Here is a 57,671-nt window from a genome sequence, read left to right as displayed (position 1 = left end):
TCCTCCCCTTTGCTCGATTTCCACAAAATAGCAGCCGATTGCCAGCAGGCGCTGGTGCATGATCTGGTTCCGTTCTGGCTGCGATATGCCTGCGATGGTATCGGCGGGGGCTATTTTGACCTCCTTACCGCCACTGGTCAGGCCATCGAAGCCGATAAGCAGGTGGCCCGGCAGGCCGAGCAGGTCTGGGCTTTTGCCTATCTCTACACTACCCTGGGGGCCGATCCCGACTGGCTCGACCATGCGCAGCACGGGGCCGATTTTCTGGCGCAGTTTGCTCATACCGACCGCATGGCCTGCTACACCCGTCTCGACCGCATGGGCCGACCCGCTGCCCCCACCCACGGCCCCATCACCCACGACCCGCTGACGGGTGCCCGCGTGGCTTCGGCCTACGCCCAAATGCACCTGGCCACCGCCGACGACCAATGGGCAATGCTGGCCAAGCAAACGCTGCACGTAGCCCTGCGGCATTACCAAACCAGCCGCGAAAAGGCCCTGGCAGCCACCACGGGGCCAATAACCTTACGCCACCTGAGCGGCCCGGTAGCCCTGCTTCGAGCCCTGGTTGACGTCCGCCCGCTCTTCAGCCTCCCCGACTGGAAAGAAGCCACCGAACCCCTGCTCGACGAAATCCTGAATGAATTTGTTGACAAACGGCAGGATATCCTGCGCGAATGGGTGCTGCCCGGCGGGGCCTTCAGCCACACGCCCGAAGGCCGGCGCGTAAGTACAGGCCTGACCATGGAAGCTACGGATCTGCTGGTAGACGTGGGCGTTATGCTCGGCAACCGGAAACTGACACTCCAAGCCATGACCGAATGCCTCCGCCAATGCCAATGGGCGTGGCAGGGACCCACCGATAATCAGACCGGACGAGATATAACACGGACCGTGGTGCCAGATAGCGCAATACAGGGACTGGTGCAATGGGTAGACTGGAAAGACCTGCCCATGACCTTCGCCGGGGCCGATCATCGGCTGGCATCGGTACACGCGCTGGCGTTGGCAGCACTGGCCAATGGCTACCTGCACACCCGCCACCCCGACGCCCCACGCTGGCTTAAACGCATTGCCGACTTCGCCCTCAATCAGTTTCCCGACCACGAGCATCAGGCCTGGCATATGGCGTTAACCGCTAAGAATCAGCCTACTAGCTCATTCAAAGCCATCACCGACGAAGGTTGCTACGCCCTGATACGCGGCTTGGCCAGCACAGCCCAATACGCTGATCAATGCGCCAAACTCCAGCCAGTAGGGTCACGGGTGGCTGGTCATTAGGCATTGGTTATTGGATAGTCATTCGCTACAAAGGATGGTATTTCTGGACGAAGCGGGCGAGTTCGATGTTGCTCTGCGGACCCACTTTTTTGTAGATGCTCTTGCGCAGGGTCTCCACGGCTCGTTCGGTGATGGCCAGCTTTTCTGAGATCTGGCTGATGGTCATGCCTTCGCTGATGAGCCGCACCACGTCTACTTCCCGGCCCGACAACGGACTGGCTGCGGCCTGGGCCTTCTGTTTCTGGCGCATGGCCAAATACGCAGCAGGCAGATAGGGCTTACCGCCCGCTACAGTCTGAATAGCCGAAAATAGCTCGTCGCGGCCATCGCTTTTCAGGCAATAGCCCAGCGCACCGGCCTGTAACATCTGTTCAATCGTCAGCCTGTCATCTTGAGACGAAATAGCTAACACCTGAGTACCAGGATGTTGCCTTCGTACGAGCCGAGTTATTTCGAAGCCAGATGAATCAGGCAGATCGATATCAAACAATAAGACATCGGCGGGGGTGTGGTCCAGAAATTCCAGTACATCCTGCCCGCTATGTAGTACCTCCAACACTTCGTAGTCGGTGGTATCTTCGAGCAACGTCCAGATGCCCTCGGCGAACATCTGGTTGTCATCAACAATTAGCAGTTTTATTTGCATACCGCAAACGTAACAAATCGTTGACGCTACTTGTCTTGTATTTAGTAAAATAGCTTATTTTTTTCGCCGCCGAAACTGAATAAAGTCGGCAACCTGCTCGGCGGGCAGAGCACGGGCAATGATCGTACGGTCCTTATCAAGTACATATACGGTCGGTGTTTTGATCACGTCATATTGCCGCCGGTAGTCGGTGCGGAAGGTGAAATCGTAGCCATTGACCCACCGCTGAATGCCAAATTCACGGATGAATTTCTGCCAGGCATCGGGGCTGTTGTCAACGGCGATGGCGCAAAACTGAACGCCTTTGGCCGTCGAATCCTGCGCAAATTGGGCCAGCGTGGGTATAGAGGCGCGGCAGTGCGTACAGGTAGGGTCGTAGAAAAACAGCACTGTATAATCTGCGTTAACTTGCTTTAAGTCAATGGGTTGGCGAAGTGTATCGCTCACCGCCAATGCTGGAAACGACTTGCCTATCAGCAGCGGTTTGATCGTCTCTACCCGCTTCCTGATGTTGTCGACAGTGGCGGGGTCGGCAGCCGGCATCACGCCGGAGAGGTAATAGTTTTCGGCCATGTGGACAAACAGTCCGTCGGTGCCCATCAGGCGGGGCCGTTCATATTGACTTGTGATGTACCAGATGGCATAGGAAAGCACTTCGCGGTTGGCGCGAGCCTTGTTCACAATCAAATCGGCGCTGGTAATGAGCGAATCGACCACGGGCGCGGTTAGCTCTTGCAAGTAGCGGTCAATCTTACGTTGAAAGATGGGCGTGCGTACTAATCGCTCGTCGCCGAAGTCGATGTTATCCCAGTAATGCGCCTTGTAATATCGGTACTGAAACGTCGAGTCGACCTTGCCATTGGCCTTTTTGGGGGCGGCAGGCACCGTAGGGTCGCCCATCATGCTCAGGAGTTTGCTCACGACCGGTGTGCTGTTTTTTACCAGAAACTGCTGCTGATAAATACGCGCTTTACGCTGAAGCTCAGTCATTTCGCGACGTAGACTAATCTTACTCACCTGGTCACTACGAAAACGCATTTGCAACTCAATGCCCTGCGCTTCGTTGCCAAACGTGAGCATCTGTTGCTGATAAGCATAAAACGCCTCGTTATCCGGCGATCCACTCACGGTCATCTTGGCCACTAGCGATGTGGTGTCGGTCTCGAACGAAAACCGGGGCATGACCAACGGCTTGTCGGTCGCAGCCGAGTCGCCAAAGAGAATGAGTTCCAGCCGTTTGTTTTTGGGGCCAATTACCATATATAGGCCACCGGGCAGGCTTTTGCCCGAAAAGACAAATCGTCCGGCACCATCAATGCGGGCGGTGTCTTTGGGGATGTATTGGCTATGGCCGAAATAGTGGGCCAATACGGCCGTGGTGTCGCGCAGACCCCGAATGCGCCCCTCAATTCGATACCCTTCAGTGGGCACGGTTTGGGCCGAAACGGCAGTGGCAACGCCCAGCAATAGGGCAGCAAAAAATAGCGTCGATTTCATGGGTTGTCGAGGTATGGGTGCGCCTCGAAACGACCACGTCAAAAAACGGGCCAAAAGTTTTAACCTAGGGCGGTAGTGTTGCCGACCAGTGTGCTGGTGCGGCCTTTTTACTCGCTACGCAGGCTCTTGACGGGGTCGGAGAGGGCGGCGCGGATGCTCTGGAATGAGACCGTGAGCAAGGCAATTAGCGCCGCCAGTAGTCCGGCTCCGGCAAACAGCCACCAGTCGAGCGGGGTTTTGTCGGCGAAGTTCTGGAGCCAGCGGGTCATGCCCCACCAGGCTAGCGGCGAGGCCAGCAAAAATGCCACGCCCACCAGTTTCAGGAAGTCTCTGCTAAGCAGTGTTGCAATGCTCGCTACGCTGGCACCCAGCACTTTACGAATGCCGATTTCTTTGGTGCGTTGCTGCGCCATAAACGTGGCTAGGCCAAACAAACCCAGGCAGGCAATGAAGATGGCCAGACCAGCGGCAGCGCCAAACAACTGCCCATACTGCTGCTCGGTGCGGTACTGCTCGTTGTATTTTTCGTCGACAAAGAAATAATCGAAGGGATTGCCGGGGTAGCTGGCTTTGTATAGTTTTTCCAGTTCGGCCAGCTTCTGGGGCATGTTGTCGGGCGTGAGGCGGAGGGTGATCATACCGTTGTTGACTCGCGGGAAAAATACCACCGGCTCGATGGCCACTTTGGGCGACTGGTGCCGGTAGTTGCTCACCACCCCCACCACTTCATAGTCTGACCCCCATTTCACCACCTGCCCCACGGCTTCTTTGGCCGAGTTAAACCCCAGCGCCAGGGCGGCCTTTTCGTTAATTAGCACGGCTCCACCTTTATCGTAGCCGCGTTCGGCCATGGCGTGTGTGAAATTTTGCCCTGCCGCCAGACCAATGCTGAACGTAGGCAAATACCGCTCGTCGATGAAGAGCACATTGTAATTCTTCTGTTCGTCGCCGGGGCGGGGTGTCTGCCGGGTAATGCCGTTGCCGCTGAAGTTGTACCACCGGCCCGGCACGTTACCTGCGTCACACCAGGTTTGCACGTACGACAGCGCCGCCACTTGCTGCTTGAAATTCGCCACCCTACTTCTGAAGTCGGGCTGACTTTTACCGATAGAAGGCCCTTCGATGGTCACTAGCTGGGCCGTACGCATACCCAGGGGCCTGTTTTGCAGAAAGTGCAGTTGCCGGTACATCACCATTGTGACCACCACCAGCGCTACGGCAATACCAAACTGCACCACCACCAGCCCCTGCCGCAGCCACGCCCCCCGGCCCGTTTTGGCTACGCCTACCCGCACCACCTCGGCAGCGCGGGTGCGGGTCATGGCAAAGGCCACATACCCCCCCGACAGCATGGCACCCGCCACCAGCGCCAGCAGCCCCACCAGCCAGAAACCCGCCTGTCCCGATTGCCCCGCCAGCAACATGCCCAGTGACAACTCTTTGTTAATAAACGTGTTGAGTGCAGGCTGAAACAAAGTTAGCAGCAGCAACCCAAGCGCCAGTCCCAGCGCATTGATGAGTACCGATTCGCCCAGGAGCTGCCCTGCCAACTGGCCGTTGGTGGCCCCTACTACCTTGCGTACACCCACTTCTTTGGCGCGTTGCAGGGCCGTGGCGGTACTGAGATTCACGTAGTTGAGCCAGGCAATGAGCACAATAAGCAGGGCCAAACCGCTCAGTAAATACACAAACCGCAGGCTGCCGGTAGTCATCAGTGGGTCGTTGAGCGAGGCACCCAGGTGTTGGTTGGTAAGCGGTTGCAGGCGTATGCTGGTCTGGGTTTCGTCGGGCTTTTTCTGGTGGTAGAAGGCCGTCAGCTTTTTATCGAGCGCTGCCACATTGGCCGTGGGCGAGAGCAGCAGGTACGAGGCCAGAAAATTGTTGCCGTAAGATGTCAGTTCGGCCCAGGTGTTGCCATTTAGGTTGGCTGGAATAGCCAGCGTTTGCAGCGACATCAGCAGGTCGTATTGCAGGTCTGAGTTAGCAGGCATGTTGATATAAACACCACCTACGGTAAAAAGCAGAGAGCCAAACTGCCCATTGAGAGTCAGTAGTTTACCCAGTGCAGGCTGTTCACCAAAGTATTTTTTTTCGGCCTTTTCCGACAGGTAAACTACGCCCGGCCGGGCCAGCCCCGCCGCCGACCCGCTACGCAGGGGAAAGGTGAACACCCGGAAAAAAGAAGCATCGACAAAAGCCACGTCGTCTTCCCGAAACGCCTGCGCTGTGCCGTCAGGGCCGGTGATGCTGACAATGCCCTGTGCCCCGCTCGAAAAGATCCGGCAGGCGGCCTGCACCTCGCCAAAAACCGGTTTGGCATCGGCGATGAGGCCAGCCGGGGTGTATTCGTTGGTTTGGCCACCGGGAGTTTCAAACAGCATACGGTAAGTATTGGCCTTGTTGTCGTGAAACTGGTTCACGCTCCGCTCAAAGGCTACATATTCCCACAGCAGGCCAAAGGTGGCAATGCCCAGGCCCAGCCCTACGATGTTGATGGCGGTGAAGATGCGGTTCTTCCGAAGGTTGCGGAGGCTAATTGTGAGGTAGTGGCGGAACATGGGGCGGTTTGTAGTTTTTATTCACTGCGCAAGCTTTTTACAGGGTTCACCAGGGCGGCGCGGGTGCTTTGGAAGGAGACGGTAAGTAAGGCAATCACGACCGAAATCCCAGCCACGGCCCCCATCATCCACCACTCGATCCGGATGTGGTAGGCGAAATTGGCCAGCCAGTTGGTCATGGCCCACCACGCCACCGGCGTAGCTACGAGCACGGCCACGCCCACGATCCAGACAAACTCGCGGCTGAGCAGCGCCACAATGCCCGACACGCTGGCACCCAGCACTTTACGGATGCCAATTTCTTTGGTGCGTGCCTCCACCGTAAACGTAATCAGCCCCAGCAGCCCCAAACATGCCACCAGCAGCGTAAGTCCCGCAAAGCCGTTGACGAGCGAGGCAAGCCGGGTTTCTTTTACATACAGCCGGTTATAGGCGTCGTCCAGAAAATAATAATCGAACGGGGCGGCGTTGGTGCTTGCCCGGCCCGCCTGTTCGTAGAGGAGCTTGAGGTTACCCAGGGCTACGGGCACGGTTAGTTTGGGGTCTAGTTTCACCAGCAAATAACCCCCGTCGGCCACCACGGCGCGGCTGCTGTCGGTTACCACGCGGAGCATAGCTGGGGTCTGACTTTTTTGCAGGCCAAATAGGTTGAAATTCGCTACCACCCCCTGCACTGCGTCACCATTCGGGTTAAACGGGTCGGGGTGGGGGAGGGTGGTTACGGTTTCGCCCGCGTCGGTCAGGGTTTGCTCATTGAGCACCGATATGTCGTGAGCCAGGGGTTGCCTTCCCCAGCCCACGGGCGGCAGTTTCCAGCCAATATTGAGGGTTTTGAAAAAGCCTTCGTCAACGGTTAGCTGGTTCACCAGCAGCTGTTTCTTGTCACGCTTGGTGGTCAGAAAATAAGTGGATATGCTGGAGGTATAAAGGCGGGTATTGGTGGCGGCCACCTGCGCGGCCCCAGCCCAGGTGCGCACGGCATCGCGGAAGGCCATATACTGCGGAGCCATGTCGGCATCGATAGTGATGGCCACCACCTGCGCCCGGTCCAGGCCAATATGTTTGGTTTGGAGGTAGCGCATCTGAGTATAGACGACCAGGCCGCACAGTAGCAACCCCGCCGACGCCGCAAACTGCCCCGTGGTGAGCACCTGGCGCATGCCCACGCCCCGCGTACCCGGCGACAGCGCCCCTTTGAGAGCCTCCTGCGGCCTGAACCGCGACAGCATCAGGGCGGGGTAGCCTCCTGCCAGCAAAGCGCAGAGCAGCCACAAACACACGGCCAGCAACCAGTATACAGGCTGTTGAAAGACCCGCTCATCCATCCTGATGTCGAGTTGGGTATTCACCCAGTGGAAAAGCAGCACTAGCAAGAGCAGGGCCAGTCCGAAGGCCAGCGTGGTAGTCAGGAACGATTCGATGTAGAACTGGCTGATCAACTCGCGGCGCTGACCACCAATGGCTTTGCGCACCCCCACCTCACGGGCACGCTGAGCGGCGCGGGCGGTGGTCAGGCTCACGTAGTTGGTCATGGCCAGCACCAGAATAAGCAGGGCTACGCCAATAAACGTATATAGATCCTGCCGGGCCGTGCTACCCGCCTGTCGGCTGTCGAGGTGGAGCGAAGGCAGAGGTTCAAGCAAAAATTTCGCCGAATTGTCGTGGTCTACTTTCAGGTTTTTATTGATTGTCAGCAGCTTGGCGGCGGTGTTGGCGGGGTCGGTGCCGGGACGGAGCACGAGGTAGGTATCCAGAAAACCGGCATGTTCCCAAACGAATCTATTGTTGTCGCCCAGGGTGGACACACTGCTCAGCGACACCAGCGCGTCGAACTGAATGACGGAGTTGGTGGGCAGGTCGGCGAAAACGCCGGAGACGGTTAGGGGGTATTTTTTGTCGTAAATGAGGGTTTTGCCCACCGGGTTTTGCGGCCCGAAGAGCTTGTCGGCTACGGGGCGGGTGAGCACAATCTGGCCCGGCTGTGCCAGGGCTGTGCGCGGGTCGCCGCTTGTGAGCGCGAAGCCCATTACTGACAGAAACGAGGCGTCGGCAAACTGCAGGGCGTTAGGCTTGGTGCGATGATCGGCGTCGGTCTGTAGCCAGGTGGGGCGGGGGTACGATGCGTAGCGCACCAGTTGCTCCACTTCGGGCAGCTGGCGGTTGGCTTCGCGCCCAAATGCTTCGTGCAGGTTGGTGGAGTTCATCTCATCGTCGCCATATCGGGCATAGCTCAGCACCCGGTAAGTACGGTCGGCGGTGGGGTGAAATTGGTCGTAGTGAAATTCGTGCCAGGCGTAGAGGCCAATGTAGGTACTGACGGCCAGCCCCACGGCTAAACCACCGATGTTCAGGGCCGAGTAAAGCCGGTTGCGCCTCAACTGACGCAGGGCAAGCAGAAGATAGGAGCGGAGCATACGTTGACAGGGGAAAGAGCCTGGGTATACCGGTGTCAACAGCCGTGCCAGGGGCCGAAAAGGCTATTTTGAGAAAATGAGGGCTGTTTTTGGTAAAAAGTCTGTCCGAAACCGGACGGCTGTTGTCCGTTACGGAGGTAGAAGACCGCCTAGTATATAGTGGCATGAATCACCTACCGTTTAGTATAAAATCAGAAGTTTTATGCTCTATGGATTTGCAATAGAGTCATGTTTTTATGCAACACCGCCTGTCATTGATGAGCTGGAGAGGTAGTTTATTGCTGGAATAGTTATAAACGGCAATGGTATTCTCACGAATGTATGGTTATGTTTACTACCTAACCGCACCTTGTTTGATGCTTTGTCTAACGCGTACATTTAGCCTTTGAACAAGCGGGCAGTGGTTGCCCGGCTAGTTGGAACCTTACCTCAACGAACAGCATACCTACCTGCTCTGTCTTATGCGTACTCCTCCACTTTTTGCGGCCCTCGGTGTCATGCTCTTTGGCAGCGGCACACTTTTCGCTCAGTCGTCGGCCAAGCCCGACAGCACCCATACGTCGTCGGGTGGGTCTACGGTCGTGATCCGGCAATCGGGCACGGGCAACTCGGCTACTGTAACCCAGACCAGCGCTGATGGCAAGACTACGGTGGTTACCTCGACCAACGGCGGCAACACCAGCGTAGTCCGCCACGATGGCAACTCGTCGGTGCACATCGAGCAATCGGGGCCAGCAGACCGGCCCAAACCAGCACCTGACAAACGTAAGCCAGACTGATTGCAGACTAACCGCCTTTCACTGACTCTAATCCATACACTTCCGATTTATGAAAAAATGTATTCTTACCGGTGCGACGTTGCTGGCTTTCGTAGCTGCATCGTATGCCCAAAATACGGCCACCCTCAACCAGAACGGTGGTTACCAGACCACGGTACAAAACCAGTCAGGCAGTCTCCAGAATTCGACCATCAACCAAAACCAAGGTGCGGGTGTGAACATCGGCAACTGGGCTGGTACCTACCAGACGGGCAACGCCGCCAACACGGCCACAATTAACCAGAATGGCGTGGGCACTAATGGCAGTCAGGGCAACCGGGCGAAGTTTACGCAGGGTGGTGGTATTGGCAATGCAGGCATGATCAACCAAAACGGCGGTGCCCTGGGCACCAGTGGGTCGGTGTCTGGTAATTTCCAGGCCAGCATGAACGCGGTGTCGGGCAGTGGCAACTTCGGTACTATTTACCAGCAGGGCAACAACAATACCGGCGTGATGCTGAACCAGAATAACCTCAGCAAAGACAACGTAGGTGAGATCTGGCAGAATGGTAATGGCAACATCAATACCACTGTCAGCCAGAAGGACAACTCGTTTGCCAACAAGTCGGAGGTGTTTCAGGGATATACAGGCATCAATACGCCTGGTGCCACCGCCAGCACGGGTGGTAAGGCCACCGTGGAACAAAACGGAGCCAGTGCTTCGAAGAGCAGCAGTTATAACCAAAGTGAAGTGAAGCAGTCGGGTATTGGCGAGGTGGCCACCACCCGGCAAAATGCCAGCGCCGACGGGTCGAGCGATAACAACAAAACGAAGATCTCGCAGACCGGGCAGGCCCAGGTAGCCACTACTGACCAAAACGCCGGTGTGGCTGGCAACTCCAGCTACAACGAGGCCACCGTCGACCAGATGGATTTTGGTAACACAGCTACAGTGCAACAGACTAATAACAGCGACCACAACAAGGCCACCGTCACTCAGAGCGGCTCGATGATTGGTAGTGGCAACACCGCCACCGTGCAGCAAAACGGCGGTAGCAGCATGGCCGAATCAAGCCATGACAATACCGCCACCCTGACCCAGACGGGTTTGTCGAACGTAGCTACGATTCAGCAGATCGCGGGTGGCGGCAACGATGCGTACCTCAATATCGGAACCACCACGCAGACCGGCAACGGTCACCTGGCCCTGACCGAACAAAACGCGGGTAGCCTGGGCGACAGCTACGGCAACGAAGCTACGATCATGCAGGTCGGTACCACGGGCGCACACAACGCCGTAGTGAAGCAGTCGAACTATAGCTCAAACAACAAAGCTACGGTAGACCAGAGCGGGGCTACCCAGAAAGCCACCGTATTGCAAATGGGTGGCGCAACGGGCAGCAGTACCAACAACATAGCCACGGTCATGCAGAGTGGTAGTGGCAACACCACCACCATCGAAGAAGTTAATTATAGCCAGTACAACAAAGCCGATGTTACCCAATCGGGAACAAATAACGTGGGTAACATTAAGCAGGCTGACGACGCTACTTATAACCAGGCTAAGATTACCCAGAGCGGTAGCGGCAACAGTGCCGTGCTAGACCAGCGTTTCGGTGAGTCCTACGCCAAAGGCGAAATCAAGCAAAGCGGCGGCAGCAACCAAGCCGAGATGTACCAGTTTAAAGGTGGCGACGGTGACGCCAGCGGTACAGGGAATCAGGGCACGATTGACCAGCTGACTACTGGCACGGGCAACTTCGCCCGACTATATCAAGGCGACCTGTATAATTACTCGATTGGTGGGGTAGCCAATGATAACACGGCCATCATTACGCAGCGGGGTAGTAATAACTACGCCAATATGTGGCAAGCTGGCAACCGCAATACGGTAGGCATTACCCAAACTGGTGATAACAACCGGGTGCAGGGGCTGGTAGGTGATCCCTACATCGATGCCCGCCAGCACGGCAATGATAACACCTTGACCATTAGCCAGACAAGTGCTACGGGCGGTCCGGGTAATACGGCCTACGTACAGCAAGTGGGTACGGGCAATAGCTCGGTGATCACGCAAAGCAATAACTAAACATTTCGTACGATTACGGGCGCCGGTCGCTGATTGACATTACGTTCGCTTGTACGTAGTCGATCAGCGACCGGCTCGTTTACCACCACTCACGATGAAAAAAGTTATCCTCACCGGGGCGTTGCTGCTGGCTTTTGTGGCCGCCTCATATGCCCAGAACATAGCCACGCTTAACCAGAACGGCAATGCCCAGTCGGCTACGCAGCTTCAGACGGGTACGTTACAAACGTCTATCATCAACCAAAATAAAGGTGCTGGGGCGGCGGTCAACTATGGCAACTACGGCTACACCGAACAAACAGGTACCGGCCCCAACACCGCCACCATCAACCAGAATGGCGCAGGTGCCAACGGGTCGCAACGTAACCGGGCGGGCATCACGCAGTCGGGGGGCAATGGGAACACGGCCACGCTCAACCAGAACGGCGGCGCATTGGGCCTGAGTGGTGGTGGCACCACAGCTCCAACCGCCAACGCCAACACGCCGGTGCCCGATGGCAACTACAGCGGTATTCTCCAGAAAGGCAGTAATAACACGGGGGTGCAGATTGACCAGAACAACAAGAGCACCAACAACTTCGGCGAGATCTGGCAGAACGGCAACAACAATAGCAACACCACCATCAGCCAGAGTAACAACGCCAACAACAACAAGGCCGAGGTGTTTCAGGGTTTCACAGACCGTAGCGTACCAGGCACGGCCAGCACTAGTAATAAGGCCACGGTGCAACAAAACGGCGACGGAACGCTGGCAGGTGCCAGCTACGACAACACCGTACGGGTGCAACAGATTGGTACAGGTCACCTGGCCACCAGTCAGCAGAACGCCGGCGCGGGTGGCGACAGCTATGGCAACCGCAACACCGTAGACCAGTCGGGAACGGGGCAGACATCGAGTACACAACAAAACGGAACGCTCAACGGCGATTCGCACGATAACCGGTCTACTACCACCCAGGCCGATTATAACAACACTGCCACGGTAGAGCAAAATGGCCGCAGCCACGACAACCGCGCCCGTATTGACCAGAAAGGCTCAACGGCGGGGATGGGCAACACGGCCACGGTGCGGCAGAGCGGCGGCATAACGGGCGAAAGCCGGTTTAACAGGGCCGACATTGACCAGGACGGTACGCTCAACACGGCCCTCATTAATCAGAGCGATGGAACGGGTGGCAGCGCGGCCAACGTCAGCCGCAGCAACCGGGCCACGATTGACCAAAAAGGCGACAGCCACACAGCCAAGATTTATCAGCAACCAGGTGCCGATGGTAATTCGGGCGATAACGAGGCATCTATCACGCAACGAGCAGTGGATAATACGGCGGTCATCACCCAAAGCAACAGGTCAATCAACAACCTGGCCGACGTGGTGCAGCGGGGGTCTACCACCAACAATGGCAACAATGCTACGGTCAATCAGAACGACATCAGCCGCTATCAAACCGCTACGGTACGGCAGAATGGCGAAAACCTGACCAGCAATGTCAACCAGAACGGAAATAATACAGACGGTGTAGCCAGCGCTGGCAACATAGCCGAGACCATACAGACGGGCAAAAACCACAGCGCCGAAATTTCACAGTCGGCGGGTAGTGATGGGACAAGTTTATTGAATATAGCGGCTATTGACCAGGCTGGCAACGCGCTTCAGCACAACGCCACCATTGAGCAGGACAATGCCAGCGGGCTTAACCTGGCTACAGTAAAGCAGCGGGGCAGTGGCAATACCGCTTATGTAGGTCAGCTGGGCGTAGCCTTCGGTTTCGACATCGTCAGTGCAGGCAATATAGCCACGGTTGATCAGTCGGGCAGGAAGCAGGAAGCCACTGTTTATCAGGCCGATAATGCCACCGACAACGTAGCTGTCATAACCCAGTCAGATGCCCGCAACTATACCGAACTGTACCAGGCGGTGGCTGCTTCTGAGAACCAGGCTACCATTACCCAGAGCGGAACGGATGGCTACGCCTATGCAGAGCAGGCATTCAATGCCAGCGGCAATCAGCTTACGGTTACCCAGTCGGGTGCTACCAACTATACCGAACTTTATCAAAAGAGCGCAGCCTCAGACAATCGGCTGACGGTTACTCAATCAGGTGCTACCAATAGCGCCAGGGTTTACCAGCAAGATGGCGCTACCGACAACCAGGCTATGATTGAGCAAAGCGGTACGAATGACCGTGCCTCGGTGCGGCAGCAGAATGGGTCGGATAAGGCCTACGCGGAAGTAAAGCAAAGTGGCCCGAACAATACCGGCAATACGTATCAGTATGAGGGTACTGGCAATGATGCCCGCATTGACCAGCTCACCACCGGCGGTGATAACCTGGCCGCTATCTACCAGGGTGATGGTGGCGTGTCGAACCGGAACGTAAGCTCAGTGAAGCAACGTGGCAATGAAAACCAGGCATTGCTGGACATCATTGGTGATGACAATACGGCTACGGTGAAGCAAACGGGAAAAGGAAACGTGGTGAAAGGAACAAGCGCATCTCCCTATCCAAGCTTTGCCGGTCAGTATGGCAACAGTAACGTACTCACCATCGACCAGACCAGCGCTGCCGCCGGACCGGGCAATACGGCCAGTGTGCTTCAGGTGGGTACAGGAAATGCGTCAGTGATTACTCAGGGTAACAACTAATATGCCGCCTAGTAAACAACTAACGAAAGTTAGTTTTGAAGCTTGATATTGAGGCATATTTAAACACGATTAACTACCAACCATTTTCTAAAATCCACGATGAAAAAAGTTATCCTCACCGGGGCGCTGCTGCTGGCTTTCGTGGCCGCCACCCAGGCCCAGAACACGGCCACCCTCAACCAGAACGGCGCCTACCAGTCAGCCGTCCAGAACCAGACCGGCGCCAACCAGAGCTCAACCATCAACCAGAACCAGGGCAGCGCCACCAACAAAGGCAACTGGGCGGGCACCTTCCAGACCGGCACGCTGCTCAACACGGCCACCGTCAACCAGAAAGACGGCGCCCAGGGCAACCGGGCGGGGGTGACCCAGGGCGGGGGCAGCGGCAACGTGGGCACCATCAACCAGAACGGCGGGGCGCTGGGCCTGAGCGGCATGGCCAGCCCCCCCCCGGCGGCCAACGGCATTGCGCCGGTGGGCGACGGCAACCTGGCGGGCATTGGCCAGAGTGGCAGCACCAACGCGGCGACGATCAACCAGAACAACAGCAGCTTCAAGAACAGCGCGGAGGTCTGGCAGAACGGCAGCACCAACAGCGGCAGCATCAGCCAGAACGACAACTCGGTCAACAACAAGGCCGAGGTCTTCCAGGGTTACACGGGTCGGCTGGCACCGGGTGCCCCCAGCAGCAGCACGGCCACCATCAGCCAGAACGGCGACGGCACGGCCCTGGGCCAGAGCGCTGACAACAAGGCACGGGTGCAGCAGATCGGCAACGGCCACATCGCCACCAGCCAGCAGAACGGGGCGGCGGGCAAGGACAGCTACGGCAACCAGAACACGGTCGATCAGTCGGGCAGTGCCCAGGTCTCGAGCACCCAGCAGAACGCGACGGCCAACGGCGACAGCCACGACAACACGGCCAGCACCACCCAGGCTGATTTTGAGAACATCGCCACGGTAGAGCAGAACGGTCGGAGCAACAACAACACGGCCACAGTGGACCAGAAGGGTTCGACGGCGGGCATGGGCAACACGGCCCTCATCCGGCAGAACGGGGGCGTGGCTGGCCTGAGCGAGTTCAACAAGGCAACGGCCAAGCAGAACGGGTCGATGAACACGGCGGAGCTCTACCAGAACGAAGGGGCTGGCAGCAGCAACAAGAGCAACGGCAACACGGCCACGACCGAGCAGACGGGCAGCGGGCACGTGGCCAAGGTCTACCAGAACGCGGGGAGTGCGGGCAACGCCTCGGGCAACACGGGGAGCATCACCCAGACGACGGTGGACAACGCGGCGGTGATCACCCAGAGCAACCTGACGATGGCCAACGTGGCGAGCATCACCCAGAAGGGGGCCACCACGCTCAACGGCAACGACGGGCGCATCAACCAAAACGATCGTAGTGACCACCAGACAGCCGAGATAAAGCAGAATGGTACTAACCTGCTGAGTGCCATCAACCAGAACGGTAATACCACCTTCGGCACCAACAGCAGCTATAACACGGCCACAACTGACCAAACCGGTGCCCTCCACAGCGCAGCTATCAGCCAGGAAGCGGGCGGTACTGGCACTGGCACCAGCGACAATAACAAGGCCCTGATTACACAAAGCGGTACGGCGCTTCAGCATGATGCTGTTATTGAACAGAGTGATCTAAGTAGCCGTAACCAGGCCACTATCACGCAGATAGGCAGCGGACAGCGAGGCAACATCTACCAGGACGGTGCGTATTTTGGTGCCCCCGGCACTGGTAGTGCCGACAACAAGGCTACGCTTGACCAGTCGGGTACACGGCAAACCGGCAATATTTTCCAGGCCAATGGTGCCACGTTTGGTACGGCAACGGTGACGCAATCGGGCCTGACCAATACGGCCAACGTCTATCAGGCTGTTGCTGCCACTGGTAACACCGCTACCATGACGCAAACGGGCACAAGTGGTAATGGGGTTATTGAGCAGAGCTTCACGGCTTCCAACAACACAGCCACCATGACCCAATCAGGAGCTACTAATGCTGGAACCATACTCCAGAACAGTATTGCAAGTGGTAACACAGGTACAGTTACGCAAAGCGGTACTGGCGGTTCTGCTCGGATTGAGCAGCGCACTAGCACCTTCAACTCGGTGGGGGAAATCAAGCAAAGCGGTACAACCAACCAGGCTAGCATCTACGAGTACCGGGGCACAGGTGATAACGTACTGATCGATCAGTTAACCACTGGGTCCAACAACAGCGCTATTGTGTATCATGGCGATGGTACTCCACCTACATCGTCTGACCGTAACACAACAACCGTGAAGCAGCGGGGCGATTCTAATACTACGAGGTTTGACGGGTTGGGCAGCGATAACGTGAATACCTTCACGCAGACAGGTAAGAGTAACCTCATCAGGGGTATAACTGGCGTGTCACCCTTCAGTAGTTATGCTGGTCAGTATGGCAACAGCAACACACTGACTATTGACCAGACCAGCGCCGCTGCCGGACCGGGTAATACGGCCAGCGTGAATCAGGTTGGCAACTTCAACAATTCGGTGATTACACAGAGCAATAATTAAGGCACAAATTTTGCCTTCAGGGTGTGAACAATCACATTGCTCACGAAAAGACTAATGCCTGATTATCAGCGCAAAGCCGACCTATTTGGGTCGGCTTTGCGCTTTTATAATTGACCAAATCTATAGGTTGTACTTACTCAAACGTACATACCGCTCAATAAACAAATGAAATGAGCCGATTATTCGCTGCTGATATTGTATTCTAATCATTGGCTATCTGTTTAGCCTGCTTTTCTACTAAACTCATTCATGAAAAAAGTTATCCTTACCGGGGCGCTGCTGCTGGCTTTCGTGGCCGCCACCCAGGCCCAGAACACGGCCACCCTCAACCAGAACGGCGCCTACCAGTCAGCCGTCCAGAACCAGACCGGCGCCAACCAGAGCTCAACCATCAACCAGAACCAGGGCAGTGGCACCAACAAAGGCAACTGGGCCGGCACCTTCCAGACCGGCACGCTGCTCAACACGGCCACCGTCAACCAGAAAGACGGCGCCCAGGGCAACCGGGCGGGGGTGACCCAGGGCGGGGGCAGCGGCAACGTGGGCACCATCAACCAGAACGGCGGGGCGCTGGGCCTGAGCGGCATGGCCAGCCCCCCCCCGGCGGCCAACGGCATTGCGCCGGTGGGCGACGGCAACCTGGCGGGCATTGGCCAGAGTGGCAGCACCAACGCGGCGACGATCAACCAGAACAACAGCAGCTTCAAGAACAGCGCGGAGGTCTGGCAGAACGGCAGCACCAACAGCGGCAGCATCAGCCAGAACGACAACTCGGTCAACAACAAGGCCGAGGTCTTCCAGGGTTACACGGGTCGGCTGGCACCGGGTGCCCCCAGCAGCAGCACGGCCACCATCAGCCAGAACGGCGACGGCACGGCCCTGGGCCAGAGCGCTGACAACAAGGCACGGGTGCAGCAGATCGGCAACGGCCACATCGCCACCAGCCAGCAGAACGGGGCGGCGGGCAAGGACAGCTACGGCAACCAGAACACGGTCGATCAGTCGGGCAGTGCCCAGGTCTCGAGCACCCAGCAGAACGCGACGGCCAACGGCGACAGCCACGACAACATGGCCAGCACCACCCAGGCTGATTTTGAGAACACGGCCAGTGTGGAGCAGAACGGTCGAAGCAACAACAACACGGCCACGGTGGACCAGAAGGGTTCGACGGCGGGCATGGGCAACACGGCCCTCATCCGGCAGAACGGGGGCGTGGCTGGCCTGAGCGAGTTCAACAAGGCAACGGCCAAGCAGAACGGGTCGATGAACACGGCGGAGCTCTACCAGAACGAAGGGGCTGGCAGCAGCAACAAGAGCAACGGCAACACGGCCACGACCGAGCAGACGGGCAGCGGGCACGTGGCCAAGGTCTACCAGAACGCGGGGAGTGCGGGCAACGCCTCGGGCAACACGGGGAGCATCACCCAGACGACGGTGGACAACGCGGCGGTGATCACCCAGAGCAACCTGACGATGGCCAACGTGGCGAGCATCACCCAGAAGGGGGCCACCACGCTCAACGGCAACGACGGGCGCATCAACCAAAATGATATTAGCGATCACCAAACGGCCACTATCACCCAGGATGGTACCAATCTGCTCAGCAGGATCGATCAGAACGGTAGCACCACAACAGGTAAGAAAAGTGAGTATAACATAGGCGAGACCAAGCAAACGGGTGCCGGGCACGATGCCAGCATTACCCAAAATGGCGGGCTTTACGACCTTAGCTCTACCAACAAAGCGCTGATTGACCAGAGTGGTACGGCATTGATCCACGTTGCCTCAATTAACCAGAGCGATGCCAGCGCGGGCAACAGCGCTAGCATCAAGCAAGTGGGTAGTGGTCAAAACGCGTCGGTCAACCAGGTAGGTGTTGCCTTCGGTTTCAACCTGGGTAGCACTAACAATGTCGTGACAGTTGATCAATCAGGTACGAGGCAGACCGCGACTATTTTCCAGGCAGATAATGCCGATGGTGGTTTGATAACGGTTACCCAGTCAGGCGCTACGAACCAGGCCACGGTATACCATGCCGTTGATATTACCAAGAGTGAAGTGCTTGTGCAACAGAGTGGTACCAGCGGTATTGTCATTAGCCAACAATATAGCGGAGCTGACCAGGCTTACGCCGAAATCAAGCAGAGCGGCACAACAAACCGGGCCGAGTCGTACCAAGGTAAAGGCACTAAGAATGATGTACGTATTGACCAGATGACTACTGGGACCAACAACCTTGCCTACGTTGTTCAAGGCACGGGCTTCTTGGGTGCGGTGGCCAATGATAACAACAAGGCAACCGTTAAGCAGGATGGCTCAACCAACACAGTTCGGCTGCGCCAATATGGCAATACCAATACCGTTGCTACTACGCAAACCGGCGATGCCAACCTGATTAAAGGCATAACGGGGGTATCACCAGCGGCTAACACGGCCTGGCAGTTTGGCGACAATAATACGCTGACTATAAACCAGACTAGCGCAACGGGTGGCCCAGGTCAGACCGCCAACGTCTATCAGGCTGGCAATGGCAATACCTCTACGATTACCCAGAGCAACAACTAAACAGTCGTTTGCTTTCTCTTCCGCACCCCGGCCAGCCTAGCTGGCCGGGGTGTTTGGTTAAGGGGGCTTGTGCGCTAAAATAACTCCTTACCAATTTCTTTACTAATCGGCAGTTATAGGACAAACCAGGCCTTTTCAGCCTCTATAAGCTCCTACACTTTACCTACCGACCGGTAACTATTTAGATTAGCAAGAAGGGACGCCTTGCCATTTTTGGTCGCAATTTGGTAGCTTTATCTTATGAAAAAATTATCCTTTTCTTTCCTCCTGCTTGGACTAACGCATTGGGCCGTGGCGCAGACCAACGCTCAGTCAGAAGCATTCTGGACTGAAGTGTCGCCCGGCACAATAGTCAACCGGTCTGCTATTGTGGCGGGTAGCCAACCGGCCCCTACGGTGTCTAATGAAGTAATGCTTTCGCAGCAGGGCAATAACAACCAGCTTCGGTACACCAACGCCAGCGGCCAGGCAGGTAATCAGGCTACGTTCATTCAGCAGGGCGACAACAATCGCCTGAGCCTTGATGTAGATGGCACCAACAATACCTATCGGGTAGCGCAACTTGGCAGTGGCAACGAACTGCAACTGAGTGGTGTACGCGGCAGCGGTGCCCAACTCGATCTGCGCCAGAATGGCAACGGCAACAGCCTTATCAGCACGGGTATGCCTTTTGGCGGGTCGTCGGCATCGGCTATCAGGATCGAGCAGTCGGGTGGGGCGCGTGCCATCGTGACCAGCACGTACTGACCGTGGTTATGCACCGCCTTGTCTACGGCCTGCTGCTTTGCCTGCTGGCATTGGCCACCCCCACACTGGCGCAGGACCCCGACGTGCCCGGACTGGGTGAACTAGACGGGATGCTGCGCGAAGAAGGCTTAACCGAACAAAGCGCCGAGAGCCTGCTCCTCGATAATACCCGCTCAAAAACTGGCCGCGACTTCTACGACGCCTTCTACCGCGCCTACCAGGATTTGGCCCCGGCTGGATTGCCCCCGACAGGAGTGGCCCCGAACGGAGGCTCCCCGGCTGGTCAGCCCCAGGTCTCAGGCGCGCTGGCACCAGGAGCCACGGGCGCTACGCCCGGTGATACAGTGCAGGTACAGCTGCAAAAACCACTGGAGTTTGAGCTGAACCTGTTCCTGATTGCCGTGGATGAACTGCCTGCCAACTCAGGCATTGGCAGCATCATTTCTATCACCGTCAACGACGAGTTGCTTTTCCAGCAAATTGTCCAGAACCGGATTGACACCATCGAAGAATTGGCCGTATACGCCGCCCAGGTAGTGCGCGAATACGTTGATAATTATGCCGAAACCCAGCGGCAGCTCGACAGCGACGATCAGCGTGGGTCGGGCGTTTATTGACTTTATACACCCTCTTTTACCAACTTTTCCATGAAAAAACTATTACCCGTCTTGGTTGGCCTGATGAGCCTGCTGGCCTTGTCGGCACGGGGGCAGGCGCTGGTCTATCGGCCCAACAACCCGGCATTTGGCGGCAACACCTTCAACTACCAGTGGATGCTCTCGTCGGCGCAGGCACAGGATAAGACCAAAGACCCCTCCCAAAAAACGGCCAATGGCCTCAATGGTGGCCGTACTACTGCCTCATCGCTCGACGACTTTTCGGCCAGCCTGCAACGCCAGTTGTTAAGCCGGATTACCTCCAATTTGCTCAACAAGCAGTTTGGCGAAACCAGCCTGAAAGAAGGCACCTACCAATTTGGCGATTTTCAGGTCACTATCACCAACGCCACTGACGGCGTGCTGATTCGCATCGTTGATGGCAAGGGCGGCGAAACCACCGTTACCGTACCGTATTACTGAGCCGCTTTATCACCCTCTTATGAAACGTTATTATCACACCACGGCCCGGCTACTTGCGCTGGGTCTGCCCCTGTTACTATCGGGTTGCGCGGCTTATTTTCATCAGCCCACCGGCCCCCGCTCAGCCCGTTTAGGCGAAGAAACCGCCGTAACCACCAACCTGCGTAGCCTGCCCCCCGCCCGCGACAAGATTGTGGCGGCGGTCTATAAATTTCGCGACCAGACCGGCCAATACAAACAGTCGGAAAACGGCACTAGCTTCTCTACGGCCATCTCGCAGGGCACCACCAATATTTTATTGAAGGCCTTAGAGGAAAGCAACTGGTTCACGCCTATTGAGCGCGAAAACGTAGCCAACCTGCTCAACGAACGGAAGATTGTGCGTTCGAGCGTGGCCCAGTATAAAGAAGGCGAAAACCTGCCTCCACTGCTATTTGCGGGCATTATTCTGGAAGGTGGGATTGTCTCCTACGACGCCAACATCGTTACGGGCGGGGCTGGCCTACGCTATTTCGCGTCGGGTGGCTCTACGCAATACCGGCAGGACCGGGTTACGGTCTACCTGCGGGCGGTAGCTACGCGGTCGGGTAAGATCCTGAAAACGATCTACACGTCCAAGACCATCCTGTCGCAGTCAGTAGATGCGAGCGTGTTTCGGTTTGTAACGTTCAAACGCCTGTTGGAGGCCGAAACGGGCTTCACTACCACCGAACCTGGCCAGATGGCTGTGACAGAGGCTATTGAAAAGGCAGTCTATGCGCTGGTGGTAGAAGGCATTCAGGACGGGCTCTGGTCGGTGTCTGAGAAAGCAGCGGCACAGATAAAGCCGCTGCTGGATAGCTACGAACGTGAGAAAACAGAGATGACCCAGACCGACGTCTATGGCACCCGGTTGCAAACCAACGGCGCGTCGCGTTTTGGTATCCAGCCTTACATAGACGGCACCCGGCTCTACAGCGACTATACGCAACGGGCCACGCGGGCTGGCTATGGCCTGAGTCTGGAGGCTTTCCTGACACCCGCCGTGGGTATTCAGGTCAACGCAGCTACGGGTACGCTCACCAGCGGCGACATCAACCGGTCGTTCAGCAGTTTGGGGGGCAACATATTGTTTAGGGCTTTGCCCAACCAGCCGGTATCGCCCCTGTTTACAGTGGGCGGCGGTATGTTGGTGCAGCATTCGGGCCGTACGCAGTACAGCCTGCGGGGGCAGCGCTACGGCGAAGCTACCGGCGGTGCAGGTATTCAGTACAACCCCAACCGCTACCTGGGCATTCGGGCTATGATGGAAGCCCACCTGCCTTTTTCCGATAACCTCGACGGGCTGGTGTCGGGCCTGCATAACGACTATTACCTGCGGGGTACCCTGGGGCTGACGCTCAACCTGGGTCGGTTTGGGCGGATAAAACCGGCGAAGACCACCCCAATATCAACGGCAGCGGCACCACAGGTAGCCCCAGCGCAGCCTACGCTACCACCCGCCACCACCACCCCGGCAGCCCCAAAAGTGGCTCCTAAACAACCTTAATCGCTAGTCAGCTTTACCCATGTATAAAGTCAGTATCATTGCACTCCTGGCCCTGTTGGCCGTTTTATGGGGGTGTACCGAAGAAACCCTCGTTGATCCCCTCACCTACACCAGCGTGCGGGGACAGGTGCTACTCAACGCTACCCGTAAACCCGTGAAAGGTGTATTGGTGCGGATCAGCCCCGGCAGCCGCATTACCGAAACCGACTCGACCGGTAATTTTAAGTTCGACAGCTTGCAGGCGGGCAAATACTCGATCACCGCCACGCTGGCACCCTACCGAACTGAAGTGGTCACGGTTGATGCCAGCACAGGCTCAGTGTCGCAGATTGCCATTTTGCTGGTGACCGACAACAGCCAAAACCGCCCGCCCACGGCCCCCACGGCGGTGAAACCCAGTTCGGGCACCACAGGACTGCCTACGTCACTGACCCTGAAATGGGCCGCCACTGACCCCGGCCGCGACACCCTGCGCTACGACGTGCAGTTGTTCCGCGAAGGCAGCACCGCCGTTACGCAGTCGTTCACCAATATCCTGGCCGATTCGGTGGTGGTGAAAAACCTGGACTATAGCACCACCTACTACTGGCAGGTGACGGCCCGCGATGGGGTTAATACCGTTAACAGCGCCCTCTTCTCGTTCCGCACGGGTGCTTTCCCCGATCTGGCTTATGTATTTGCCCGGCGGGTAAATGGGCAGCTTCAGATTTTTACGGCTGCCAATGGCACCGATACGCCCCTGCAACTCACCACCACAGGCAGCAACTGGCGACCCATTGCCTCGCCCGACCGAAAGCTGATTGCCTACATTTCTAACGTCGACACCGAACTGCAACTCTACGTGATGAATGCCGACGGCAGCAACCAACGGCGGGTGACTACCGTGCCGCTGTCGGGCCTGTCGGCGCTGGATCTATCCTTTAGCTGGTCGCCCGACGGTACGCAGCTGGTGTATCCGGCTGGCGATAAGCTCTATGCCATTCGGGCAGACGGCACGGGCCTACGCACAGTAGCTACCGCGCCCAATGGTCGCCTATTTGCGGGTTGCAACTGGAACGGGCAGGTGGGCAAGATAGTAGCCCGCACCACGGCCGGATTCTACAACAACGAGATCATTCTGATTACGGCCAACAGTGGCGACACCCAGACGGTGTTGAGCCGCACGAACAACCGCGTAGGCAACCCCGTGTTCTCTCTCGACGGCAAGCAACTGGTATTCACCATCGATCAGGGCGACATTCGCAACGAGCAGGGGCGGCAGGCCGATGCCCGTATTTACCGCCTCGACTTGAGCAACAACGCCCTGACGGAAGTGACCACCATCAATAACGGCGGTAATAATAACACGACTAATAAGCCCGCCGGCACCAACGACCTGGATCCCCGCTACGACCCCACCGGCACCCGGCTGATCTTTACCAACACCGACAACACCGGCACTGGTGTGCGCAGCATTGTGGTGCTCGACCTGGACGGCCGCAACCGCACTACGTTACTCACCAACGGCGAAATGCCTTATTGGCGGTAAGGGGAGGAGTTTAAAGTTTAAGGTCTAAAGTCTGGGCGACCCCGTCTAAGGCTGGCTGACGCATGTGTTCTTGCGTCAGCCAACCTTAGACGGGGTCGCCCAGACTTTAGACCTTAAACTTTAAACTTCACTTTTGAAAACGCAGCAGCACGTGGCGTTTCTGTGCCCGGACGGCTTCTGATTCATCGGCTACTGCCGACTGGATGCTGCCACAACCTATGGCGGTGATGCGATGTTCGGCCACGCCTTTTCGGCACAAATACGTCCGCACCACCCTGGCCCGGTATTCCGATAGGGTCAGGTTTAGGCGGGAGTCGCCTACATTGTCGGTATGGCCCTCGGCGGTGAGGTGGAGTGTGGTGTCACGGGTCATGAAGTAAGCCACCTTGTCGAGCACGTCAAACGCCGCGGGCATAAGCTGGTAATCGCTTTGCGCAAAGAAGATCTGCTGGTTTGTCAGCCCATCTGTAGCTACTGCCACAGGTAATGCGGTGGATTCTGCCAGAGACAGGCCAGGCGGTTTTGTTATGGCAGGTTGTAGGCCCGATATGATGGCTTTCGGAGCCACTCCGGGCATTTTCTTGGTAACAATCGGCGCAGGTGGCACTGGTTTTTGCTTCAGCGCGGGTGGCGGCACTGGCTTTGGTGGGGGTGGGCTTGCTGGCTTGGGTAGTGGTCCGTTGTAGAGAAACTGGGCCGACACTTTTTGCTGCGGTGCATTCTCAAACGCCGGATTCTTACCCGATTCGTTCACCAGGTTCCAATTTAGCTGGGCATAGCCACCGTTACCAGCGTTATAATACTCGATTTTAAGGTCATAGAACTGCCCGGCTTTGAGGGCCACTGCCTGCCCGTATACTTTTTGCTTCTGGTAGCGCCATTCGTTCATCGCCAGTTTGCCGTCTACCCACACCCGCATGCCGTCGTCTACTATGGCCGTGAATTTGTAGGGGCCACTCACGGGGGCATAGAGCTTGCCTGTCCAGCGCACGGAAAACGACTTGGGGCTTACGCCGGGTGCGGGCAGGGTGTAGCCATCCCACGAAAAATCAATTTGTTTGTCAGTGCGTACCAGCACTTTCTGGTTAAAGGCAGGGCCGTTATAATATTCGCCCTGCAAGCCATTTCCGCCCTGTGCCTGGCATGGTATACTATAAAGCCAGCTGCTTACTAATAGAACCCAACGCATGCGTCAACTTCATTTGCTCTAGCTGGCTTGATTCAAACAGCCACTGCATTCCATAAATGACGTTTGGGTGTTTACTAAACGGCGTCTTTGGTACTAAACCTATAAGGTCTTTTTCGACCTGATAGGTTTACTCACTTCGTAACGATTTCACTGGGTTGGTGAGCGCGGCGCGGATGCTTTGGGTGGAAACGGTGAGCAGGGCAACTAGCAGCGCCAGCAGGCCAGAAACGGCCACCACCCACCATGGGAAGGCAATATGTGTGGCAAAGCTGTTAAGCCAGGTGTTCATCATGACCCAGGCCAGGGGCACGGATATAAGCACCGCCACGCCTACTAGCCGGACCGTCCGTTGCGACAGTAGCCAGGCCACGCTGGTTACACTAGCCCCTAGCACTTTTCGGATGCCGATTTCTTTGGTGCGCTGACGGATGCCGAACAACGACAGGCCAAACACACCCGCGCAGGCCAGCAACACCGTGATGAGCGCCATGCCCGTCAGGAACGTCTGGGTCATGTCCATGACTCGGTATACGCTGTTGTACTCGTCGCTCAGGTAGATGTAGTTGAATGGCTTGCGGGCGGGGATGGTCCCAAACTGGTGGGCCAAGTCGGTTAGTAGGGTGGCACTGGTGCCGGGTTTCACGCGTATACTTAGCCAGTTGTTGCCGCGCAGCCGGGCTGGGCCGGTAGCCCAAAATAACATTGGCCCAAGGGGTTGGTGCATACCCCGCTGGTAATAGTCCCGGAATACGCCCACTACCCTCACCGTGCTGCCATCGGTGCCGTGCCAGCGCATGACTTTGCCAACAGCCTGATTCACCGTCTTATAGCCCATTGCCCGGGCACCTGCTTCGTTGATGAGTACGCCCGTTCCGTTAAGCAACAAATCGCCCACGGCGGTGTCGGTAGCGGCCAGATTACGCCCGGCTACCAAGGGAATCTGGAAGGTGGTCAGGTACGTATCATCTACGCCCTGAAAATCGAACGACACGTCCCGGTTGGTAGAAAGGTCGGTGTAGGTGTTGGTGCTGCTCCAGAACTTGCGGCCTGGGATATCTTTCGTAGTGCTGACAGTCAGCACGTTGTCGTTTTGACGTAGCCGATTGATCAGGTTATTGACGGCTACTTCGGCAAGGGCGGGGTTACGGTAAGACCGGTTCAACTCAACGGCAATGATGTTATCCTTATTAAACCCAACCTGTTGGTTACGTACAAACCGGTTTTGGCTGATCATAATGCCCGTACAGGTAATCATGACCGTAGCCAGGGCAAACTGAATCACCACCAGCGTTGACCGAAACGGGCTGCGGCGGGTGGTGGTTTTGCCTTGCAGCGACGTCACCACCGGCTGCTGAATCAAGTACCGGCCTGGCAACCAACCTGCTAGTGTACCCAGCAGCAGCACGATGCCCACCAGAAGCAGGGCCAGACTAAAAGGCAACTGCGGCGAGAACCGGCTACTGATGTCGAAAAAGTCAATATAAACCGGGAGCAACGCCTTCAGTAATAACGTACCCAGTATAGCCCCTGCGCCACCCACCAGCGTGGCTTCGAGCACAAATTGCCCCAGAATCTGCCTCGTGGCCGCCCCCAGCGTGGTCCGCAGGGCTACCTCGCCCGCCCGCGCCAGCGATAAAGCCGAGGTTAAGTTCAGAAAATTGATCGCTACGATAAGCAAAATAAACCCTGCAATGCACCCCAGTCCATACAGAATCACCGTGAGCAAGCCGCCCGTTTGGCTGGGAAATATGTCTTTGATGGGCAAGAGGCTGAGCACCCGCTGCTTGCCTTCGCCCGTATAGTGCTGCTTTACTAATGCTGCCGTTGATGCCGCAAACGCCGCCGAACTGGCCGATGCGTCGGACCGTCCCGGACGCAGGCGTACAAAGGTCTGGCAACTGGCGTTGTACCAGTTTTCGGTGGCGGCGCGGTCGGTGGCTACGAGGTCGGCGATGGGTACGATCACCTCGGCCTGAATCACGGTGTTGGGCGGCCGGGCAGCCAGCACCCCCCGAATCACATAGGCCCGCCCATTGTCGAGCACCACGGTTTTGTCCATCGGGTTTTCGTTTGGGAAGAGCCGTTCGGCTACTTTCTCCGAGAGCACCATGGCGTTGGGCGTGGCCAGGGCGGTACGGGGATCGCCCAGTTTGAGCGGGAAATTCAGCACCGAAAAAAGCGATGTGTCGGCGTGGCAAATGGGCAGTTGTTCTTCCTGTTTTTTGTACGAAATCCAGCTGCGCTGCCAGGAAATCAGCCGTACGCCGGTTTCTACTACGGGGGTTTCGCGCAACAGGGCAGGCAGCAACGGCACCACCGTACTTTGCCCCGCTTTCTCTGATGGTTTGTTCTCGCCAACACGGTAAAGGCGGTCGGCGTGGGGGTGCTGCGTGTCGTAGTCTTTGATCTGCGTTACCTGCCAGTAGATGAGCGTCACGGCTGCTAAGCCAATAGCTATACCGCTGATATTCAATAGTGTATAAGTTCTGTTTCGCCAAAGCGAACGCAGGGCAAGGGTCAGGTTAGCGCGGAGCATGGTTAGGTGGATTTAGGTATATTTGGGAAGAAAACAGCTACTACTGATGCGAAATTATCCAGTTCCCGATGGCCCGGTCTGGCACGTACATGACGATGGTGTAAACGCCCCAATGGACCATCAGCGGGTTATTAGCCAGCTCAACGTAGGGCTAGGCAAGCTTTATTATTACGACAAAGCGATTGCCTTGGAACCCCTGCCCGAAACGATGATTGATGAGGGACAAACCTCGCCAACGCCCGATCTCGTTTTGTATGATCCTGTTACAGAGTTGATGCCCATCATTATTGAAGTTTGCCACACGCGGGGCCAAAACAATGATCTTAAAAAAGTAATCCGCCTCATTGAAGACGACGACTACGGAATCCAAGAGGGCTTTGTCTATAACTACCGCACCAACGAGTGGCTTCGTTACCGCAAAGGCGATGGCGGCGTGGCTTCAGCCTCTTCAATATCAGAATTGGTAGGGTTGGATCTAGCGCAGTTTTTAAACCTATAAGGTCCTGTAGACCTGATAGGTTGCATCAGCGTAAACTGCTGTAGTACAACCTATCAGGTCTACAGGACCTTATAGGTTTACTCACTTCGCAAGCTCTTCACCGGGTTCATCAGCGCGGCGCGGATGCTTTGGAAAGACACCGTCAGCGCGGCAACCACAACGGTGGCCAGCAACGCCAGCGCGAAGATGCCGGGGCTAAGGGTGATCTTATATTGAAACGTCTGGAGCCAGCCGCTCATCACCCACCAAGCCACAGGTACGGCCAGCACAAACGCCACGGCAATGAGCCGCGAAAACTCCCGCCCAAACAGCCACAAAATGCTGCCTGTGCTGGCACCCAGTACCTTCCGTACGCCAATTTCTTTGGTCTTCTGCGACACCATAAACAGCACCAGGCCATACAACCCCATGCAGCCAATGAACAGGGCCACGGCGGCAAAGAAGTTCACAAGGCTACCCATGGTTTGCTCCTCCTGGTAGCTCGCTTCAATCTGATCATCCACAAAGTGGCTCTCGAAATAGCTGTCGGGATAGGCCTTGTTATAAATAGCCCCCAACTGCCCGATCACCTGCTGAAAATTGCCTGTTTGCACCTGTAGGTTGGCGTTGTAATATCGGTTGGCCTGCGTACTTACAAACAGAGGGTTGATAGCACTTTTTAATTGCTGCTGATTGTAATTTTTCAGCACACCCACAATTTCCATGTTGTGCCCGTTATTATGAATGATCTTGCCCAGCACCTCGGCGGGGGTTTTGGCACCCACTTTGTGCATAAATACCTCGTTGACAAGGGCTTCGCGGGCGGTGTCAGACGGTTGCAGGTTGCGGCCCGCCAGTAGTTTGAGGTCGTACAGACCCAGGTAGTCAGCGTCGCAGTACATCTGTTGCAGCTGCCATTTTTCCTCTTCCGGGCGCGTGTCGTAACGAAACGTGGTGTGGCTCACATTACCCGACTGTGGTGGCCCACTCATGGAGTAGCTGAATTTTTGTACGCTGGGTAGTGCCTGCACCTGCTGCTTAAAGGTTTGCAGCTTGGTTGGGTCATTGGGTACTTCAACCGTCATGATCGCGTTTTGGCGGAAACCGAGATCTTTGTTGCGGATGTAGCTGAGTTGACTGCTTACCACCACCAGCCCAATCACCAGCACCTGCGAGATGGCAAACTGCGTCACCACCAGCCCGCGCCGTACGCTAAAACCGCCACCCACCTGCCGCGACGTGAGCCGCCCCGCCAGGGCTACTACCGGCCTGAACCCCGCCAGCACCAGGGCCGGATACAACCCCGACAACCCCACCACTACAACCAGCAATAGCCCCAGCCAAACCAGCACCGACGGCTCGAAATAGAAGGTAAACTTAAAGGCACCATGTAGGTGCACCTGCGCCAGTTGCAGCCCATAGCTGAAGATGAGCAGGCCCAGCCCCGTTGCCAGGAGGACAATCAGGGCGGTTTCGCCCATAAACTGACTAAATAGCTGCCCCTGTGTGCTGCCCAGCACTTTCCTGACGCCCACCTCGCGTGAGCGATTCAGCGCCTGCGCCGTGGCCAGGTTCACGAAGTTGATGCAGGCCGTACCAATCAGTAACAAGCCGATAGCCAGCAATGACGCCAGCAGCCCCCGACTCACCCCGCCGTAGTCGGTGGCGAAGTGAATATCGGCCAGTTTTTGGGCGGGGAAAAAGACTACGTTAATGGCTTCTTTGGTCTTGTGCTTCTTCACGAAAACGGGCATCTGCTGCGCCCAGTTGGCGGCGGTAAACCGCTCATTAAACAACACAAAACAGAGCGTACTGCTGTTGGTATTGCCGAAGTCGGTGGGCAGTTTTGTGCCGGCAGCCCCCTCTTCCGACGCCCAGGAGGGCATAATGGTGTAGCCGAAATCGGTGTTGTCGCGGTAGTTGGCGAAGACCCCCACCACCCGAACGGGATAACGCGCTAACAGTTTCAGGGTTTTGCCCACAGCATTCTCGGTGCCGAAATACTGCCTGGCCAGGTTAGCCTCCAGCACCACCGTACCCGGCTGGTCTAATTCTGCCGGACCACCCGACAGCCAGGTGTAGTCGAAGAGTTTGAAAAAGCCTGGTTCCACGAAGGCCCCTTTCGCGTGCTTTTCCTTGAATTTTGTTTCCGTACCCCCAATGCCCGGCACGGCCACCATCGGCTCTTCCCACTCGTCGAGCATGACTACCTGCGCAATGTCGGGGTAGTCGGTGCGGAGGGTTTTACCGAAGACAAAGGGTACGCCGGGCGTGTAAAAATCGCCGTCGGGCAATTTAAATTTGGTGGTGATCCGGTAAATCTGGTCGGCGCGGGCGTGGTGCCGGTCGGTTTGGTAATGGTAACGCACCAGGGCAAAAATCAGCAGTGCACAGCCCAAGCCCAGGCCTAAACCCGTGATGTTGATGAGCGCATAGGCTCCGTTCTTGCGGAGGTTACGCAGGGCGATGGTAATGTAGTTTCGGAGCATAGCTGATAGTAGGTGAGAAAGCAGGTTTATCTAGCAATTGACGACGGCTTATTCACTTCGTAAACTGGTTACCGGGTTCATCAACGCGGCCCGAATACTTTGAAAGCCAACGGTTAATGTGGCCACCAGGACTGTGATAAGCAGCGATGAGCCGAAGATGGCCGGGCCAATAAGAATTCGGTACTCAAATGACGACAACCAACCACGCATGACATACCAGGCCACGGGTGCCGCCACCGCAAACGCAATGACAATAAGCCGGACAAACTCGCGGTTGAGTAGCCACAGAATGCTGCCCACACTAGCCCCCAGCACTTTGCGCACGCCAATTTCTTTGGTTCGCTGGGTCACCATAAAGAGCACCAGCCCGTAGAGACCCATGCAGCCAATAAACAGGGCCACGGCGGCGAAAAAATTCACCAGCCGCCCCATCGTCTGCTCTTCCTGATACCGCGCTTGAATCTGATCATCGACGAACTGATGAGCAAAATAATTGTCGGGATACACCTGGTTATAGGCAGCTTCCAGCTGCTTGATCACACGCTGGTAGGCAGCGGTTCTCAATTGTAGGTTAGCCCTGAAATAGTTATTGGCCTGCGTTGTCATAAACAGCGGCTCAATAGCATTTTTGAGGTCGGTTTGGTTGAAATCTTTGACAACGCCCACGATCTCAAGGTGGCGGGTACGAGTTACGTTGTGCAGCATCTTACCTAGCACCTGAGTGGGATCATTAATACCCAGTTTTCGGACAAAGGTTTCATTGACAAGAACTTCGCGGGCGGTGTCTGACGGGGCAAGGTTACGCCCGGCCACAAGCGTCAGGCCGAACAGGTCTACGTAATTGGCGTCAATCGACTTTCGCTGGGAGCTAAACCGCGCCTCATCGGGACGATTGTCGTAGTTAATTTGTCCTGAATTGATCCAGTCTGCCTGCGGTGCGCCGCTCATCGAATAGCTGAACTTTGCCACGTCGGGCAGGGCCATGGCCAGATTGCGAAACGTGCTCATTTTGGCCACATCCTGGCTGGGTACGTTAGGCAAACCGATGGTCATGATTGCCTCTTTCCGAAACCCAAGATCTTTCGACTGGATGTAGTGCAACTGATTAGTCACCACAACCAGCCCGATAATGAGCATCTGTGAGATCGCAAACTGCGCTACCACCAACCCGCGCCGCACGGTGAAACCACCAGGTGGCGTTCCGTTCGCTCGCTGCGTCATGATTTTGCCCGCCAGGGCCACCACAGGCCGAAAACCCGCCAACACAAGGGCCGGGTACAGCCCCGCCAGCAGAATGACGCCCACTACCAGCAGTGTAAGCCAGGCCACTACCGAGGGCGTATAGTCAAACGTGAACCTGAAGACACCGTGCAGGTACGTTTGCACCAACGATAGCCCGTAGCTGAATACGCCGATTGCTACCAGCAAAGCCAAGGCTACAATCAGAGTTGTTTCGCCCATAAACTGACCCAGCAGTTGCCCTCGTGTGCTGCCCAGCACCTTGCGCACGCCCACCTCGCGTGCGCGATTCAGCGCCTGCGCCGTGGCTAGATTCACAAAGTTGATGCAGGCCGTGATGACCAAAAACAGGCCGATAATAAACAGCGACAGGATCAGGTTTTTGTCCACCCCGTCATAAGCGGTTGCAAAGTGAATATCGCCCAACGACTGGATGAGGTAGACCACTTTTTTGGCTCGTTCGGTGTTGTGTTTGCGCAAAAAAGCCGCCGCATCGTGGTTCCAGTTAGCCACGCTATAGCGGCTGTTGAGCAGGGCAAAACATAAGGTGCTGCTATTAATATTACCGAAATCCTCGTCCAGCGGGTCACCTCCTCGTACGGCCTTCATCGAAGCCCACGAGCCAATGAATTCGTAAGCGAAATCGGTGTTATCGGCATAGTCGGTGAAGATGCCAACCACCCGCGCCGGAATGCGTCCGTTTAGGGTAACCGTCCGGCCTATTGCGTTGGTAGTGCGGAAATACTTAGTTGCCAGCTTCGCGCTGAGTACCACCGTGTTTGGCCCGGCCAGGTTAGTGGGTCCACCGGCTAGCCAGGTATAGTCGAAAATCTGGAAGTAGGATGGCTCGGCGTAGGCTCCTTTGGCATTGTCCTCCTTGAATTTCCGGTCTATCTCCCCTTTGGTTCCCGGCACCATCACCGTTGGTTCTTCCTGCTCCTCCAGCATCGCCACGTGCTCAATTTCCGGGTGGTCTGTGCGCAGGGCGTTGCCAAACGGATAAGGCACACCGGTAGAATAAAAGTCGCCATCGGGTGAGTGAGAGGCCGACGTAAACCGGTAGATGCGGTCGAATTTGCTGTGGTGTTTGTCGGTGCGGTAATGGTAGCGCACCAGGGCAAACAGCAACAACGCACAGCCCAAACCCAGGCCAAGCCCCGCGATGTTGATGAAGGCGTAGGCCCCATTCTTGCGGAGGTTGCGCAGGGCAATGGTGATGTAGTTTTTAATCATAACGCGAGGTATATCAGTGGATTAAGCTAGCTGCCGAAGTTGCCGTTGAATGGCGAGGTCTTCTTTGCGCACGAAGGTGATGGGCACAAAATCGTCGGTGGGTTCGCCGATGTAATACAGCGACCAGTCCTGGTCATAGCCCGATAGCATCTCGCGGATGCACGCCACCCGGTCGAAAGTCGGAACGCGGCAGTCGGACCAGTAGAATAGCTCGACGCGGTAGTGCAGGGCCTGCTTTTGCCCGTTGATACTTACCTCGATTTCGATCTCCTGCTTGCCAGGAATATTGGGGATAGGAATAGCGATATAGGACATAGTCGTTTAGGTTTTACTCCGTTCTCAAACTCTTCACCGGGTCGGCCAGGGCGGCTTTGACGCTCTGGAAGCTCACCGTGAGCAGGGCAACGCCCACCGCCAGCGCACCGGCCCCGGCAAAAATGCCCCAGCCGAGGTCAGTTTTGTAGGCAAAATCCTGCAACCAGCGGCTCATGCCCCACCACGCCAGCGGGCTGGCAATGACAATAGCGATGATCACTAGTTTCAGAAAATCGCTGCTGAGCAGGGCCACAATACTGCCCACCGACGCCCCTAGCACCTTCCGTACACCAATTTCCTTCGTGCGGATTTCGGCGGTAAATGCAGCCAGGCCAAACAGACCAAGGCAGGAAATTAAAATGGCCAGCACCGAGAAATACAGGATAATACGTCCCGTGCGCTGCTCAGACCGGTATTGCGCGTCCAGATCCTGGTCCACAAAACCATAGGCGAAAAGGTTGGCCGGGTCGGCTTTTTTGTAGAGGTTAGTTAGGGCGGCAATGGTGCGCGGCACGTTGTCGGGCCGGGTTTTCACCAGCAGGTTGAAATAGGGGTTGGTGGGCTGAAACCGGAAAATAAACGGCTCGATAGCCACCCGTAGCGGCCGGAAATGGAAGTCACGCAGTACCCCCACAATCTTGCCCGTCACGCCCCAAAATTTCACCCGTTTACCCAGTGCCGACTCGGCTGTGTAGCCCATCCGCTTAGCCGCTGTTTCGTTGATCAAATACGATCCCATCACCCGCGACGTATCAGCGGGGATTCGCGCCGAAAAATTCCGCCCTGAGGCTAGCGACATGCCTGTGGTGGTCATAAACTGATCATCTACATTCATGTTCGTGATCAGGAACTCGTCTTTGGGTGCCTGCCCTTCCCACTCCACAGTGCCCCCGTTGGCCACATCAACCAGGTTGCCCGTAGCCAGCGATGCCTGTGCCACGCTTGGTAACTGACGAACTTGCTGTTGGAAGGGCCACGCCTTGAATTTCAGATCGCCTTTGAGCCGGACGTACAATAACTGCGACTTGTCGAAACCGAGCCGGGCGTTTTGAATAAATGATAATTGCCTGTAAATGACCAGTGTGCCAATAATCAGGACTGTTGCCAGCACAAATTGCCCCACCACCAACCCCTGCCTGAACCCGCGCCCCGACTGTCCCACCACGGCCCCTTTCAGCACCCGCACTGGCTTAAACGACGACAGCACAAACGCCGGATACAACCCTGCCAACAGGCTGACCAGCACCAGAATACCAATCAATACACCCCAAAAAATGGGTAGTTGATACGGAATCACCAACGTCTTGGCAGCCACGTCGTTGAAGAGGGGTAACAACACCTCGGCCAGCACCGGCGACAGCCCCAGGGCCACAGCCGTGACCAGTCCGGCTTCGCCCAGAAACTGCCCTACCAATGCCCCACGCTGCGCCCCAACCACTTTGCGCACGCCTACTTCTTTGGCGCGTTGCGAGGCCCGCGCCGTAGCCAGGTTGATGAAGTTAACAATGGCAATGAGCAGCACAATTAGCCCCACGGCCACAAACAGACGCACGTAGCCAATGCTACTGCGCTTGCCCCAGTCGGTCTCGAATGAAAAGGTAGAGCGCAGGTAAATGTCGGCCAGGGGCTGCAGGAAAAGCTGCTTGTCGTTGCCCTTGTCGTAGCGGCTCAGCGCGTCTTTTATCTTGTCGGCAAAGGCCGTCGGGTTAGTGGCCGCGCCTGTGGCATTGGCCCGTAGCTGCACGTAAGTGTGGTAGCTGTTACCATTCCATTTTTTGCTCCATTCGTCATTTTTCTCCAGCCACTTGTAGGGCAATAGCACATCGAACTGAATGCTGGACTGGCTGGGTGGGTTTTGGGCAATGCCCGTCAGTGTGAGGTTATCCTTACCGTTGAAGGTGATGACGCGCCCCAGCAGAGCCATCTTTGCCCAATCTTTGCCGAAAAACCGCTCGGCCATGGCTTCGCTGAAAATGACTTCATCGGGATTTTTAAAGACCGTTTTGGCATTGCCCAGCCGCATCGGGAAGCTGAACAGGCTGAAGAAGGAGGAATCAACAATCAGCATCTGCTCGGCCTCCAGCGACTGTTTGCCCTGGGTTAACAACCCCGCCCAGCGCCCTACGCGGGTGGTCTGCACCACGTCGGGGAAATCCTTCGCCAGCGCGGGTGCCAGCGGACCAGGGGTCACGGCTACGTCGAAAAGGCCGTCGGCCTGCTTTTGTTTTTCCCAAACGCGGTATATGTTGGGGTAATTGGCATGAAACCGGTCGTAGCGCCATTCGTCGGCCACGTAGAGGGCGATGAGTAGGCAGCAGGCCATGCCCAACGCCAACCCACCCATGTTGAGCAGGCTATACAGCGGCGAACGACGCAGGTTCCGCAGGGCGATTTTGACGTAGTTGTGGAGCATGGGGCTACTAAGAAACAAGAGGTGAGAAACAAGAGGCAAGAAGTGAGAAGCAAGAAACAAGATGCCGCTAGAAGAATCTTGTCTCTTGCTTCTCACTTCTTGCCTCTTGCTTTTTCCAACAAGTCTCAACACCCGTGCCAGCGCCAGAAAGGCCGTTTCCTGCTAAGAAACGGCCTTTTTAATGTAGTAGCTTGTCCGAAAATGGACAAGATCTCGTCCGAAATGGTACGGCTTCACTAGCCTGAGAATCAGAACCGAACTACAATGCTTGGCCCGGCAGTGCCAAAGCTGGAATAGGGTAAGAGTTGCCAGGATATGGGCTGCTTTAGCGCCCGGTTGTAATACTGCACCGCCCGCAAAAATGTGCCCGACCGGTCGCCCCGCGATGAATAGAAGACAATGGTCCCGATTAGCGTAGACACCAAACCGGCAATCATCAGCCCCTTACCGTCTGATACCGTAACGGGCGTGGAAGTCGGGCGGGCGGGGGTGGTTGTAACGGGTATCTGCACTGACAGGGGCGGGTAGTTGCCCGTATAAGTAATGGATGGGTCTGTGGCACACGTCCAGAAGTAGACACCCTGACTGTTTGTGCTACCGCCCCAGCGATCACAATTTTTGGTGACGTAGGTAGTGGTAGGTAGGCTGTAGTAGGCAGCGTTCTGTTTAGCCACCAGGTTGCGGTATTCTCTGTTTTGAGCCAGGCCCACGCCCATCATGATCAGGCCGGGTACCATTAGCACGGTGCCCATTGTCACGGCGGTTGCCTGGTTGGCCTTTATAGTGCTGTATTCCTGTCGAAGCCGCGCCACGTCGGGGTCATTTACCGCCAATAGGGTAGGCCAAAGCGTCGTTTCGGGGTCTACCACGTCGATGCCGTCGTAGGTGTAGATGCGGTGAATGCCCGTATGGGTGCTGTAGGACGTGCGCCGGTGGCCCCCGTACGTGTTGGTGCTGGAAGTAGTATACTGGTACGGAATCTCCCGGAACTCAATTGGCTTCAGCGTATCAGCCGGTGGCCGGGGCGGGATCACCGAGCGTTGTGGCGCCAGACTATCAGGCTGGGCAAAGCTCAGGCCGGGTACCAGCAATAAGATATGTACAAACGTTTTCATAACTACCTCTTTTTGCCTGAAAGGTAGCATTGACGATTACTCTGGCCGTTAAAAATGGATTACTTGTTGGTTAAACCAGTATGAAAAAACGCGGTTAGTTAGTGCTGAATTGGCTTCAACCGTTTTCCTGCGAAATAACTTCCTCCAGCCCTATTTCACTGTCTTTAAATGATTGAGGGCGACTTCCAGCACCGCATCGCGGCCCGCTTGGATGTCGGCTACGGTGGGGTGTACCAGCACGGTTATTGTTCAGTCTTTCAAGAGTGCTTCTATTGCTAGTTTAGCATTTCTACTTGGCTTTTCACAATTATTTCTGACAACCTTACCAGCTCGATCAATCAAAACGTAATGCGGATAGGCTTTTATATTGTATTTACTGATTAGCGTTTTAGCCCACGAATCATTAGCATACAAATTAACAGTCTGTAAATTATACAATTTACTAACCTTTGCCCAGTCTGAACGTGAACTATTGACACAAATGCTAATTATTTTTACAGGTTTACCATCAAAATAATTAACCAGATCATTCTCTAACGGCATTTCTTGACGACAAGGTGCACATCCTGTAAACCAAAAACTAAGGTAAATAATTTGACCTCGAAAGTCGTTTAAGTAAGCCAAAGAGTCTAGTTTATTTTCTAATGCAAAATTTGGAGCTAATTGACCAGGTTTAAGTGTATAAGCATCCTTGTAGAAAGAATCGAGATCGATTAACCACTTCTTATTCACAAACTTTGAAAGAGAGCTTTTCAATAACTTTTCGCCGTGAGTAGGCATACTTGCCATTAATTCGTCTATTAGACGCGCCATAAATACTTCCCAAGCTAATCCAGACAGCTTATTAGCTGCTAGTGTTGGAAACAAATCTACAGGGTTACTAACTGCTTTTTGTCTAAAATAGAGTCTGTAAAAGTAATCTCGTAAAAAGCGTTGATATTCCTCAATATGAGCTGCTTGGCTATTGTTTAAAAGGTCAGGGGTAATAAAATCATAATAGTTAGTTGGTTCAGAATTAGGTTTGTCCATTTTAATAAACTCCCTATAATTTACCGTATTTACTTTTAATGCAGCATCGGTATAGCGTATTAGTCGCTCTTCTTCTCTGAGGAACCATACAGGTAGTTTATGCTCTTTAACATAGCCGTAAAAATAGTTATACTCCACTTTTAGCAATGAATCTTTTTGTTGCTTATACTTTGTTATTGACGGTGCATTATTGGCGATTAATGCATTCATAAAAGACGGGATGCCATTGAGAGCTTTTGCCTGATCAAAATAATATTGATTAATAGAAGCATATTTGCCAATAAATTTATATGAAATCAATGGATTGCTTTTACTCAGGTCTATCTGTATAGTTAATGTGTCATTAGGTATAAGGTAAATTAAGCCGCCCTGTCCATCAATTAAAAACAGACCACGTTGTGGAGAAGAAACATTATAAGTGATTATTTTAGATCCGCTTCCCACTTGAAGAGAATCATCCAGTCTAAGGTAATCGTTATAAGGAAAAACGCAAGCTGTTGCCGCAAATAGTTTTCTTGGCTGGTTGTTATACTTATAGTCAATTCTAAGTGCCGCCTTACTATGTGGTTTTATGAGAAAATCAGGCCTTTCTTGAGCAACTACTGAAACAATTTGAAGCCAGCAAATCAGAAAAATTAACCACTTACTAGCCATAGTAGATTCGGTTTACAGTTGCCAACTCACAACAAGATTATGAACACATTGTTTGCTATCACTACTGATCCAAAGCTTTCTTGTCAAAACGCTGTTGAACCGCTTTGACAAGAAAGCTTTGATTATGGCAGAATCATGGATCTAAACGCCAGTATATTCTTCCTATAACTCTATTTCGCTGTTTTTAAATGATTGAGGGCGACTTCCAGCACCGCATCGCGGCCAGCTTGAACGTTGGCAATGGTGGGGTGTACCAACACGACGGGCTGAATGCCTTTGCCTACCCATTCAGTGCCGTCGGGGTAGGTGTCGCGTTTGGTGCAGACGCGGGCCATGATGCCCCCTGGTAGCGCGAACGAGAGGGGTTGGCCGGTGCTGCCGCCGGTTGGTTCGCCAATGAGCGCACCCCGCTTCATCAGGTCGAACGCCAGGGCAAAATCTTCCGCCGCCGAAAACGTCATGCCGTTGATCAGCACCACCACAGGCTTGGTATACAGCCGCTCACCGTTAGCCCGCCAGGTAGGCTCCGGCGCACTGACCGTCTCGAATTTCACGCCCTCACCCCACGCCCGCCGCACGGGACTGTATAGCTGTGACGACGACTTCCCGATGCGGAAGGGCTTGTCGGTCAGGTAGCCCAGTATGTTCCAGCCTTCGCCACTGCTGCCGCCGCCGTTGAGCCGCACGTCGAGAATGAGGGCGCTGCTGGTGCTGATGGAATCGAAAGCCGCTTTGAACTTGGTGAACGCCTCCGGGTTCTCGAAGGTGTTAAGCTGCACGTAGGCGATGTTGCCGGGTAGCGTACGGTGCACAAACGCCGGTATGGGCGTTAGCCTGCCGTAGCCGGTGCGGGGCAGTGTCCGGCTAAATAGCTTGCCTGTTTTATCGCGAAACTGAATGGTCACGGGGCGATCTTTTGGTCCCCGCAACAGGTTGTAGGCATACGTCTGCACGTCCACGTTTTGGGTGGTCGAACCGCTTTGGTAGGGCCGGACGTAGCGGTTGGCGTAGTCTACCACCGGCACACCATCTACCTGCGTGATTTCCAGGCCGGGCACCAGGCCTGTGCGTTGCAGGCTGTCGTGCCGCACCAACTGCACCAGCACCCGCCCGTCAACCAGTTGCGCCGTGATGGGTGGCCGGGCGCTCACCGAATCGGCCAATGCCGGACTTGCCGCCCACACGTCGGTGTGGCCGTCGTGGAGTTGGGCGTAAAACTGCTTCAGCACACGATAATAAGCCACGGTGCTGTTGGTAGCCTGCACTTTAGGGATGTACTCAAGATAGAGTTTATCCCAGTCCAGGGCGGGCAGGTGGTCGAAATAAACAAAGTTGTATTTGGCCTCCGACCATAGCTTCGAAAGGCCTGCTACCTTTTCGGCGTCGGTCAGGTTGGGTTTGTAGGTTGTGGCCAGGGCCTTCGAGTTGAACACCCGGTGCAGCACTGAGCCGCCCAGTTTTTGGTAGGCAGGCAGTGCCTGAAACCGGGCAAAGGCCGGGTTGTCGTCGATGTCGTCGAAGATCCAGGCGCGGCCCTTATTTTCCTCCATCGACTCGGTAAGCGACGCCAGCGCGTCCTCATCCCGACCAGCTTTAAGTTGAACCAGCGTGCGGTCGCGCAGGATGTCATATTTGCGGGCTTTCAGATAGATATCGGTGCTGGCCAATGCCTGCACGTCGGGCCGGTTGTAATAGACAAGCGCCTCATTCAGAATCTGTTCGGCTTTGTTCAGACTGTCGGGCGGTACCATGGCAGCGTCACCAACGACTCTCGAGGCACGGCCCCGTTCGCCTTGCAAGTACTTGTAGGCTTCATTGGCAGTCAGGGCCGTTTGCGCGTAAAGCGCATAGGAACTCAGGGTAAGTGCGGCGGCTAAAAAGAGGCGTTTCATGGGTTGAAAATTGGGTTGGAAATAGTTAACGTGTTAGGAAACAGGAGGTCAACTTTTACTTTTCAGTATATTTGACAAAACACGACTAGTTATGGAAGCGATAATCGAACAACTATCAGACTACGAAACAGAGCGAGGTAAACCTATGCCCACGTTGAATCACGCCTATGTCTAAAAAAATCTACTTGTCAGTTTAGATTATCGCTATCGCAAGGACTTCACGGTCTTGTCGGAATTGAACGTGACGATGCCGGAACGGCCTGACACAGTACCTGACATTGCGATTTATCCTAAGCTCCAAATCGACTTTTTCCACGACGTTACATCAATGACTGAGATGCCGCTAACGGTTATTGAGATCGTTTCTCCGTCCCAGTCAGATGCTGAGATCATTGCAAAGTTTGAGCGGTACTTCAATGCAGGCGTTAAGTCGTGTTGGTTGGTGCTTCCTAGTTTTCAAGCTATTTCAGTTTATTCAGCTTTTGGCAAGTATCGTTTCTTCTCAGAAAACGATACGGTGGTTGACCCCGTCACCACTATCGAATGCCCGCTCGGCGACGTATTCAATTGAGACTGTGGCTTCCTTCACTCACTCCGTAAACTCTTCACGGGGTTCATCAGGGCGGCGCGGATGCTCTGAAAACTGACCGTGAGCAGGGCCGTTACCACCGCCAGCAAACCCGCCAGCCCAAAGACCCACCAGGGCATGTTGACTCGGTAAGCAAATGCCTGTAGCCAGCGGTCCATGATGTACCAGGCCAGGGGCGAGGCGATTACAATAGCCACCAGCACCAGCTTGACGAAGTCTTTGCTGAGCAAGGCCACAATACTCTGTACACTGGCTCCCAGCACTTTGCGTACCCCAATTTCGCGGTTGCGGCGCTCAGCCGAGAATGTGGCCAGGCCAAACAAACCCAGGCACGAGATCAGCACGGCAATACCCGCAAAGACGTTAAATAACTGACCCGCTTTTTGCTCGCTTTGATACAACTGGGCAAAGCTGTCGTCTAGAAAGGAGTATTTGAACGGCTTGTCGGGGTAGCTGGCTTTCCAGATGCGTTCCACGTCGGCCAGTACGTGTTCGGTGGCGCCGGGGTTCACTTTGGTGAAGATGTACGAATGCCAGCCCGGCGCGTTGAAGAGCACCATCGGGTCGATTTTCTCGTGCAGACTCTTGAAGTGAAAATCTTTCGCTACACCAATAACCTGCCCCCGCCGACTTTGAAACTCAAACCACTGCCCCACCACAGGAGCCTTCAGCCCCAGCGACTTCACGGCGGCTTCGTTCAGAATCACGTTGGCCGTATCGAGTCGCTTACCACGCTCAAACCAGCGGCCTTCTGCCAATTTCAGGTTAAACACCGTCCGCATTTCGGGTTCGACCGAAAATTGGGCCACGGTGGGCGTAAAATCGTCGCGTTTGGCGGCCCATTTCAGGCTACCGCTATGGCTACTCATATTGTTAATAATGGGCTGGTTAGCCGACGTTACGCCCGCCACGCCGCTCAACTCACGTAGTTGTTGTTTCAGCACGTCGCGGGCGTGGGTGTTAGACATGGTCTTGCTATAGGGAAGCTGCATGTAAAAGACGTGTTCGCGTCCGTAGCCGGGGTCCTTGCTGTGCACAAAACGCAGCTGCTGAAAAATGATCAGCGTGCTGATTATCAGAATAATAGAAGCTACAAACTGCGTTACCACCAGCCCCTGGCGGAAACGGGCGTTGCCCATGTTCAGCACGTTGCTGCCCTTCAATACCTTCACTGGCAGCAGCGACGAGAGCAACACCGCCGGGTACACACCCGACAGCAGCACCGTCACCGCTACGCTCCCCAGGAGCAGCAACCAAAGCATACCGTTACCCAAATCGAGCGAAAACTGATTGTCGGTGAAGTCATTGAACAGGGGTAGGCCAAGCGCAATCAGCACCAGGGCCAGCACCAGCGCCATGACCGTGAGCAGGGTCGATTCGGTCATGAACTGCCCGAACAACGCACCCCGCCCGGCGCCAATGATCTTTTTCACGCCTACTTCTTTGGCCCGCTGACTGGCCAGAGCCGTAGACAGGTTTACGTAGTTGATGCTGGCAATGACCAGGATAACCAAGCCCACCAGCCCCAGCATCCAGACGGTGTTACGGCTACCTTTGGGCAATTCGTCAGACTGAAACGAGGTGTCGAAGTGAATGGCCGTGAGAGGTAATAGGCTGGCTGTGAGGGTAGAATCTTTTTTGTAAGCCCGGTAGAACTGCGTGAGTTGCTGGCCTACGTTGGTAGCCGAGGTGCCGGGTTTGAGCTGCAAAAACAGTTGGTAGTTGAAGTTATTCCAATCCTGATCGTTCTTCCGGTCTTCGGCCGACCGGAACGAGGCAGCAATGGGCACCAGCACATCGTAGCGGAAACTGGAGTTGGGCCGGTTGGTACGCACCACGGCCCGCACTGTAAGCAGGGTGGTGTCCATGAGCACCGTCTTGTTCAAGGCAGCCTGCGGATCGCCAAACCAGGTGCGAGCTTTGGTTTCGGTCAGGACCAGGCTACCCGGCTCGTCGAGGGCGTGGGCGGCATTGCCCGCCAGAAACTCATAGTCGAAACAGGCAAACCAGGTGGAGTCGATGATGGCGCTGTTCTCTTCGTAGAAAACTGCTTCATTCACCCGAAAACTGACCGGCTGCCAGGGCTTCTTAAACCGCGCAATACGTTCTACGCCCGGAATCTGTCGTTGGGCCAGGTCGCCCAGAATAAGCGGCGAACTAGACCAGACCCAAGGTTCTTCCGACACCTTCAGCGTGTTGGTGACGCGGTAGGTTGTGTCGGCCTTGTGGTGGTAGCTGTCGAAGCTCAGTTCGTTTTGCACCCAGAGCAAAATCAGTACCGACGCCGCCAGGCCCAGGCCCAGGCCGGAGAGGTTGATGAGGCTATACAATTTTTGGCGAACCAGGTTGCGCCAGGCGATTTTGACGTAGTTGCTGAGCATGTCGGGATGAAGAAAAAAGGGTGACGAATAATCGGTGGGTTGGCGTTTGATGGCCCAGGGCCGTGCAAAGCCCAGCAGGTCGCGCCAGTAGCGCCACCGCGCCCGGCGCAGGCCCATGCGCCCAACCTGATAAGCAAATTCTTCGTGGAGGTCGCCCTGAATGGCTTCCAGTCGGTGCGGGGCCACCATCCATTCGAGCAGCCGGTCGGCGAGGCGTGGGGGCTTGGGTGCGGGCTTCATGCGATAGAGAGCGTAGGGTTGGCCGGTACGTTGTTCCAGAGTTGCGCCCGCATAGCTTGGATGTCCTGTAAGGTACGGTAGCCGTAGGCCGTAACAGTAAAGAGTAGTTTGCGTCGTCCGCCGCGTTCGGGCGTAGGTTCGCCGAGGCGCGAGGCCACCATGCCCTTCTCCTGCAAGCGGTGCAGGGCCGCGTGTACCTGATTGAGCCGCACGGCGCGGTCGGTTTCTTCATTGATTTTGTGGGTGAGGCCCAAGCCGTAGCCTTCGCCGTCGAGGGCCGCCACAAGCAGCAGCACGATCTCTTCAAACTCCCCCAGGTACGTCCGTTTCATGGCTGGTATATTACTTCCATCTTTGCTGAGCAAATCAACGGCCACAAACACAAAATCGCCGTTTCTAAGCTAGAAACGGCGATTTTGTGTGAAAATGTACTGTGCCAATTGTCCGTTTTTGGACACTAGTCGGACAGTTTACTCGCTCCGCAAGCTCTTCACGGGGTTCATCAGCGCGACGCGTATGCTCTGGTAACTGAGGTGTAGCGCGTTGAGGCAGCATAAGCGATAGGAATTGAAAAGGCCAATGGTTTGTTCTACCAAAAAAAGCGATGCTACAACCCCCTCTAACAAACGTACAGGCCGAACTGCTGAAGGTCTTTTCCCGGCAGATTCCCGACGAGGATTTGCTGGAACTGCGGCGCGTTATGGCTTCTTTTCTGTTACAGAAGGCCCGCCAACGAGCCGATGCTATCTGGGAGCAAAAGCAGTATACTGACAGCACCTTTGATCAACTCCTGCTGTTTTAATTACCGTAACCGTTGCCTTATTTACTCGCTCCGTAAGCTCTTCACCGGGTTCATTAAAGCGGCGCGTATGCTCTGGTAACTCACGGTGAGCAGAGCAATAGTAATAGCTAATCCGCCCGCCAGCGCGAAGACCCACCAACGGATCTCAATCTTATAGGCGAAATCTTGGAGCCAACGGTGCATAGCATACCAGGCCAGGGGTGAGGCAATGACGATGGCCACCAGCACCAGTTTCAAAAAATCTTTACTCAGCAGCGACACAATATTCGCGACGCTGGCCCCCAGCGCTTTCCTGACGCCGATTTCCTTCGTGCGTTGCTGAGCAGTGTAGGTTGATAGGGCAAACAACCCCATGCAGGCGATGGCAATAGCAAGTCCGGCAAACCCACGAAACAGGGTCGCGATGCGCTGCTCAGCTTCGTACTGCTTGTTGAAATCCTGATCCAAGAAAAAGTAATCGAAGTCGTAGCCGGGAAAGCGCTCTTTCCAGAACTGACCCACCTGCCCTACTGACGTGGACAAATCCTGCGGGCCTAAACGCAGTGCCACATAGCGGTAGGCGTAGGGGGCAATAAACGTCAGCATCGGCGTGATCGCCTGCTGCAACCCGTGCTGATGAAAGTCGGCGATTACGCCAAGTACCCGCCCGTCGTTCATGCCCGACGTCTGTATTTTCTTGCCAACGGCTTCGGTGGGTTGCCAGCCGAACGCTTTGCAGGCGGCCTCATTGAGCAGTACACCGTTCTGTACGTCTTCGGCCAACTGCGCGTCGTAGGACCGCCCCGCCCGCATTGTCAGGCCCAGCACCTGTACATAATCGTGGTCAACGGGAATCACTTCTAGCGACAGTGCTTGCTCTTTGGGGCGACCTTCGGGGTAGACCATCTGCCCGTTCCAGCCCGCTCGGCCCGGCAGTGCTGTTACGCCCGTTACGGCCTGCACGTTGGGTATCGCTATTAACTGTGCCTTGATCGTCGCGTAGTTGTCAATGAACTGCCGCCAAGGGAGCTTTTTCAACTCCACGACCAGTACGCGGTCTTTGTCGAAGCCTAGTGCCTGCCCCTGCATGAAGTGCAGTTGCCGCGACGCTACCAACGTACTGATGATGAGCACCAGCGACACCGTGAACTGAAACACGACCAACCCCTGACGCACCCACGCCCCTTTGGTGCCCTTGACGACCTGCCCTTTCAGCGTGTCCACGGGCCGGAACCGTGCCAAGATTAGGGCAGGATACCAGCCCGCCAGTGCTCCGATAAGCAACACCAACAACAGACTAGCCAGTAGTGCACCGGGTTGAATAAGCAGGGTGAAAGGAATGACTTTGTCGGTCAGCCGGTCAAAAAAGGGCAGCGATAGGGCCACGCCCCCCCACGCCAGCACACCTGCAAGCAGAGCCAACAGCAGCGATTCACCAATGAACTGCGCGATCAACAACGACGTACCGGCTCCGATGGCCTTGCGTACGCCCACTTCCTTTGCGCGCTCACCCTGATGCGCGGTAGTCAGGTTGATAAAATTAACCCCCGCTAGCAACAGCAGAAATAACCCAATGGCTCCCAGCACGTAAAGCTGCTTGGCACTACCTGCCGGTCGGTTGATACCCCCGCCTGTGGAGTGAAGATAGATTTTCGGCAAGGGTTCCAGCACCTGCTCGACGTACATGCCGCTGCTTTTGTACTCGCTACTGTTGTATTTCATCGGTAATGCTGCTATGGTCCGCTCAACGGTGGTTGGGTCGGCAGACTTGTCGAGCAGTATGTAGCAATACTGGTCCCACGTGAACCACTGATCCATTTTACCACCCAAGGCAGCGAACGTGGGCAGCGATAGCAGCACGTCAAAATTGATGTGCGAAGGCGGTGGATCTGCCAGCACACCCGTTACGGTGAAAGTGAGCGTGTCGGCCAGTTGCAGCGTTTTGCCTAAGGCCGGGCTGTCACCGAAATACTTGTGGGCCGTGCTCTGGGTTAATACCAGCGAATAGGGGTCTCGCAGGGCCGTCCTGGCGTCGCCCGCTACGAGCCGATAGCTGAACGCTTTAAGAAAAGCCTCGCCCGCGTACAGTTGGTTGTCGAAGAAATACTGATTGCCGTGTTTGACGGAAAACTTTGTCATCCTGATGGGCACCACCGCCTCAACGCCGGGCACCTCGCGTTGAATGACTTGGGCCAATGGCCGCCCGGTGGTGGGAGCAGCCATTTCTGATTGCCCCTTGGAACGATTAATCGTCACGACGCGGTAAATCCGGTCGGCGTTGGCATGAAACCGGTCCACGCGCCACTCATCGTAAATGTACAGAGCTATAAGGCCACAGGCTATAAGGCCGATTGTCAGACCCAGCACGGTAGTGAGCGAATACAGCTTATTTTTTAACAGGTTCCGCCAGGCGATTTTAAAGTAGTTGCGTAACATATCGGGGCTGAGTAAGAAAGGTGATGGGTATTCGGGAACGTGTTTTGACTTGGCCAGTGGTCGTAACAACCCTACTACCGCCAGCACGTAGCGCCAGTTGGCCCGGCGAGTGCCCAGGGTGTGGACCCAATGACTGTATAGTTCGAGTAGGTCGCCCTCAACCTCTTCACGGGTGTCGGGGTGGCCCAGCCGCGTGAGCAGGTACGTCGCCCAGCGCGGTGGGATCGGGTTAGCGTTTTGAGGTACATTGGTCGGCTTCATAGCCTATTCGCTTTGTAAACTCTTCACCGGATTGACCAACGCGGCCTTAAGGCTTTGAAACGATACGGTCAGGAGCGCAATCAAGATCGCCAACGTACCGGCCAGCGCGAACATCCACCACGTTAGTTCGATGCGGTAGGCGAAGCCTTCCAGCCAGCGGCTCATCACGTATCCAGCCAGTGGTGAGGCGAGGACGACGGCAATCAGCACCAGTTTCAGAAACTCTTTGTTCAACAGCGCAATAATGCTGGTGATGCTGGCCCCTAACACTTTACGAATGCCAATCTCTTTGGTCCGTTGCTCAGCGGTGAACGTCGCTAAGCCGAACAACCCCAGACAGGCGATGAAGATCGCTAAGCAGGCAAAGGCCATTGTCAACGTACCCACGATGGTTTCGTTGCGGTACTGTCTGGCAAAATCGTCATCAACGAAGCCGTAGTTGAACGGAAATTTAGGGTTCATCTCGCGCCAGAGCGTTTCGGCGTTTTGCAAGGCCTGCTCGGTTTGGCCGGGGGCGGGGCGCACCAGGATAACGCCCGCGTCGGGTTGCTTTACAGGTATTAATCGAACGATGAGGGGCCGGACCGCCACGTGCAGCGAATTGAAATGGAAATCTTTCAGCACGCCGATGATGGTGCCGGGCGTACCCCAGAATGTGAGTGGCTTACCCACCGGATTGGCAAAGCCCATGCGCCGGGCGGCGGCTTCGTTGATGAGGTAATTGCTTGAGTCAGCTCCGTAGGCGGGCGAAAAGTCGCGGCCCTGCACGAGTTTCAGGTTCATTGTCTTGACGAAGTCGTAGCCAACGCTGGTGTTGTTGAACTGAATGGCTACCGTTGGGTCTTTCCCCGGCCAACGTACCCCGTCTGACGTAGAACCGTTGTATAATGGGTTCGATTTCAGGAACGTAACCTGCTGTATGCCGGGCATTTGTGACAATCGTTCCTTAAACTGCTGGTACTGATGTATGAGTGCTCCCTCGCGGCTGAGGCTGATCAGGTTGGCGCGGTCGAAGCCGAGGTTTTTCTGCTGTATGTAGTGTAGCTGCCGGTAAATGACCAACGTACCCACGATCATGACCATCGACAACACAAATTGAAACACGACCAGCCCGCGCCGGAACTGTTGCGCCCCTGCGCCAACCCGTAGGGCACTTTTTAGCACCCGTACCGGACTCAGCGATGACAGGAAGAGGGCTGGGTAACTACCCGCCAACGCGCCCACGACCACCGCCAACCCGAGCCACATTGCCCAACTTTCGGGCGAGGCCAGTGGCATAACCAACCGTTTCTCCGTCAGTGTATTAAACGATGGCAGCACCACGGCTACGGCAATAACAGCCAGCCCCAGCGCCAGCAGGGCCAGCAAAAACGTCTCGCCCATAAACTGCCCGATGAGCGATGCCCGCCCGGCCCCCACCACCTTCCGAACGCCCACCTCCCGCGCCCGCTTCGCCGACCGCGCCGTGGCTAAATTCATGAAGTTGATGGCGGCAATCAGGAGCAAAAACACGGCCACGCCCACGAACATGCGGACGTATTCGATGCGCCCGCCGTCGCGCTGCCCGTTGCGGAAGTGCCCGTATAGATACGCTTCTGTTTCGGGCTGCAAAAACAGTTCGATGTTGAAATTGGCATTGATGTCTTTATTGCGGCCTTTCAGAAATGTCTTCAGCTTGGCGTTGACCTTCGCTACGTCGGCCTCAGGCCGAAGTTGTACCCGCGTTGTGGGACCGGAATTTTCCCAGTGGGTGAGCCATTGCTCCTGACGCAGGAAGTCCTGCCAGTTGCGGACATAGTCATATTTCTCCGGTGCGTTGGCGGGGAGGTTGGCAAACACCGCCGTTACGCGGCAATCTTGCCAATCATCAAACCGAAGCGTCTTACCAATCGCCTGTTGTACCCCACCGAAATACACCTTTGCTACGTTCTCTGAAATGGCTATTGAGCCGGGGGTGCTGTTGGCCGTTTGCGTGGTGCCTTCCAGCAGCGGCACGTCGTATAGGCGGAACCAGTCGGCCCCCGCGTAAAGACCTTTCTGCCGGGTGGTCACGGTGCCTGCCATCAACACATTTTCCACTGCCGCCATATTGGCGGCATAGACCACTTCGGGCAAGACGCGCTTAAGCTCATCAGCCAGAAGACCGGGCGTGTCTTCGTCAGTGACAATGCGTCCGTCGGCAATTTCGTGTTCCATCACCCGGTGCAGGTGTTGTGCACTGGGATACTGCGTGCCGATGCGTAGTTCGTCCTGCACCCAGAGCCAAATCAGCAGGCTGCTGGCCATACCCAAAGCCAACCCCAGCACGTTGATGGTCGAGAACGTTTTGCTACGTACCAGATTCCGCCAGGCGATTTTAAGATAGTTGCGAAGCATATCAAGGTTAAGAAAGAAAGGTGACGGATATTGCTCGGAACGCCGACCGGATACGTACCTGGGTTTGGCAAAAGGCCGTAATAGCTTCAGCGCGTTGAGGCTGTAAAGCCAGTTGGCCCTTCGTGACCCGTGGGTGCGCACCCAGAGGGCGTAGAGTTCGAGCAGGTCGCCCTGCACCTCTTCGTGGGTGTCGGGGTGGCTCAGCCGCGTTAGCAAGTACGTAGCCCAGCGCGGCGGTCCGACGGGTCGGGGTTGCGGGTGTCGGTGCATGGCTAGTGGGAATCAATACCCCATGAGTTGCAGCGCTTGTGGGGGCAGGGCTTCCCAGAGTTGGGCGCGTACCTGCTGCACCTCTACCAAGGCTTTTCGTCCGGTGGCGGTGAGGGCAAAAAACCGTTTCCGGCGACCACCGCGTTCGGCCGTGGCCCCGCCCATCTGCGAGGAGAGGTAGCCTTTTTCCTCCAGCCGTTGCAGCGTAGTGTGCACGGTGCTGAAACCCACGGCCCGGCCCGTTTTCTGCTCAATTTCCTGCGTCACGGTCACGCCATATGCCGCCTCGTCGCCGCCACCGGAAAGCACGGCCACGGTGAGCAGTACGATCTCTTCAAACTCACCCAAAAACGCTCGCTTCATGGCATCCTGATTTTATACGATAATGTCGATCAAATGCGGTGCCAAGCCAAAAAAATGCCCCTACGTAGTTGTAAGGGCATTTTATGTAAAACCCGTCTGTCCGATTTTGGACAGTTGAACGGACAATGCAAACCAAAGCAGAGTAGAGGCCGTCTAAGACAACAACGAAAAAGACCTTCCAATGGGCTTCGTCATAGGGCTGGCTACCAATTGATTGTTTGTAAATAGTCTTGGCTATGATACGCACGAGAATACAGCCTGTTGAACGTAATCTTTCTATGCTATGAATGGACTTTCAAAAAAACGGGAACAGCAGCAGCGTGTATTTTTTTCGGCCTAAACGCCTACCTTAGATAAGCGAACAAGACTATTACCACTATGTATTTTCCCGCAGTTAACCCCTCATTTGTTCATGAAGATCAGGGCGTATGGGCACCCATCGACCATCAGCGGGTGATTTCATTGCTTACCATGGGACTTGGCATTTTGTATCATCGTGAAAAATCGATCCTGCTGGAACCGCTTCCCGAAACCATGTTGGATGAGGGCAAAGCCAGCTTAGTGCCAGATATTTCGCTTCGTGACAACGCCCAATCGCTAACACCCATCATTATCGAGGTGTGCCATACCAATGGCCTGCGGGCCGATTTACGTAAGGTTATTCAACTCATTGATGATGATCTGTATGGTATTCGCGAGGGTTTCGTGTATGATTACCGAACCAGCGAGTGGCTTCGTTACCGCTTTGGCGATGGCGGTTTGACCACGCCAACGTCATACTCGGCCATTCTTGATCTGGACATGAATAGTTTTCTGTGAACGTACTATTCACTCCGCAAGGCCTTCACCGGGTTCATCAGCGCCGCTTTGGCTACTTGCAGGGCCACTACAATACTGGTCAGGACGGCCAGCGCGATAGCCACCAGCGCAAAGGGCGAAGCCGTCAGGCTGGTGTGGTAGGCGTAGGTGGCCAGCCAGCCCGACAGCAGCCAGTAGGCCAGGGGCCACGCCAGCGCGTTGGCCAGCAGGATCACCCAGGCGTATTCGCCTAAAAACAGGCCCACCAGGTTAGGCACCGATGCCCCCAGTACCTTCCTGACGCCCAGCTCTTTGGTGCGCCGCGCCACGCTCAGCGACACCAGACCCACCACCCCCAGTAGCACAATAAACAGGGCTAGCCCCGTGGCGAGGTAAGCCGCTTTTTCCAACTGAAGCTCCGATTGGTATAGCTTCTGAAGTGTCTGATCCATAAAGGCATAGTCGAAGGGTGCGTCGGGGAAGCGGGTGCGCCAGGTGCGTTCCAGCGCGGCAATAGCGTTGCGCGGGTTGCCCCTCAGCCGGAAGGAGAAAAAGCGGTAGATCTGTAGGTTCTGCGTGTGGCCAATGGCCACCGGACCAATGGCTTGGTGAAGGGTGCCAACGTGAAAATCATGCACCACGCCCAGCACCCGGAGGGGTTGTGGGCTGCCCTGCACACGTACCAGCTGATCAACGGCGGCGGCGGGCGTGGCATAGCCCATCAGGCGGGTGGCGGTTTGGTTGAGCACAATACCGCTTGAATCCTGCGGCGCACCGGCCGGGTGGAAATAGCTGCCAGCCAGCACTTTAAGTCCGTAGGTGCCGGCAAAGGATTCGTCGGTAGTCATGGATTTCATGCTCACGGCCCTTGTCGAGTCCTGCCCCGGGCGGTATACGTTGGCGCTGTTGCCCACGTTGCCGTTCGGGATTTCGAACGATAAACTCGCCGACGTTACGCCCGGCAACCGACCCAGTTCGGCGCGGACGGCCTGCATCCGGGTTACGCCCGCCGCCGACCAGTCGCGGGGGAGCGACGAGACCGTGAGGACGGATTCTTTGCTGAAACCCAGGTCGCTGGTAAAGAAAAACGCGATCTGCCGCGACACCATCACCGCTCCTACAAACACCACGATAGCAATGGCGAACTGCCCCGTAATGAGCGCCCGCCGGAACAGGCTCCCCTCCCGCACAGACCGCAGCTTGCCCTTGAGCGAATCGACCGAGGAGTAGGCCGACAGGTACAGCGCCGGGTAGCCCCCCGCCAGCCCCCCCACCAGCAGCATTAGACCCAGCAGGCCCGAAAAAAACAGCCCCGGCAGGTGCCAGAGTGGCGGAATAGGCTTGCCTACTACATCTATGAACAGGGGCCGGAACAGGCTGTACAACACCAGCGATAGCAGGGTGGCGATGGCCGTGAGCACTAGGGCTTCCATCAGGAATTGGGCCGTAAGCTGCCAGCGCAGGCTGCCCAGGGCCTTCCGAACCCCAATCTCGCGCAGCCGCCCCGACGAGCTACCCAGCGACAGGTTTACGAAATTGACCACGGCCATGAGCAGAATAAACCCGGCCACTGCCAGCAGCGTCACGATCAGTTGCGCCACCAGCCCATTGTTGCTTTGGCGGTAATAATCGGTTAGGGACGTGAGGTAGGCAGTCAGGTTTTTTTGCGTTTCGGGCGGGGTGTTGGTCCTGATGAGTTGGGCCAGTGGTTCCTGCAACTGCTCCGGCAACACGCCCGGCTGTAACTCCACGTAGGTGACGATGTAGGGGTTGGCCCACACCGTGAAATCGGCCCCGAAACTGGCTAGACTCCCCGCCGACATAAACACCTCGTTGACCTCGGTCAGCAGGTGCGAGACGGAGTTGTTGGGCAATGCGTTTAACACGCCCGTGACAAGGTAGTCGCGCTTACCGGCCTGCGGTGTCTCTACGGTCAGCGACTGGTTGAGCACGTCGGTTTTGCCGAAATATTTCAGGGCTTTATCGGCCGTAATCACGATGGCGTTGGGGGCGATCAGGGCCGTGCGCGGGTCGCCGTGGAGGAGGTCAAACCCAAACATGGTTAGCAGGGTAGAGTCGCCGATCTGGATCGACTCGCGGAAGTGGTTGGTACCCCGCGAGATGGTGGCGTTGACCCCGTGAAACCGGTAGTAGTTAGCCACCAGCGCAGGGTAGTTGGCCCGCAGGGCCGCGCCCATAGGGGCCAGCGTGGTTAAGGGCATACCCTGGTTGGCGTCGGTCCAGCGGCTTTGCACGAGGTACTGCCGGTGGGCGTGGCGCAAGCCGGTATTGACCTGATATTCAGTCCAGACATAGGCCCCGATCAGGGCAGCGAATGTGATACCCACGGCCAGTCCGACGATATTGAGGAGTGAATAAAAACGGCGGGTCAGCAGGTTCCGCCAAGCGATTTTGAGGTAGTTGTTGAGCATAATATACCTATCGTTTTCCAGGTAGGAAAGGTACGTATACTGCTAACAAACAGGCCGTTAAGAATTGTTAAGGTTGAGTAAGACGCTGCCAAACAGCCAATGCAGCCGGGTCAGTCGATGGGTTGGAAAGGACATTTTGGCCAACGGCTGGTTATCAAGATGAAACGTTATTTTTTACCCGTCTCTGCCGATGACTACCGAACAAAACGTCAAAAAAGGTTTTTTCGCCAACGCCCGGACTGTCCTGGGCGACGCTGGCAACGGCTTCCTGGACGACCGCGGCCTGAAGCTAAGCGCCGCCCTGGCCTACTATACCATCTTCTCCCTGGCCCCGCTGCTGGTACTGGTTATGTCGCTGGCTAGTATTTTTCTGGGGCAGGAAGCCATTCAGGGCCAGATTTTCGGGCAGATCAATGGGCTGGTGGGCAATGAAGCCGCGCAGCAGATTCAGACGATGATCAAAAACGTCAGTCTGTCGAACAAAACCAACACGGCCCTGCTGGTCAGCATTGGTACGCTGTTTATTGGAGCCACCAGCATTTTTGTGGAAATACAGGATTCGATTAACCTGATCTGGCGCGTGAAAGCCAAACCCAAGAAGGGATGGCTCAAGCTAATCAAAGACCGGCTGCTGTCTTTCTCGCTGGTAGTTAGTTTGGGTTTTTTGTTGCTGGTTTCGTTTATTATCAATGGGTTAATACTGGCATTGGGTAGCCAGTTGAGCCGACTGTTGCCCGGCTTAAGTGTATATGTAGTCAGTGGCATCAATTTCCTGATCAGCACAACCGTTATTGCTCTCTTGTTCAGCGTGATTTTCAAGGTGCTGCCCGACGCTAAGATTGGCTGGAAAGACGTGCGCTGGGGGGCGCTGTTCACGGCCCTGCTGTTTATGCTGGGTCGCTACGTCATTGGCCTCTACATCGACACCACCGGAACGAGTTCGTCGTATGGAGCCGCCGGGTCACTCATTGTGGTGCTGACCTGGATTTACTACACCGCCGCCATTCTCTACTTCGGAGCTGAGTTTACGCAGGCCTATGCCAACCACTTCGGCATCAGGATCGAACCCGCCGACCACGCCGTTTATGTAGAGCAAACCGAGCGTGAGCGCGACGTAAAAACGATCCCAACTGAACAGAAAGTAGCGCAAAGCAGTCAGTAGTAGTATGTTGACGGCAGCCACTTCCTATTGCCACTCCCTTTTACTCACTCCGCAAGCTCTTCACCGGGTCCATCAGGGCGGCGCTAATGCTTTGGTAACTGATTGTGAGCAAGGCAATTGATGTACCTAAGCTGCCTGCCAGCACAAACACCCACGGGCCAATCTCGACCCGGTAGGCGAAGCTTTGCAGCCAACTGTTCATGGCCCACCACGCCAGCGGCGAGGCAATGGCGATGCCCACTATTACCAGCTTTACAAAGTCGCGGGTAAGCAGGGCCACGATGCCGGAGACGCTGGCCCCCAGCACTTTACGAATACCAATTTCTTTCGTGCGCTGCCCCACCGTGAAGGCAACCAACCCGTAGAGGCCCAAACAACAAATGAGCATGGCCAAGAGGGAAAACGCGTTGGTAAGTGTCGAAAGGGTAGTTTCGGTTTGGTAGAAGTGAGCTAGGTTGTCGGTCAGCCATTCGTAGTCAAATACGTCCGTTGGGTAGAGCCGCTGCCAGACTGCCCGGATGTGAGCCAGCGTCCGCACCGATGATTGCCCCGCTATGCGGATTCCCGCCTGCCGGTACATGGCTGGGTAGGTAGCGATGAAACAGGGACCAATGGGTTCATGCAAAGACCGCTGGTGAAAGTCCCTCACTACACCCACAATAGGCAGCGGCACCGCCGACAGGTAGTATTGCATTCGCTTACCTAACACATCCTGCGGCCTGCGGAAGCCAAGTTTATGCAGTAGCGTTTCGTTAATAACGTATTCTCGGATGGAATCGCCCTCCACAATATTCCGGCCTGCCAGCAACTTGAGATTGTACGTTTTGAGGTAGTCTGCATCGGCAAGCCGTTCGCGAACGGGATAGGGCGTCCAGTCCATTTTTGCCCCGAATTTAAGGGAGCCGCCATTCATCACTTTAGACGACGGCGGGCGGTACTGCAGCGTGACAGATTTGATGTTGGCGTAACGGTTTAGCTCGTCTTTGAAAGCTGACCACGACTTCTTTTCGGCCATTGGCAGATTGATTGTCAGCACGTTGCCGGGTTGAAAGCCAAGGTCTGCCTGCTGCATGAACCGCACCTGCTTAAGCACGATAAGTGACCCCACCAGCAACGCTTGACACACCACAAACTGGAGCACCACTAACCCTTTCCGGATTGAATAGCCACCTGTTGTTGCTGCGGTGAGCGTTCCACGCAGGCTCATCGCCGGGACAAATCCCGATAGCACAAACGCCGGGTAGCCCCCCGCCAATACGACTACCAGGAGCATTAACGCGCTGATAAACAGACATATAATTAGATCAGGATGGAATGAAATAGGCACACGGACCCAGCTACCGAACAGCGGCAAGCTAACCCACGTCAGCACTATGGCCAACCCGGTAGCCACGCTGATAATCAGGCCGGTTTCGAGCAGAAATTGCCCCGCTAGTTGCTTCCGCGAACTACCCAGGGTTTTGCGAATGCCCACTTCCTTGCTCCGCCGGAAGGCTTGTGCCGTGGCCAGATTGGTGAAATTGATGCAGGCAATAAAGACGAGAAACGCGCCAATCAACCCCAGCGACACCAACAGCGACCGTCGGATAACTCCGCCAACGCGCGTTACGTCGAAATGTACGTCGGCCAGCGGTTGGGTGTGGAACTCATACGCCTTGGCCATGTCGCCAAACTGTTTTTTGGCCAGTTTGGGAAAGGCAGCGTCAAGTTGACTGGCCTGAGCGGAATTTTTCAGCGTGACGTACAGCCGGTCGGTGCTGCTGAAGTTCCACCACTCGTCTTTCGCGTCATACGTAGGGTTGAATTGCCGATGGGTGGCTATGGAAATAAACAGCCCGACATGCGTATCAGTGGGGTTGGCGGGATCGGCCACCACGCCTGTCACGGTAGCGTTTATGGTGTGGTCGAGCTTGACGACCTGCCCGATAGGGGCGGCGTCGCCGAAGTACCGTTTTGCCCAGGATGCCGTCAGTACAATACTTCCGGGCATAGTTAGGGCTGTTTTCGGGTTACCACTGAGCCATTGATAATCAAAAATCTGGAAGAACTGGGGTTCTACGAGGGCGGTGCTTTCCTGCTCCAGAAACGGCGTAGACGCGGTACGTCCGGGCCGTCTGACGCTAACCGTCAGTGACCGGTTCATCCGTAGAAACGCGGCTTGTTCCACCTGCGGGTAGTCCGTACGTAGTACCTCAGCCATCGGCAGCGGCGCTTCGGGATACGGTTCTACCGAGCCATCATCGAGGTGCAGATCGGTAGTGATGCGAAAAATACGGTCGAACTTTGTGTGGTGCCGGTCAACGCTCAGGTGGTGGCGGATGAACAGAAAAATGAGCAACCCGCCCGCCAGGCCCACACTCAGCCCGAGTATATTAAGCAGCGTATAGCTGCGCTGCCCCAGCAAATTTCGCCAGGCCAGTTTAAGTTGATTGCTGAGCATATGCCTCCCTATCGTTTCCGGCCGGAAAGGTACATACAGGGCTATTGCACAGGTTGTTAATGATTGTTAATCGTCACTCTTTCACCACATACACCTGATTAATGATGCTGGCGTGGCTGGCGTTGACGGCGTTGGCCGAGCGGGCGTTGATACGCACGGTGGCGTTGGCTTTGGTAACTACGTTGGCCTGTTGTACAGGCAGCTTGTCGGCGTTGATGGTGCCATTGGCGGTGCTGAGCAGGTTAAATGTGTCGACGGCGCCGAGCAGGGTTACGGTGCCGTTGGCTTCGTTGGTAAGGTTGAACTGCGCCCCCGTCAGGCCCCGTACCAGCACGTCGCTGTTCGAGCGGGAGGTGAGCTGTGTCAGCCCCGGCGCATTGATTGTGATGCTGATCGTGGCTTTGTTCACCCACTTACCGGCAGGCTCTTTAAACGACAGCGTCAGCGTGCCGTTGTCATTAACATACTGAATCAGCGACAGCAGGTTGTCATCTACTCCAATTTGTACCGACGGGCTGGTTGCCCTGGTATTGACCGTAATTGAGGCCGGAAACTGGTTGATGATGACGCGCTCGATGGGCTTCACCGGAATGGCTTCGTCCACGATTCGACCACTGCCGCGCAGTTCGTTAGCGGCGGTGTAGGGAACGTCCTGCGCATA

At 55.7% G+C, this 57,671-nt stretch carries 36 protein-coding genes and 1 pseudogene; 16 read left to right on the top strand and 21 right to left on the bottom strand.

Features of this window, described 5'->3' with window-relative positions; all coding sequences use genetic code 11:
* The first annotated feature begins 9 nt into the window (after positions 1–9).
* A complete protein-coding gene (locus J2I48_RS26950) occupies positions 10–1,281 on the top strand; it encodes an AGE family epimerase/isomerase (RefSeq protein ID WP_207338642.1) in 1,272 nt (423 codons plus the stop codon).
* Between the two features lie 25 nt (positions 1,282–1,306).
* On the opposite strand, the gene J2I48_RS26945 is transcribed toward J2I48_RS26950, so the two are convergent.
* The 4 genes from J2I48_RS26945 to J2I48_RS26930 all read right to left on the bottom strand — a co-directional run bounded on the left by J2I48_RS26945 (position 1,307) and on the right by J2I48_RS26930 (position 8,396).
* Positions 1,307–1,927 carry a response regulator gene (locus tag J2I48_RS26945; protein WP_207338641.1) on the bottom strand — a complete coding sequence of 207 codons (621 nt, stop codon included), beginning with the start codon at positions 1,925–1,927 and terminating at the stop codon, positions 1,307–1,309.
* 54 nt (positions 1,928–1,981) lie between these two features.
* Complete coding sequence (locus tag J2I48_RS26940) at positions 1,982–3,424, bottom strand: TlpA family protein disulfide reductase (RefSeq protein ID WP_207338640.1); 1,443 nt, start codon at positions 3,422–3,424, stop codon at positions 1,982–1,984.
* Between the two features lie 107 nt (positions 3,425–3,531).
* On the bottom strand, positions 3,532–5,982 hold the full coding sequence (locus tag J2I48_RS26935) for an ABC transporter permease (protein ID WP_207338639.1): 2,451 nt from the start codon (positions 5,980–5,982) through the stop codon (positions 3,532–3,534).
* A 17-nt stretch (positions 5,983–5,999) separates the two neighbouring features.
* A complete protein-coding gene (locus tag J2I48_RS26930; protein ID WP_207338638.1) occupies positions 6,000–8,396 on the bottom strand; it encodes an ABC transporter permease in 2,397 nt (798 codons plus the stop codon).
* Between the two features lie 461 nt (positions 8,397–8,857).
* Between J2I48_RS26930 and J2I48_RS26925 the strand changes: the two genes are divergently transcribed.
* The 10 genes from J2I48_RS26925 to J2I48_RS28730 all read left to right on the top strand — a co-directional run bounded on the left by J2I48_RS26925 (position 8,858) and on the right by J2I48_RS28730 (position 23,899).
* The gene (locus J2I48_RS26925; protein ID WP_207338637.1) at positions 8,858–9,175 is read left to right on the top strand and encodes a hypothetical protein; all 318 of its coding nucleotides are present in this window, start codon (positions 8,858–8,860) and stop codon (positions 9,173–9,175) included.
* Positions 9,176–9,224: 49 nt separating this feature from the next.
* A complete protein-coding gene (locus J2I48_RS26920) occupies positions 9,225–11,243 on the top strand; it encodes a beta strand repeat-containing protein (protein WP_207338636.1) in 2,019 nt (672 codons plus the stop codon).
* A 94-nt stretch (positions 11,244–11,337) separates the two neighbouring features.
* On the top strand, positions 11,338–13,887 hold the full coding sequence (locus J2I48_RS26915) for a beta strand repeat-containing protein (protein ID WP_207338635.1): 2,550 nt from the start codon (positions 11,338–11,340) through the stop codon (positions 13,885–13,887).
* Between the two features lie 99 nt (positions 13,888–13,986).
* On the top strand, positions 13,987–16,452 hold the full coding sequence (locus J2I48_RS26910) for a beta strand repeat-containing protein (protein ID WP_207338634.1): 2,466 nt from the start codon (positions 13,987–13,989) through the stop codon (positions 16,450–16,452).
* A gap of 249 nt (positions 16,453–16,701) precedes the next feature.
* Entirely contained in the window at positions 16,702–19,017 is a 2,316-nt protein-coding gene (locus tag J2I48_RS26905; protein WP_207338633.1) for a beta strand repeat-containing protein, read from the top strand.
* A 240-nt stretch (positions 19,018–19,257) separates the two neighbouring features.
* Positions 19,258–19,764, top strand: coding sequence for a hypothetical protein (locus tag J2I48_RS26900; protein WP_207338632.1), 507 nt, complete (start codon positions 19,258–19,260; stop codon positions 19,762–19,764).
* Positions 19,765–19,772: 8 nt separating this feature from the next.
* Positions 19,773–20,381, top strand: coding sequence for a CsgE family curli-type amyloid fiber assembly protein (locus tag J2I48_RS26895; RefSeq protein WP_207338631.1), 609 nt, complete (start codon positions 19,773–19,775; stop codon positions 20,379–20,381).
* A gap of 30 nt (positions 20,382–20,411) precedes the next feature.
* The gene (locus J2I48_RS26890) at positions 20,412–20,843 is read left to right on the top strand and encodes a curli production assembly/transport component CsgF (protein ID WP_207338630.1); all 432 of its coding nucleotides are present in this window, start codon (positions 20,412–20,414) and stop codon (positions 20,841–20,843) included.
* 19 nt (positions 20,844–20,862) lie between these two features.
* Positions 20,863–22,371 carry a CsgG/HfaB family protein gene (locus J2I48_RS26885; protein ID WP_207338629.1) on the top strand — a complete coding sequence of 503 codons (1,509 nt, stop codon included), beginning with the start codon at positions 20,863–20,865 and terminating at the stop codon, positions 22,369–22,371.
* A 19-nt stretch (positions 22,372–22,390) separates the two neighbouring features.
* A complete protein-coding gene (locus J2I48_RS28730; RefSeq protein ID WP_207338628.1) occupies positions 22,391–23,899 on the top strand; it encodes a carboxypeptidase-like regulatory domain-containing protein in 1,509 nt (502 codons plus the stop codon).
* Positions 23,900–24,026: 127 nt separating this feature from the next.
* Here J2I48_RS28730 and J2I48_RS26875 read toward each other — a convergent pair whose 3' ends face one another.
* A complete protein-coding gene (locus tag J2I48_RS26875; RefSeq protein ID WP_207338627.1) occupies positions 24,027–25,088 on the bottom strand; it encodes a PA14 domain-containing protein in 1,062 nt (353 codons plus the stop codon).
* 127 nt (positions 25,089–25,215) lie between these two features.
* The gene (locus J2I48_RS26870) at positions 25,216–27,624 is read right to left on the bottom strand and encodes an ABC transporter permease (protein ID WP_207338626.1); all 2,409 of its coding nucleotides are present in this window, start codon (positions 27,622–27,624) and stop codon (positions 25,216–25,218) included.
* Positions 27,625–27,670: 46 nt separating this feature from the next.
* On the opposite strand from J2I48_RS26870, the gene J2I48_RS26865 reads away from it, so the two are divergent.
* Entirely contained in the window at positions 27,671–28,123 is a 453-nt protein-coding gene (locus tag J2I48_RS26865; RefSeq protein ID WP_207338625.1) for a hypothetical protein, read from the top strand.
* Positions 28,124–28,200: 77 nt separating this feature from the next.
* Here the strand turns inward: J2I48_RS26865 and J2I48_RS26860 are convergent, their stop codons facing one another.
* The 7 genes from J2I48_RS26860 to J2I48_RS26830 form a co-directional block, all read right to left on the bottom strand.
* On the bottom strand, positions 28,201–30,591 hold the full coding sequence (locus tag J2I48_RS26860; RefSeq protein ID WP_207338624.1) for an ABC transporter permease: 2,391 nt from the start codon (positions 30,589–30,591) through the stop codon (positions 28,201–28,203).
* A gap of 48 nt (positions 30,592–30,639) precedes the next feature.
* Positions 30,640–33,063, bottom strand: coding sequence for an ABC transporter permease (locus tag J2I48_RS26855; RefSeq protein WP_207338623.1), 2,424 nt, complete (start codon positions 33,061–33,063; stop codon positions 30,640–30,642).
* A gap of 21 nt (positions 33,064–33,084) precedes the next feature.
* Positions 33,085–33,378, bottom strand: a complete 294-nt coding sequence (locus tag J2I48_RS26850; RefSeq protein ID WP_207338622.1) for a hypothetical protein — start codon at positions 33,376–33,378, stop codon at positions 33,085–33,087.
* A 13-nt stretch (positions 33,379–33,391) separates the two neighbouring features.
* On the bottom strand, positions 33,392–35,791 hold the full coding sequence (locus J2I48_RS26845; protein WP_207338621.1) for an ABC transporter permease: 2,400 nt from the start codon (positions 35,789–35,791) through the stop codon (positions 33,392–33,394).
* Between the two features lie 248 nt (positions 35,792–36,039).
* Positions 36,040–36,906 carry a hypothetical protein gene (locus J2I48_RS26840; protein WP_207338620.1) on the bottom strand — a complete coding sequence of 289 codons (867 nt, stop codon included), beginning with the start codon at positions 36,904–36,906 and terminating at the stop codon, positions 36,040–36,042.
* A 249-nt stretch (positions 36,907–37,155) separates the two neighbouring features.
* Positions 37,156–38,589, bottom strand: a complete 1,434-nt coding sequence (locus tag J2I48_RS26835; RefSeq protein WP_207338619.1) for a TlpA family protein disulfide reductase — start codon at positions 38,587–38,589, stop codon at positions 37,156–37,158.
* A gap of 170 nt (positions 38,590–38,759) precedes the next feature.
* Positions 38,760–40,481: a S41 family peptidase gene (locus J2I48_RS26830; protein WP_207338618.1), complete on the bottom strand. Its 1,722-nt coding sequence runs from the start codon at positions 40,479–40,481 to the stop codon at positions 38,760–38,762.
* Positions 40,482–40,704: 223 nt separating this feature from the next.
* Between J2I48_RS26830 and J2I48_RS26825 the strand changes: the two are divergent.
* A pseudogene (locus J2I48_RS26825) lies at positions 40,705–41,052 on the top strand (Uma2 family endonuclease); the annotation flags it as partial.
* Positions 41,053–41,066: 14 nt separating this feature from the next.
* On the opposite strand, the gene J2I48_RS26820 reads toward J2I48_RS26825, so the two are convergent.
* Entirely contained in the window at positions 41,067–43,691 is a 2,625-nt protein-coding gene (locus J2I48_RS26820) for an ABC transporter permease (RefSeq protein WP_207338616.1), read from the bottom strand.
* Positions 43,688–44,023 (bottom strand): PadR family transcriptional regulator, encoded by a 336-nt coding sequence (locus J2I48_RS26815; protein WP_207338615.1) that lies wholly within the window; start codon positions 44,021–44,023, stop codon positions 43,688–43,690. Before J2I48_RS26815 ends, J2I48_RS26820 begins: the two co-directional genes overlap by 4 nt.
* Before the next feature lie 272 nt (positions 44,024–44,295).
* Between J2I48_RS26815 and J2I48_RS26810 the strand changes: the two genes are divergently transcribed.
* On the top strand, positions 44,296–44,493 hold the full coding sequence (locus J2I48_RS26810; protein WP_207338614.1) for a DUF8507 family protein: 198 nt from the start codon (positions 44,296–44,298) through the stop codon (positions 44,491–44,493).
* A gap of 21 nt (positions 44,494–44,514) precedes the next feature.
* Here J2I48_RS26810 and J2I48_RS26805 read toward each other — a convergent pair whose 3' ends face one another.
* The 3 genes from J2I48_RS26805 to J2I48_RS26795 are packed head-to-tail and all read right to left on the bottom strand — an operon-like array spanning position 44,515 to position 50,178.
* Positions 44,515–47,169, bottom strand: coding sequence for an ABC transporter permease (locus tag J2I48_RS26805; protein ID WP_207338613.1), 2,655 nt, complete (start codon positions 47,167–47,169; stop codon positions 44,515–44,517).
* 3 nt (positions 47,170–47,172) lie between these two features.
* Positions 47,173–49,815, bottom strand: a complete 2,643-nt coding sequence (locus J2I48_RS26800; protein ID WP_229376828.1) for an ABC transporter permease — start codon at positions 49,813–49,815, stop codon at positions 47,173–47,175.
* A 12-nt stretch (positions 49,816–49,827) separates the two neighbouring features.
* A complete protein-coding gene (locus tag J2I48_RS26795) occupies positions 49,828–50,178 on the bottom strand; it encodes a PadR family transcriptional regulator (RefSeq protein WP_207338612.1) in 351 nt (116 codons plus the stop codon).
* 378 nt (positions 50,179–50,556) lie between these two features.
* Here J2I48_RS26795 and J2I48_RS26790 point away from each other — a divergent pair, with 378 nt between their 5' ends.
* Positions 50,557–50,997, top strand: coding sequence for a hypothetical protein (locus J2I48_RS26790; protein ID WP_207338611.1), 441 nt, complete (start codon positions 50,557–50,559; stop codon positions 50,995–50,997).
* Positions 50,998–51,002: 5 nt separating this feature from the next.
* Here the strand turns inward: J2I48_RS26790 and J2I48_RS26785 are convergent, their stop codons facing one another.
* On the bottom strand, positions 51,003–53,408 hold the full coding sequence (locus J2I48_RS26785; protein ID WP_207338610.1) for an ABC transporter permease: 2,406 nt from the start codon (positions 53,406–53,408) through the stop codon (positions 51,003–51,005).
* A 190-nt stretch (positions 53,409–53,598) separates the two neighbouring features.
* Between J2I48_RS26785 and J2I48_RS26780 the strand changes: the two genes are divergently transcribed.
* Positions 53,599–54,570 carry a YihY/virulence factor BrkB family protein gene (locus J2I48_RS26780; protein ID WP_207338609.1) on the top strand — a complete coding sequence of 324 codons (972 nt, stop codon included), beginning with the start codon at positions 53,599–53,601 and terminating at the stop codon, positions 54,568–54,570.
* 40 nt (positions 54,571–54,610) lie between these two features.
* Here J2I48_RS26780 and J2I48_RS26775 read toward each other — a convergent pair whose 3' ends face one another.
* Positions 54,611–57,010, bottom strand: coding sequence for an ABC transporter permease (locus J2I48_RS26775; protein WP_207338608.1), 2,400 nt, complete (start codon positions 57,008–57,010; stop codon positions 54,611–54,613).
* 73 nt (positions 57,011–57,083) lie between these two features.
* On the bottom strand, positions 57,084–57,671 hold a 588-nt coding region (locus J2I48_RS26770), incomplete at its 5' end, for a GIN domain-containing protein (RefSeq protein WP_207338607.1).

It is taken from the genome of Fibrella aquatilis (genome assembly GCF_017353255.1).
Classification (GTDB): Bacteria; Bacteroidota; Bacteroidia; order Cytophagales; family Spirosomataceae; genus Fibrella; species Fibrella aquatilis.
This window is presented reverse-complemented; position numbering and strand designations above follow the sequence as displayed.

Excerpts from the sequence above, each read along its gene's own strand:
- J2I48_RS26935 (WP_207338639.1), bottom strand. The coding sequence starts at position 5,982 with ATGTTCCGCCACTACCTCACAATTAGCCTCCGCAACCTTCGGAAGAAC.
- J2I48_RS26915 (WP_207338635.1), top strand. The coding sequence starts at position 11,338 with ATGAAAAAAGTTATCCTCACCGGGGCGTTGCTGCTGGCTTTTGTGGCC.
- J2I48_RS26920 (WP_207338636.1), top strand. The coding sequence starts at position 9,225 with ATGAAAAAATGTATTCTTACCGGTGCGACGTTGCTGGCTTTCGTAGCT.
- J2I48_RS26930 (WP_207338638.1), bottom strand. The coding sequence starts at position 8,396 with ATGCTCCGCTCCTATCTTCTGCTTGCCCTGCGTCAGTTGAGGCGCAAC.
- J2I48_RS26870 (WP_207338626.1), bottom strand. The coding sequence starts at position 27,624 with ATGCTCCGCGCTAACCTGACCCTTGCCCTGCGTTCGCTTTGGCGAAAC.
- J2I48_RS26810 (WP_207338614.1), top strand. The coding sequence starts at position 44,296 with ATGCTACAACCCCCTCTAACAAACGTACAGGCCGAACTGCTGAAGGTC.
- J2I48_RS26785 (WP_207338610.1), bottom strand. The coding sequence starts at position 53,408 with ATGCTCAACAACTACCTCAAAATCGCTTGGCGGAACCTGCTGACCCGC.
- J2I48_RS26925 (WP_207338637.1), top strand. The coding sequence starts at position 8,858 with ATGCGTACTCCTCCACTTTTTGCGGCCCTCGGTGTCATGCTCTTTGGC.
- J2I48_RS26840 (WP_207338620.1), bottom strand. The coding sequence starts at position 36,906 with ATGAAAACGTTTGTACATATCTTATTGCTGGTACCCGGCCTGAGCTTT.
- J2I48_RS26940 (WP_207338640.1), bottom strand. The coding sequence starts at position 3,424 with ATGAAATCGACGCTATTTTTTGCTGCCCTATTGCTGGGCGTTGCCACT.
- J2I48_RS26910 (WP_207338634.1), top strand. The coding sequence starts at position 13,987 with ATGAAAAAAGTTATCCTCACCGGGGCGCTGCTGCTGGCTTTCGTGGCC.
- J2I48_RS26885 (WP_207338629.1), top strand. The coding sequence starts at position 20,863 with ATGAAACGTTATTATCACACCACGGCCCGGCTACTTGCGCTGGGTCTG.
- J2I48_RS26855 (WP_207338623.1), bottom strand. The coding sequence starts at position 33,063 with ATGATTAAAAACTACATCACCATTGCCCTGCGCAACCTCCGCAAGAAT.
- J2I48_RS26905 (WP_207338633.1), top strand. The coding sequence starts at position 16,702 with ATGAAAAAAGTTATCCTTACCGGGGCGCTGCTGCTGGCTTTCGTGGCC.
- J2I48_RS26815 (WP_207338615.1), bottom strand. The coding sequence starts at position 44,023 with ATGAAACGGACGTACCTGGGGGAGTTTGAAGAGATCGTGCTGCTGCTT.
- J2I48_RS26890 (WP_207338630.1), top strand. The coding sequence starts at position 20,412 with ATGAAAAAACTATTACCCGTCTTGGTTGGCCTGATGAGCCTGCTGGCC.
- J2I48_RS28730 (WP_207338628.1), top strand. The coding sequence starts at position 22,391 with ATGTATAAAGTCAGTATCATTGCACTCCTGGCCCTGTTGGCCGTTTTA.
- J2I48_RS26805 (WP_207338613.1), bottom strand. The coding sequence starts at position 47,169 with ATGAAGCCGACCAATGTACCTCAAAACGCTAACCCGATCCCACCGCGC.
- J2I48_RS26820 (WP_207338616.1), bottom strand. The coding sequence starts at position 43,691 with ATGAAGCCCGCACCCAAGCCCCCACGCCTCGCCGACCGGCTGCTCGAA.
- J2I48_RS26845 (WP_207338621.1), bottom strand. The coding sequence starts at position 35,791 with ATGCTCCACAACTACGTCAAAATCGCCCTGCGGAACCTGCGTCGTTCG.
- J2I48_RS26850 (WP_207338622.1), bottom strand. The coding sequence starts at position 33,378 with ATGTCCTATATCGCTATTCCTATCCCCAATATTCCTGGCAAGCAGGAG.
- J2I48_RS26900 (WP_207338632.1), top strand. The coding sequence starts at position 19,258 with ATGAAAAAATTATCCTTTTCTTTCCTCCTGCTTGGACTAACGCATTGG.
- J2I48_RS26790 (WP_207338611.1), top strand. The coding sequence starts at position 50,557 with ATGTATTTTCCCGCAGTTAACCCCTCATTTGTTCATGAAGATCAGGGC.
- J2I48_RS26875 (WP_207338627.1), bottom strand. The coding sequence starts at position 25,088 with ATGCGTTGGGTTCTATTAGTAAGCAGCTGGCTTTATAGTATACCATGC.
- J2I48_RS26775 (WP_207338608.1), bottom strand. The coding sequence starts at position 57,010 with ATGCTCAGCAATCAACTTAAACTGGCCTGGCGAAATTTGCTGGGGCAG.
- J2I48_RS26835 (WP_207338619.1), bottom strand. The coding sequence starts at position 38,589 with ATGGCTAGTAAGTGGTTAATTTTTCTGATTTGCTGGCTTCAAATTGTT.
- J2I48_RS26800 (WP_229376828.1), bottom strand. The coding sequence starts at position 49,815 with ATGCACCGACACCCGCAACCCCGACCCGTCGGACCGCCGCGCTGGGCT.
- J2I48_RS26780 (WP_207338609.1), top strand. The coding sequence starts at position 53,599 with ATGACTACCGAACAAAACGTCAAAAAAGGTTTTTTCGCCAACGCCCGG.
- J2I48_RS26860 (WP_207338624.1), bottom strand. The coding sequence starts at position 30,591 with ATGCTCCGAAACTACATTACCATCGCCCTGCGTAACCTCCGCAAGAAC.
- J2I48_RS26945 (WP_207338641.1), bottom strand. The coding sequence starts at position 1,927 with ATGCAAATAAAACTGCTAATTGTTGATGACAACCAGATGTTCGCCGAG.
- J2I48_RS26865 (WP_207338625.1), top strand. The coding sequence starts at position 27,671 with ATGCGAAATTATCCAGTTCCCGATGGCCCGGTCTGGCACGTACATGAC.
- J2I48_RS26795 (WP_207338612.1), bottom strand. The coding sequence starts at position 50,178 with ATGAAGCGAGCGTTTTTGGGTGAGTTTGAAGAGATCGTACTGCTCACC.
- J2I48_RS26895 (WP_207338631.1), top strand. The coding sequence starts at position 19,773 with ATGCACCGCCTTGTCTACGGCCTGCTGCTTTGCCTGCTGGCATTGGCC.
- J2I48_RS26830 (WP_207338618.1), bottom strand. The coding sequence starts at position 40,481 with ATGAAACGCCTCTTTTTAGCCGCCGCACTTACCCTGAGTTCCTATGCG.